Consider the following 57,671-nt stretch of genomic DNA (forward strand, 5'->3'; position numbering starts at 1 on the left):
TTGTAGGGCGGTAGCAGTTTTGCCAGTATTCCGGTTTTTCGTTCAGGGGAAACACGTTTCATTTGTCACTCCATGCCCTCAAATTGATTTTTCAGAGGGAGTGACAACTATGCTGACACTGAGGGTGGCCAGTGAGTTGATTAATCAGGAAGTGTTTAATTTTGTTACAGAATGATAAGGTTTTCGAACAATGGCTTGCTGTGGCGTGAATGTGGTTTGCAGTAGTTTTTATGATGGTCCAGGAGGGGCGCATCCGTGCGGCCGAGTTATCAGATGAGGTTATGTGGAGCTACTGCGTTTATTCGTTCGGCTCTAGAGCCCATTCCACTTTGCCTTTGCCGGTGTTTTTGGCTTGATAAAGAGCAACATCTACGCGTTTCATAAAGTGTTCTGTGGGCTCCTGAGGCTGTTTTTTACCTGCCCCAATACTGACAGAAAGATGATGCATATTCTTAATAATGATTTTGTTGGCGTTTTTTAATACTTCTTTTGCCAGCTTCTCTGCCCGAGCCTGTGTCCCAGCATACAAAATAATCGCGAATTCTTCGCCACCTATTCGGGTTGCGACCACCTCGCTGTTATCGAAACGGGAAAGGATATGGCCAAATTTACTTAATATTTCATCGCCTTTCGTATGTCCATATTTGTCATTGATGACTTTGAAATTATCGATGTCGATAATAAATAAGTAGGGCGTTTTCTCTTCAAGCTTTTTTAATTCGTTAATAAAAAACCGGCGATTAGGCAACTGCGTGAGTTCATCGCTAAATGACTGTATTCTGGCTTCGACATACTTATTGTTGATTTGCTGTATCAGGGTATAGACACCCAATCCGACGCCAAACATACCAATAATTCTCAGCATATCCTCAACATAATACCCTACCAGTTTGGGCTGATAGATAAACTCATCCATGAGATCAAATGTGGCTGAGCATATCCAGACATGTAGCCCGAGTCGAATGGATAAGGCTGAAGTATGGTTAAGTGAAATTCTACTGGTACACGACAAAATGAAAAAAAGAAAAACCAGCGCGATCGAATCGGTATAAGACCCAGGGTTATTGTGCAACTGCTCCTGAAAGTCGCGGTGCTTGAAGAACAGGAGATTAAATATAATGATTAGCACAGACAATAAAAGGGCCAGCCTTACTGACGAGGGAGCCTTCTTATTTTTATCGATAAAATCATGGTCATACTCTTTAAAAGGCATTCGTGGGTCTCCTCTTGTATCACCTTTCAATCCTATCATGAAACCTGTTGAATACATTCAGTAGCGTGGTGCTGAGCGGTGTAACCAAGAGAATGACGTTAATCTGACTCATATGCAAAAAGCAGACGCCCGATCGCTCAGGCGTCTTTGCCGATTAAAAATCAGCTTTCAGTACGACGCGATAACGGGCTTTGCCGTCACGCACGTGCTGGATGGCATCGTTGATTTTCGACATTGGGAACAGTTCTGTCTGTGGCTTCACGTTGGCACGGGCGGAGAGTTTCATCAGAGAACGCAGCTCATGCGGCGAGCCAGTAGAGGAGCCTGAAACACTGCGATCGCCCGCGATAAGCGTAAAGGCTGGAACGCTAAATGGCTTCATCACCGCGCCAACGGTATGGAATTTCCCGTTATAGGCGAGCGCGTTGAAGTAGGGTTGCCATTCCAGATCGACGCTCACGGTGTTGATGATGAGATCGAACTGGCCTGCCAGCGCGGTCAGCGCCTGCGGATCGCGGCTGTTGACGACCTTATCGGCACCCATCGCCAGCACTTCCTGCTCTTTGGACGGATTAGAGCTGAATGCTGTGACTTCACATCCCATCGCGTGCAGGAGCTTAATCGCGATATGTCCCAGACCGCCGATGCCGATCACACCGACGCGGCTGGTCGCAGTGACATGATGCATTAACAGCGGTTTGAAAACGGTGATGCCGCCGCACAGTAACGGACCCGCCGATTCGATATCAATGGAGTCAGGAAGCGGAATAGCCCACTGCCAGTTCGCTCGGATCTTATCGGCAAAACCGCCTTTATTCAGAATCGTTGGCACGCTGCCTTGCTGACAGTTGGTTTGGCTGCCGCTAATACAGGCATCGCAGTGCCCACAGCTACGTGCCGTCCAGCCAATGCCGACGCGCTGACCGATTTTTAATCCTTTGTTTTTCGCCGCGTCACCCAGTGCGTGCACACGACCAATCACTTCATGCCCGGCAACCAGCGGATAGCTCGACATTCCCCATTCGTTATCGATCATCGAAAGGTCTGAATGGCACACGCCGCAGTAATCAACCACGACTTCGACGTCTTCTGCCTGTAGTTCACCCGCATCAAACTCATACAACTCCAGCGCTGCGCCTGCTTCCGGTGCGGCATAACTCTTGATTATCGTCATCACAATCTCCTCAGTATGGGTTTGAATAACCAGTCTAAAGGGTTATGGCGTTTTTCTCTATGTCACAACGTGCCTGTAGTTTTTCATTTTGTGTCGAGTGGGGCTGTGGAGTGGCCAAGCGCTTGCTTTACGTTACTCACTTACTTATGCTGCGAAACCTAAGTACATGACTCGGGGTGCCCTTCTTTGTGAAGGCTGAGAAATACCCGTACCACCTGATCTGGATAATGCCAGCGTAGGGAAGTCACGGTATGCCCACCGGTTGCCGTCTTCTTCCTCGCCGGTTGGGAGACTTATGAACACGCGACCCGCCGACTTTTCTGCCGCTCAGGCAGCAACATCACTCACCCAATTTCGTTCTGTTTCACCGCTGGTGCACTGCCTGACCAACGACGTGGTGCAATTTTTTATCCCCAACTTCCTCGACCGACTCTATACCCTGCGTGCGGAGGATCTGGCATGAAACGTATCAATGCGTTGACGATTGCGGGTACCGATCCGAGTGGTGGCGCGGGTATTCAGGCAGATTTAAAAGCGTTTTCCGCATTAGGCGCTTACGGCACGTCGGTCATTACCGCGCTGGTGGCGCAAAATACGCGTGGTGTGCAGTCCGTCTACCGGATTGAACCGAATTTTGTTGCGGCACAGTTGGATTCTGTATTGAGCGATGTGCGTATCGATAGCGCCAAGATCGGGATGCTAGCCGAGACCGATATTGTCGAAGTTGTTGCAGAACGCCTGCGTCATTACACCGTGCCTTTTGTGGTGTTAGATACCGTGATGTTGGCGAAAAGTGGCGATCCGCTACTCGCACCCGAGGCGGTGGAGTCGATCCGTCGTGAGCTGCTGCCGCTGGTTTCTCTGATTACGCCCAACTTGCCGGAAGCCGCTGCGCTGCTGAATACGTCGCCTGCCGCTAACGAGCGGGAAATGCGTGAACAAGGGGAAGCGCTGCTGGCAATGGGCTGTCAGACGGTGTTGATGAAAGGCGGTCACCTCAGTGAGGCGGAAAGCCCGGACTGGTTGTTCAGTCGACAAGCTGAACCGCAGCGCTTTAGTTCTCCGCGCGTAAAGACGCGTCATACGCACGGCACCGGCTGTACGCTGTCTGCCGCGCTGGCGGCGCTGCGGCCGCGTCACGATAGCTGGGGAGAGACGGTTAAGGTGGCAAAGGCGTATTTACAGCAGGCGTTACAGCAGGCCGACACGCTGGAGGTCGGGCACGGAATCGGCCCCGTTCATCACTTCCATCACTGGTGGTAAATATGATACGCCTCAATTATTCGAGCTATCGCTTTCCTATTGCTTAGACATATGACGGGCATAAGTAAATCGACTTGTACTTTGCGCGACATATTTGTCAGTAATTTCAAACTAAATTAAGCGTATTTTGGCGTGACAGTGCGGGTGTGTCCGGTTACTTTGCTGTGAAATCTTGGTGTTAATGTGAAATAGGATGTGGAGATAACATATGGCAGGTTCTGCTCGCAGTGTAATGGCTGCCAAGGCGCTTCAGACGATACTCAATATCGGCCTGTTGGCGCTGGCGACCATTCTGGTGATTTTTTTAGTCAAGGAAACGTTTCATCTGGCGAAGGTACTGTTGATCTCCAACGAGAAAGATTCCTCCTATCAATTGATAGAAGGCATCGTGATCTATTTCCTTTATTTTGAGTTTATTGCGCTGATCGTGAAGTATTTCCAGTCCGGCTATCACTTCCCATTGCGCTATTTTATCTATATCGGCATTACGGCCATCATTCGCCTGATTATTGTCGATCACAAAAGCCCGTCGGATACGCTGGTGTATTCCTCGGCGATCCTGCTTCTGGTAGTGACGCTGTACCTGGCAAACAGTAATCGCCTGAAGCGAGAATAATTAACCGCTATTCCAGCAGCGAGCACTGGGGCGGTAACCGACAACGAATCGCTGCGGGAAGTACCTCAATGCGGAAGCGTTTGGCGGTGAGCGGTTCGCCGTCCAGATTAAATGTCATATCGTCCGGGGCGCTGATCTCCAGCCAGGGCAGGGTCGCGGAAATCATGTTCTGGTTTTCGCTGCCGGTAAACCAGGCTTGAAGCATATTGGGCAGCAGCTCCTTTGCTGATAGCACGCTCAGCTCCAGAAGCCCATCGTTGATCCGCGCTTCGGGGCAAAGCTCCTGTCCACCACCGGCCTGACAGCCATTCCCTACTGCGATAACCAGCGTATCACCCGACCAGTGAAAATCCGGCCCACGGATCTCACAGCGCTCGGCTTGCAGCATGTCCATACGAAAGAGCGCGTGTAACACGTAAGAGGCGCTCCCCAGCGCTGCCTTCATCCTGGCGGGAGTCTCCGTGGTAATACGGGTAGCAAATCCGCCCGTTGCCATATTGATGAAATAGTGTTTGTCGTTCACTTTAGCAATATCAATGGCAGCGGCGCGGCCTTTGATCGCCAACGCCAGCGCATTGCGCACCTCCATCGGGATCTGACAGCTGGTAGCAAAATCATTAGCCGTACCCAGTGGCACAATTCCCAGACACGGACGCACTGTTTGTGGCTGTACCGCTAATGCGGCGGCAACTTCATTAACCGTACCGTCGCCACCCGCGGCGATCACGCTATCGGCGTTGAGCTGGATGGCTTCTTCCACATAGCGTTTGGCATCGCCGTACTCCCAGGTGACGCGGACATGCAGCGTATAGCCGTCTTTGCGTAGCTCACCAATAGCCTCACGCAGCTCTTCATTACCCGCACTTTTTCCATTCAAAATCAGCAGTGTGATTGGATTTTTTTCCATGTTGTTTTTCTCTGGCTGCGATGTTGTTGATACCGAAACGTTGCAGTTAATCATAGTCATTAAATCGGGAGGTAGACATCAGAAGAATCGGTGAATATTTGCGGTGGGAAATACGTGATCGAGAGAAAAAGAAAAGCCAGCTCAAGGGAGATTGAGCTGGCCAAGGAGGTGGTTCCTAGTAGTATCACTACGCTTATTTTTCGTTCTATATTTTCTCAGCGACGCAATATTAACCACAACACCAGCGAATTGATGTGATCTGTTTCTAATATTCATTAAAAAACCCTGAGCTTTGTAACGATACCCTCTGGCTGTTAGCGCGCTCATTCGTGACAGGGAAAAGGCAATGGTGGGGGGGGACCGCAAGGTCGCGCTGTCTTGTGAGGGTAGCGCCGGATGGCTGTACATCCGGCGCTATGATGAGGTTATTCCGCGTTAGGGTTACGCGTAGTGGTGCCCGGCAGATTGCGCAGCAATAGCGCATAGTCCAGCGAGACATCATCTGGCACCGGCAGATAAACGATATGGCCGTTACCCGGCGCAACCTCGGTCGGCTGCCCTTTAACATTCTGCATTGATTCGATGGTGAATTGAATATTGCCGTTTGGCGTCATCATTTCCACGCTGTCACCGCAGGAAAACTTGTTCTTCACCTCGACTTCTGCCAGCCCGTCGCGACGAACGCCGGTGAATTCACCGACAAACTGCTGACGATCGGAAACGGAGTAGCCGTAGTCGTAGTTCTGGTAATCTTCATGCACGTGGCGACGCAGGAAGCCTTCGGTGTAGCCACGGTGTGCCAAACCTTCCAGCGTTTCCAGCAATGTCGGGTCGAACGGTTTACCCGCAACAGCATCGTCGATGGCGCGGCGGTACACCTGTGCGGTACGGGCGCAATAATAGAATGACTTGGTGCGGCCTTCGATTTTCAGCGAATGCACCTGCATTTGCGTCAGGCGCTCAACGTGTTGGATGGCACGTAGATCGCGGGAGTTCATGATGTAGGTGCCGTGCTCGTCTTCAAATGCGCTCATGTATTCGCCGGGGCGCATGCTTTCTTCCAGCATAAAGACTTTGTCGGTCGGTTCGCCGATGCCCAACGCAGGTTCAACATTTTTTACCGCGATAGGTTCGTGCTGATGGACGATATTCCCGACCTCATCCTCTTTACCTTCCTGAACCTTATATTCCCAGCGGCAGGCGTTGGTGCAGGTGCCCTGATTCGGATCGCGTTTATTGATGTAGCCGGACAGCAGGCAGCGGCCGGAGTAGGCCATGCACAGCGCACCGTGAACGAAGATCTCCAGTTCCATATCCGGGACGTTCTGGCGGATTTCTGCAATCTCTTCCAGCGACAGTTCGCGCGACAGAATCACACGCGTCAGCCCCATCTGCTGCCAGAATTTCACCGTCGCCCAGTTGACCGCATTGGCCTGAACGGAAAGGTGAATATCTATCTGTGGGAAGTTTTCGCGCACTAGCATGATCAAACCCGGATCGGACATGATCAGCGCATCCGGTCCCATTTCGATGACGGGTTGCAGGTCACGCAGGAAGGTTTTCAGCTTGGCATTGTGTGGCGCGATGTTAACGACCACGTAGAATTTCTTGCCTAGTTCATGCGCTTCGTTAATGGCTTGCGCCAGCGTCTGATGGTTGAATTCGTTATTGCGCACGCGCAGGCTGTAGCGAGGTTGACCGGCATAAATCGCATCCGCGCCATAGGCAAAGGCGTAGCGCATATTTTTCAGCGTACCGGCCGGAGAAAGCAGTTCCGGTTTAAACATGGTATCTCTCGATTCTGATCACAAGTCAGGCTGCTCCACGGTGGGAGCAGTAAAGGCGGAGAATTCTAGCGCTAATAGGGGGAAATTGCAGTAGACGACCCACAAAAAGTGGGCCTATTGTTTGACGTAAATCAATTTTTTTGACCTAAATAAAGAATGGCCTGCCACTAATGGATCAGGCCAGATTTCGCCGTATTAACGCGTGGTGATACGCGATGTACCGAGGGTTTCGCGGTTGTGCGGCTGGTATAAATCAACCTGTGGGCCAACCGGCACAATCTGTGTCGGGTTCAGCCACGCGATGCTGTAATAACCGGCTTTGATATGGTCGATATTGACCGTCTCGGCAATGCCCGGCCATTGATACAGTTCGCGCAGATAATTCGACAGATTGGGGTAATCGGCAATGCGCTTCAGGTTACATTTGAACGCGCCGTGGTAGGCCACGTCAAAACGTATCAGCGTGACAAATAAACGCCAGTCAGCTTCGGTCAGCGTGTCGCCCAGCATATAGCGATAACTGCCTAAATGATCGTCCAGCTCGTCCAGCGTAGTAAATAGCGTGGTGACCGCATCGTTATAGTGTTCCTGCGTTTTGGCGAACCCGGTCTTATATACGCCGTTATTGACGTTGTGATAGACGGTTTCGTTCCAGCGGTCGATCTCGCTGTGCAGTTCCGACGGGTAGAAATCGAGGTGGTTGCCGGTCAGGTCATTAAATTCGCTGTTCAGTATGCGGATGATATCCGCCGATTCGTTGTTCACGATACGGCCTTCCACCCGGTCCCACAGCACGGGCACGGACACCTTTCCGGTATAGTCGGGTACGCTGGCGGTGTACAACTGGTGCAGATAGTGAATCTCGCCTGCATGTTCACCGGCATCCTGCGGCGTTGCAAATTCCCAGCCGTTATCTGCGATACACGGGTTAGCAATCGAGAGCGAAATAATGTTCTCCAGCCCTTTCAGCTTGCGGAAAATCAGCGTGCGTGATGCCCACGGGCAGAGATAGGAAACAAAAAGCTGGTAACGACCGGCTTCTGGCACCAGCTCGGTTTGCCGAAATTTGGTTTCTTCGCGGTGGAACGCGCCGTTTTTGATCTCTTCCGCCGCGACATCGCCGTTAACCCATTTGCCATTCACTAAGCCTGACATATGCTTTTCCCTTACCTGTTTTGCAGGTGACCTATGTTCCGCATCGAGTGCGGATGGAAACCTGTCATTATTGTAGGTCTAAAAGGGTAACAGCCGTGGGAAAAGAGAAAATGACAAAATTTTCATTAAGTCGGACAGTATTTTTGACTGGCATGGGCAAGTAGCGGTTAACGCTCTGCCGCCAGCAGGCCGTAGAGAGCAGAGTCAGACACTTCGCCGTCTACGATCCAACGCTGCTTTAACAATCCTTCCTGCGTGAACCCCAGTCGTTCCAGCGATTTGGCTGAAGCCACATTACGCGGATCGATTTCGGCTTCTAACCGACTGAGACCTGCTGTTGCAAAGGCAAAATCCCGCAGGGCAGAAAGCGCCTCCGCCATATAGCCTTTTCCTTGCGCATTCGCCGCCAGACAGTAGCCGATCTCTGCACGTTTAGAGTCAATCTCAAGGTTGAATAGCACGCAGGTGCCGATCAGCTCGCCGCGCTCTTTGACTTCCAGACCCAGTTTCATGTATTGCCCGGCACACAGCGCGCTCCAGTATTCGTCAATCGCGTCATGCGCCTGTTCGATCTGTTGCCAGGGCGGATGATTCCAAAAACGCATGACGACCGGATCGGACATAAAGGCGAACAGCGCAGGGGCATCATCACGATAAAGCGGGCGCAGCAGCAGGCGAGGCGTCAGGATTGTGGTGGTTTCGGAAAATAGCGCAGTCATTATCGTGCAAGCCTCTTCTTCATTCTTGATAAAACACACTTGGAGGAAACCGGCCATGGGGTAGCGGTTGTCAGGATCGGGTCCGTTCAAAATGGGCTTCATAACATCATAAGTCGGTTGGATTTATACCTCATTACAGGGCGCGGCTTCCCAGCGATAGCCGATGCCGTACACCGTGCGGATAAATGAAGTTTCTTCATCTAGCTGTTCCAGCTTGCGGCGCAGGTTTTTGATGTGGCTGTCGATGGTGCGATCGGTCACGACGCGATAATCGTCGTAGAGCTTATCCAGCAGCGCCTCGCGTGAAAACACCTTGCCCGGTTCGGTGGAAAGCGTCTTGAGCAGACGAAACTCCGCTGGCGTCAGGTCGAGGTTCTGCCCCAGATAGCTGGCCTGAAAGCCACTTTTATCAATCAACAGCGCCGTCTCGCTTTTCTCTGCGGCTTTCACGCCGTCGTTCTGCCAACCGCAGCGGCGCAGTAGCGTTCTGACGCGCACGACGACTTCGCGCGGGCTGAAGGGTTTACAAATATAATCGTCAGCACCAATTTCCAGCCCCAGCAGGCGATCGATCTCTTCACTGCGGGCGGTGACCATGATAATCGGCACGTTGGAAAACTGGCGGATGGTGCGGCAGAGCGTCAGACCGTCGCAGCCCGGTAGCATCAAATCCAGCAAAATGAGTGAGGGGGAATGCTGCCGCACCCACTCGACGACATCGTTGCCGTTAGGCAGCCAGTGTGTGGCGTAGTCTGCGGCCTGAAGGTAATCCACCAGCAGTTGCCCCAATTTGGGCTCATCTTCGACGATCAGAATAGGTGGCGCCATAGCGAAATCGGGTACGGTTGTCATAGCTCTATTTATCTTTGGTTTTAGGAGTAGCTCTTAATCAGTTCCGTGCAAGGGAAGCTCGATGGTAATCATCACCCCCCCTAATGGCGAATGTTCAGCATACAGACGTCCGCTATGTGCCTCAACGATATTATTGCAGATAGACAGTCCCAGACCGGAGCCGCCGCTGGCGCGGTTGCGCGAGCTTTCCGCACGGTAAAAGCGCTCGAAAATCAGCGTAAGCTGCTCGTCGGTGACGCCGGGCGCACTGTCCTGCCAGATAATGGCCCAGTGCTTATGCTGTTGAACAACGGTAATGGCCATCTGACCCTGTTCATCGGTGTAACGCAGGCTATTTTCCAGCAAATTATTAAATAACTGACTTAGCCGATCCGGGTCACCAAAAACGCCAGCCTGAGCCGGTAAATCGGTGGTGAGCACAATCTGCTTTTTCTGGAAACGTTCATGAAACGCGGCGATAGCAATATGCAGAATTTGCACGACGTCCACAGACGTTTTGCGGTAGGCCAGCGCCCCGCGGTCGGACAGCGTGAGCTGATGGAGATCGTCCACCAGCTTGGTGAGCGTTGCGACCTCCGACTGAAGCGAATGCAGAGAATGCGCGTCGGGCTTGCGCACGCCGTCCTGTAAGGCTTCCAGCTCGCCGCGCAGCACCGCCAGTGGCGTACGCAATTCGTGGGAGACATCGGCCATAAACGCCCGGCGGGACTGTTCGTTTTTTTCCAGCGTCTTGGCAAGCTGGTTGAAATCCTGCGCCAGCCTGCCCAGTTCGTCGTGTGAGCTTGCCGTTACCCGCGTACTGAAATCCCCTGACGCCAGGCTGTGCATGCCGCTGACCAGCCGTTTGACGGGCGCGAGCAGGCCGCGTGCGGTCAGCCAGGTGGCGATAATGGCGAGCAGCGTTGAGAGGGCGACAATCAGCCAACTGGTACGCTGTTGCTGTTGATCGAAACTGATGTCGGCGTGGCGTGTCAGGCGCTCAACGGGCGAGGCGACAACCCAGCCGACCGTTTGATTCTGTACTCGAATGGGCTGAGAGGTACCTTCATTCGGGATCGGGGCCGGTGATCCGAACAATTTGCGTTTGCTTGCATCTAGCACCCAGATTCGTACCCGCCATCCTTGCATGCTGTTATCGGTATCGTTGTTCTGATCCATGGAGTGCAGCATTTTGAACACCAGACGCTCATTGTTACGCAGGAATGACCAATCTCCGTGTAGCTGATATTGCTCTGCCAGCGCATCGCGCAGTTGCGTAACCCGCTGTTCGTTGCCGCGCTTAATATAGTCGATAAAGCCGCGCTCGAAGCTGACGCGTACGCCCCAGTGCATGGTGACCAGCACCAACATACAGGTCGCGAAAATGGCGAGAAACAGCTTGGCGGTGATTCCGAATTTCATAACGACCTCACGATTTACGCGCTAGCGTTGACTGTTTTACGGTGTCCGGCGGAACACGATTAAAAATCAACGCTGGTAGGGCGATGATGGCGACCATACTGAGATAGGTGTAGAGAAATACCGTATGGGTTGCTCCACTTTCTGCCGCGATATGCGGTTGAGAGAATATGCCCAGCAGAATACCTGCGATGCTTACCCCCAGGCTGGTGGAGAGCTGCATGGTCATCGACAGCAGGCTATTGCCACCGCTGGCGAGGGAATCTGGCAGATCTTTCAGCGTCAGTGTGTTCATAGTGGAGAAGCGAATGGCGTTCACTGTACCGAGGAAGAACAGCACGATTGGGATCATCCAAATCCATTGCATAAGCGCGACCAGCGCAAACAGCGCGGTGACCAGTGCCAGCAATAACGTAGACGCAACCAGCACACTGCGGTAGCCGAACCGATTAACGATCTGTACCACAACGCGTTTTATTCCCATGCTGCCAAGCACCATTGGCACCATCATTAGCCCGGCATGAAACGGGGAAAACCCCATTCCTAACTGCAAGAACAGCGGTGTCATAAACGGCAACATACCGCTGCCGATACGCGCCAGAAGCCCACCTGTCAGGCCGATAGAAAAGGTATGGGTGTCGAACAGGCGTAGATTGAACAGCGCCCGTTCGTTACGACGCGCGTGCAGCCAGTAGCTCAATAGCGCGATGAGCCCGATGGCAATCAGCGCGAAAATGGCAATCGGCGGAATGCCAAGGCTACGATTACCGTCCAGCGCTAGCGTCAGCGTCGCCATACCGACAGCCAGCCAAACGAAACCGCTGATATCGAAGCGCTGAGTTTGCATGGTGTAGTTTGGCATCAGGAACCAGGTTGCCAGCGCGCCGATAATACCAACCGGTAGATTGATAAGGAAAATCCAGTGCCAACTGGCATATTCCACCAGAAAACCGCCGAGCGCTGGCCCCAGTAATGGGCCGATCTGGCCGGGCAGCGTCACGAACGTCATCGCCGCCATATACTGATCGCGTGGGACGATCTTCATCACCGTAAGTCGTCCTACCGGCACCATCATCGCGCCGCCGATACCCTGAATCACGCGTGAAATCAGCAACTCATCCAGCGTTTCCGAACGGGCGCACAGCAGCGACCCGAGCGTAAACAGCAGAATGGCGGCGAAAAAGATGTTCTTCACACCGATGCGATCGGCCAGCCAGCCGCTGGCGGGCAGCATTACCGCCACGGTCAACACATAGGAAACGATAACCGAATGCATATGCAGCGGGCTTTCATTCAGACTCGCGGCCATAGAAGGCAGCGCGGTATTCACGATGGTGGTATCCAGCGTCTGCATAAAAAAGCCAAAGGCAACAATCCAGAGCTGCCAGCGGACAGAGGCGGAATTCATTGTTGTTGCCCCTGGCGTAAAAAATTGTACTGAGGCGTAAGCTGGCTCACGGGTGAGTGGCATGGACGCCACGAAAGACAGTGCCGCGCCGGGAGCGCGTCACTGGCGGCCCGTAAAGAGACTGCTTTCGGCGAAGGCACCGCGTAGCGGTACAATTTAGCGCCACAAGCCAGGGTTCCAAGGGCGACGGCGATTGAGCCGCCCTTGGTCGGGCGCGTTCGGGGCGCTACTAGAAAAATGGTGAAGCTTGAGCGCACGAAACCTCTCATGAAATAACATATTGATTATTATCACGACAGTGACACATCCTTCTCCGGGGCTTTGCGCCGAATCGTCCTCAGCTTGTCGAAAAACAGATACACCACCGGGGTGGTATACAACGTGAGGATTTGGCTCATCAGTAACCCGCCAACAATCGTGATGCCTAGCGGTTGGCGCAGCTCGGCACCGTCTCCGCTGGTGAGTACCAGCGGCAAGGCGCCAAATAGCGCGGCTAAGGTGGTCATCATAATCGGGCGGAAACGTAGCAGGCAGGCCTGAAAAATAGCGTCCTGTGCGCTCAGTTCTCCGCTGCGTTGCGCCACCAGCGCGAAATCCACCATCATGATCGCGTTCTTCTTCACGATCCCAATCAACAACATAATGCCAATCAGCGCGACCAAACTAAAGGGTGCACCAAACCACTCCAGTGCCAGCAGTGCCCCCACGCCCGCCGAGGGTAGGGTGGATAGAATCGTCAACGGGTGTACATAGCTCTCATACAGCACGCCGAGCACGATATACACGGTGATGATCGCCGCCAGAATCAGTAACAGCTGGGAAGACTGCGATTGCTGGAACGCCTGTGCCGTGCCGGAGAACTGGCCGCGTACCGATGACGGCACGCCCAGCGACGTCATGGTTTTCTCTATAGCTGCCGTCGCGCTGGACAGATCGGTGCCTTCCGGCAGGTTAAAAGAGAGTGTCGAGGCGGCGGACAGCCCCTGATGGTTCACCGAGAGCGGTGCGTTAATCGGCTTCCAACTGGCGAAATAAGAAAGCGGGATAGGTTTGTTTTCACTATTTATTACGAACATCTTATCCAGCGAGCTGACATCCTGCGTATAAGCGTCATCGACCTCCATCACCACTTTGTATTGGTTTAACGGCTGGTAAATAGTCGAAATCTGACGTTGTCCGAAGGCGTTGTTAAGTAGCGCATTGGCGGCAGAGACGCTGATGCCGAGCTGCGCCATCGCATCACGATCGTAGGTTAGCGCCATTTCTGCGCCTTTATCCTGTTGATCGGAATTGACATCGGCCAGTTCAGGCAGTTTGCTGAAAGCCGCTCGGATCCTGGGTTCCCACGTGCGCAGCTCGCTCAGATCGTCAGAGAGCAGCGTGTACTGATAGCCTGCACTCGCTTCCCGTCCGCCAATGCGAATATCCTGAACTGGCATTAAAAACAGGTTCGCGCCGGGTTCTTTCGCCAGCTTGATGCGCAGGCGGCTGATCACCTGCTGGGCTGAAACATTGCGTTCGGAAAGGGGCTTAAGTGAGATAAACATCGAACCGCTGTTAGTGCGCGATCCGCCAGTGAAACCGTTAACGTTATCCACTGCCGGGTCACTGCTGACAATGGTCATGAAGTTCTGGAGTTTCAGCGTCATGGCCTGAAAAGAAATACTCTGATCGGCCTGAATGAAGCCCATCAGCCTGCCCGTATCCTGTTCCGGGAAGAAGGTCTTTGGAATGCTGATATACAGCCAGACGTTGAGTGCGATGGTTCCCAGCAGGAGTAGTAAAACCCAGCGCGCATGATTGAGCACCCACTTCAGCGAGCGTCCGTAACCTTGTTGCATGGCGAGCAATACGCGATTAAAACCCCGTGTGCGCGGCTGACTACGTTTGGGCACGGCACGCAGCAGTCGTGCACATAGCATTGGTGTCAGCGTCAGTGATATCAGCAGCGAAATCATGATCGCTACCGACAGCGTCACGGCGAATTCGCGGAATAGCCGCCCCGGCAAGCCGTCCATCAGCAGCAGCGGGATGAACACCGCTACCAGCGACAGACTCATGGATAAAACGGTGAACCCGACTTCTCGTACACCTTGCAGCGACGCCTGTAGCGGCTTCATTCCGGCTTCAATGTGGCGGGAAATATTCTCCAGCACCACGATAGCATCATCCACCACGAAACCGGTGGCAATGGTAAGCGCCATCAGTGACAGGTTGTTCAGGCTAAAGCCACACAGGTACATCGCAGCGAAAGTACCGATAAGCGATACGGGAACGGCCAGCGCCGGAATAGCCGTTGCTCGCCCGGAACGCAGGAACAGGAAGACGACCAGAATAACCAGTGCGACGGCAATAATCAGCGATTGCTCCACTTCCGCCAGCGAGGCGCGAATGGTGGGTGAACGATCCTGTGCGACATCCAACTGAATTTCGGCGGGCAGGCTGGCGCGCAGTTCCGGCATCGCGGCGCGGATATTGTCTACCGTGGTAATAATGTTGGCATCCGGTGCGCGACGAATCATCACCAGAATCGCGGGCTTCGAGTTTGCCATCCCGGCGTTGCGGGCATTTTGCACCGAATCTTCTACCGTCGCGACGTCGCTCAGGCGGACGGCGGCTCCGTTGTTGTAATGGATTATCAGCGGTGCGTAGGCATCGGCGGTTTTGAGCTCGTCGTTGGTTTGTATCTGCCAGCTTTTCTGACTATTTTCCACATTTCCCAGCGGCTGGCGCACGTTCGCCTGCGCGATGGCCTGGCGTACCTCATCAAGGGAAATGCCCTGATTAAAGAGCGCTACCGGATTCAGCGCGACGCGTACGGCGGGGAGCGAACTCCCGCCGATGGAGACATCGCCGACGCCTTCCATCTGAGAAATTTTCTGCGACAGTTGGGTCGAAGCAAAGTCGTACAATTGCCCCTGACTGTAGGTGTCCGAAGTTAGCGTCAGGATCATGACGGGTGCATCGGACGGATTGACTTTGCGATAGGTAGGGCGGCTCGCCATGCCGGATGGCAGCAGATTCTGCGCCGCGTTGATCGCCGCCTGTACATCGCGCGCTGCACCGTTGATATCTTTGTCGAGGTCAAACACCAGGATGACACGTGTGCTGCCGAGTGAGCTGGTGGACGTCATCTCGCTGACGCCTGCGATCCGGCCGAGTGCCCGTTCCAGCGGTGTCGCGACGGCTGAAGCCATGGTTTCCGGCGAGGCACCGGCCAGCGAGGCGCTGACCGAGATCACAGGGAAATCCACCTGCGGCAGCGGAGACACCGGCAGCAGGCGAAAACCCAATACTCCGCAGAGTGCGATAGCCAGCGTCAGCAGCAGCGTGGCGACGGGGCGGTGGATGAACAGGGCGAAAAACTTCACTCGGTTTCTTCCTCCTGACGCGCTAAACGGCGGAAGCGCGCCGCCAGGCGATCAAACAGCAGGTAAATCACCGGGGTGGTAAACAGCGTCAGAATCTGGCTCATGATCAGGCCACCGACCATACAAATACCCAGCGGCTGGCGCAGCTCTGCGCCGACGCCGGTACTCAGCATCAGCGGTAGCGCACTCAGCAATGCCGCCATGGTGGTCATCAAAATCGGTCGGAAACGCAGCAGGCAAGCCTGATAAATGGCGTCATACGGTTTCATGCCCTGTTCTCGCTCTGCCGCCAGTGCGAAGTCGATCATCATGATGGCGTTCTTCTTCACGATACCAATAAGCAAGATGATCCCGATAATGGCGATCACATCCAGCTCGTTCCCCGCCATCATCAGAGCCAGTAGCGCGCCGACCCCCGCTGTTGGCAGCGTAGACAAGATCGTGATCGGATGGATAAAACTTTCGTACAGCACGCCGAGCACGATGTACATCGCAACAATTGCTGCGACGATGAGCCACACGGTGCTGCTTAGCGCCGATTGGAATGCCAGCGTGCTGCCCTGAAAACGGGTGGTGATATCCGCAGGCAGATTCATCTGCTGTTCGGCCTGAGTGATGGCATCAACCGCTTCGCCCAGTGCATAGCCGCTCGTGACGTTGAAAGAGATCGTTGTCGACGGGAATTGGTCGATATGGTTGATCGCCAGGGGCCCCTGACGCTCTTCAATGGTGGCAATGCTGCTGAGCGGAATTGTGCCGCCGTCGCTGCTGATGAGGCGCACATCATTCAGCGCGTCCAGACCAGTGTTGTTGCTCGTATCGTGTTCCAGCACCACGCGGTACTGGCTCGCCTGTGTATAAATGGTGGAAACTAACCGCTGACCAAAGGCGTTGTACAGCGCGCTGTCAACCTGCGACATCGTAATGCCCAGACGGCTGGCGCTGTCGCGATTGACGTTGACATAGGCAACCGCCGCGCCGTCTTGCCAGTCGCTGCTGACATCCTCTAACTGCGGTAACTTTTTCAACTCAGTCATCAGCTTCGGCACCCAGACGCTGAGTTCGTCCAGCGACATTGCCTGCAACGTAAACTGGTATTGCGTGCGGCTAATCTGAGTGTCGATGGTGAGATCCTGCACGGGTTGCAGATACAGTTGGATGCCAGGAATCTGTGCCGTTTGCTGTTGCAAGCGACTGATGATCTCTGGAATACGTTCGCTACGTTCACTGAGCGGTTTCAGGTTGATTTGCAGTCGCCCACTGTTCAGCGCCGCGTTGGTGCCGTCAACGCCGATGAACGAGGACACGCTCTCCACCGTCGGATCCTTCATGATGATAGATGCAACGCGCTGCTGGCGGTCGGCCATATTGCTGAACGAGACCGTCTGCGGAGCCTGAACCGTGCCCTGAATGATGCTGTTATCCTGTATCGGGAAGAAGCCTTTCGGGATCCAGATATAGAGCAGGATGGTCAGCAGCAGCGTACCTAGCGCGACGCTGAGCGTCAGCCACGGATGGTTCAGTACTTTACGCAGCCACGTGCCGTAGGTATCAATCAGACGCGTGAAGAAACGCTCGCTGGCACGGGTAAAACGATTCTGTTTACGCAGCGACTGATGGCTCAGCATCCGGGCGCACATCATGGGGGTGAGCGTGAGCGAAACGACGGCGGAAATCAGGATAGATATCGCCAGCGTGACGGCAAACTCGCGGAACAGGCGTCCAACGATATCGCCCATAAACAGTAGTGGGATCAGCACAGCAATGAGGGAGAACGTCAGGGAAATAATGGTGAAGCCAATTTCTCCCGCGCCTTTCAGTGCCGCGTTAAGCGGTTTTTCCCCTTTTTCGATATAGCGGGTGATGTTTTCAATCACCACGATGGCATCATCCACCACGAAACCCGTGGCGATGGTGAGTGCCATCAGCGTCAGGTTATTGATGGAAAAACCGAGAAAATACATGGCGGCAAAGGTACCAACCAGCGATAGCGGTACGGCAATACTTGGGATCAGCGTGGCAACAGCGTTACGCAAGAACAGGTAAATCACCATCACGACCAGTGCGATCGCCAGCAGTAGCTCAAACTGGACGTCTTTCACCGAGGCGCGAATGCTGGTGGTGCGGTCGGTCAGCGTGGCGACCTCAACGGAGTTCGGCAGGCTGGCTTTTAACGCGGGCAGCATCTTGTTAATGCTGTCCGTGGTTGTAATGACGTTGGCACCCGGCTGGCGCTGAACGTTGATAATGATCGCCTGCTGCCGATTTGCCCAGGCACCGAGATGAATATTCTCGGCGGCCTGCTCAATCGTTGCGACATCCTGAAGCCGCACCGGTGCGCCATTTTTCCACGCAACAATCAGCTTGCGATAGTCATCAACGGACTTCATCTGATCGTTGGCGGAAAGCGTCACCGAGCGCGTTGGACCATCCAGACTACCCTTAGCGGAGTTCACGTTGGCAGCGGTAATCGCGGTGCGTATCGTTTCGCTGGTCAGGCCGTATGCGGCCAGCGCTGGCGCGTTCAGCCTTACCCGTACGGCCGGACGCTGGCCTCCGGCTAGCGACACTAGCCCGACACCCGCCACCTGCGAGATTTTCTGCGCGATGCGATTGTCCACCATGTCCTGCACCTGCGTCATCGACATGGCGCTGGAGGTGACGGCCAGCGTCATAATCGGCGGATCTGCCGGATTCACTTTGCTGTAGGTCGGTGGGTAGGGCAGGTCGTTTGGCAACAGGTTGCTTGCTGCGTTGATAGCGGCCTGCACATCCTGTTCGGCGATGTCTAGCGATAGCTCAAGCTGGAACTGAAGCGTGATGACGGATGCGCCACCAGCGCTCTGCGTCGACATCTGTTTTAGCCCGGACATCTGACCAAACTGCCGCTCCAGCGGCGCGGTAATCGCCGAGGTCACCACGTCGGGGCTGGCACCGGGATAGAGCGTAATAACCTGTATCGTCGGGTAATCGACTTCAGGCAGGGCGGAAACTGGCAGCGCCCGATAGCCGATAATACCAGCCAGCAGAATGGCGATCATCAGCAGCGTGGTCGCGACCGGTCGCAGAATAAACAGGCGCGATGGTCCGCCGCCGCTGGCTGGAACGTTGTCCTGCATCAGGATTTCTCCCCAGCGATGGCGGGCGTTTTCTCCGTCAATGCTGAGGGCACGACTTCCACTTTTGTACCTTCGGTCAGGCGGTCGATGCCGTCAGTCACGACCTGAACATCGGCGTCCAGCCCGGCGGTAACGACAACCAACTGACCGTACTGGATGCTGGTAGTCACCTGACGCTTACTGACTTCATTTTTATCATTGAGAATCCAGACGAAGCGACCTTCATTGCCCATTTGTACCGCTGCGGACGGCGCGACGACGGCATTTTTCAGTGTATCGACCTTCATGCGGATATTCACAAACTGGTTCGGGAACAGGGCATCGTCGAGATTGTCAAAACGCGCCTTGAGCTTGATCGTGCCCGTGGTGGTGTCGATCTGGTTATCCATGCTCAGCAGCATGCCCTGCGAGAGTTTCTTTTGATTGGCGCGGTCCCAGGCTTCCACCACCGGTGGTTGACCTGATTTTTGCGCACTTAGAATCGTGGAGATTTCCGCTTCCGGCAGGGTAAATACAACATCAATAGGGTACGTCTGCGTAAGCACGACAATCCCATTGGTGTCACCGCTGGTGATGTAATTCCCGATGTCGACCTGTTTTAAGCCGATCCGGCCGCTGATAGGGGCGGTGATCTTACTGTAATCCAACTGGAGCTGTGCGCTGGCGACGGCACCTTCATCGGCTTTTAACGTGCCTTCCGCCTGACGAACGGCGGCGGTCTGCGAATCCAACTCCTGACGGGAGATCAGATTGGTTTTCACCAGTTGTTGATAGCGTGCTAAATCCTGTCGGGCGTTAGCCAGTGCAGCCTGATCTTTTGCCAACTGCCCCTGTGCCTGTGTTAACTCAACCTGAAAAGGACGCGGGTCGATTTCCGCCAGCAGGTCGCCAGCCTTAACCTGTTGCCCTTCCTGAAAGTGTAGCGCCATCAGTTGCCCGTTCACCCGGCTGCGTAGCGTCACGGTATTGGCCGCCGTCACGGTGCCTAAACCGGAGAGGTAATAAGGTACGGAGGCGGATTGCGTCAGTGCGGCCTGCACTGGAGCCAGCGTGCGCATGGCAGCACGGCGTCCGCCGCCACTGCCACTGTTTCCCGAATGTGACGTACGGGCAGCGTGCTGTTCACTCGTGCCAGGGGTGACAGGCGTCATCTGGGTGAAATGTCGCCAGATCAGCACCGCAATGGCGATAACGGTGGCAAGTATCAGCAGGCCTCGGATACGTTTGGCATTCATAGTGATGGATTACTCTCTCCAGATTGCGTGTGAAGTACTCTCTACCCGTCATTCTTCACGCTGCATGTGCGTGGGTTGTCACTTCCGTACGTGATTGAACCAATGACCTTATGTTAGTAGTTTAAACAGTCGATACCGGACAAAAATGAAGGAAATGTGGAAGATATGTCAGGGTTTGTAGGGAAAAAAAATCCGGCAGCGCAAGGCTACCGGACTGAGATCGAAATTTTATGACGTAACGATATATTACAGCACCAGACCGGCAATAGACGCGGAAAGAATACTCACCAGCGTGGAGCCGTACACCAGCTTCAGGCCAAAACGGGAAACCACGTTACCCTGCTGCTCGTTCAGGCCTTTAATCGCGCCCGCAATAATACCGATGGACGAGAAGTTGGCGAAGGACACCAGGAACACAGACAGAATGCCCACGCTGCGCGGGGACAGTTCGCCTGCCACTTTTTGCAGTTCCAGCATCGCGACAAATTCGTTAGAAACCAGTTTGGTCGCCATGATGCTACCAACCTGAAGCGCTTCATGAGATGGGATACCCATGATCCAGGCGAACGGGTAGAACGCGTAGCCGAGGACTTCCTGGAAGCTGATGCCAAAAATGGCGCTGAAAATCGCGTTGACCGCGGCAATCAGTGCAATAAAACCGATCAGCATGGCAGCGACGATAACGGCCACTTTAAAGCCCGCGAGAATGTATTCGCCCAGCATTTCAAAGAAGCTCTGGTTTTCATGCAGAGTACCCAACTGCAATTCCGGCTCTTCACCGACTTTGTAGGGGTTAATCAGCGACAGCACGATGAAGGTACTGAACATGTTCAGAATCAGCGCGGCAACAACGAATTTGGCATCCAACATGGACATATACGCACCGACGATGGACATCGAAACGGTCGACATGGCGGTAGCGGCCATGGTGTACATGCGTTTTTCGGACATTTTGCCCAGAATATCTTTATAGGCAATGAAATTTTCGGACTGACCAAGAATCAATGAACTGACCGCGTTAAATGATTCCAGTTTGCCCATGCCGTTCACTTTGGACAAGACGGTACCAATTGCGCGGATGATGATCGGCAACACTTTGATGTGTTGCAGAATACCGATTAGCGCGGAAATGAAGACGATAGGGCAGAGCACTTTGAAGAAGAAGGAAATCAGGTTCTTCTCACTATTCACCATGTCACCGAATACGAAGTCTGTCCCTTGGCCTGCAAATCCGAGTAATTTGTCGAAGACTGCTGCGAACCCTTTGACGACACCTAACCCGACGTTGGAGTACAGGAAGAAGTAAGCGAGCAGAATTTCGATGACGAGTAGCTGAATAATGAAACGAATACGAATGCTTTTACGATCGCGGCAGACAAGCAGTGCCAGCGCCGTAACAACAACCAGCGCCAGAATAAATTGCGCAATATGGGACAAGGACATGTGTGCTCCAAATATGAGGCAGGCCAAATTTTCCACGTCATTTTATGTAACGTATGCTCTAAAAATGAGAGGAAGGACGCAAAAAAACAATTATACCTTGGGATTTTATCTAAACTAAATGCTACGTCTCGTTATTTGCGCCTTTCTGTTCATTCATTATTCTTATTCCAGACAGAAAGTTGCTCCGCCACACTTTGGATTGCGGGTAGGCGGGGGTTTTATGATGTTTCTGCATGATTCAAAAGGAGAGTGATTATGTCAGTATCAAATACCACACGCGAGCTTGGACGTTCAGGAATCGTGGTTCCGCCATTTTCTTTTGGCGGTAATGTCTTTGGCTGGACTGTTGATGCATCGACGTCGTTCAGCCTGCTGGATGCACTGGTGGCGCATCGACTGAACTTCATTGATACCGCTGATGTTTATTCGCGCTGGGCACCCGGCAATCAGGGCGGTGAATCTGAAACCATCATCGGCAACTGGCTGAAAAAAAGCGGACAGCGCGACAAGGTCATTCTTGCCACCAAAGTCGGCATGGATTTGGGCGAGGGCAAGAAAGGGCTTTCTCCTTGCTATATTCGACAGGCGGTCGAGGCTTCATTGCAACGCTTGCAAACGGACTATATCGATCTCTATCAGGCACATACTGACGACAAAGATACGCCGCTGGAAGAAACGCTGGCCACGTTTGATGCGTTGATTAAAGAGGGCAAGGTTCGTGCGATTGGGGCGTCCAACTACAGTGCGGCGCGTCTGGCGGAAGCGCTGAAGGTCAGTAAAACCAATCATCTGGCGCGGTATGAAACGCTGCAACCGGAATACAATTTGTACGATCGTCAGGGGTATGAAGCCGCGTTAGAGCCGCTGGTGCGTGAGCAAGGGATCGGGGTCATTAGCTATTATTCGCTGGCTAGCGGATTTCTGTCAGGAAAGTATCGCCAGCCAAAGGATGCATCGAAAAGTGCCCGCGGGCAGGGCGTCGTGGAAAAATACCTGAACGAGCGTGGTCGCACTATTTTGGAAGCGCTGGATAGCGTGGCGAATGCGCATCAGACGACGCCATCGCAGGTCGCGCTGGCATGGTTGATTGCACGTCCAGGCATTACGGCCCCGATCGCCAGTGCGACGTCGCTGGAGCAGGTCGCTGAGCTGGCAAGCGCAACGCGGCTGATGTTGCCAGTAGAAGATATTGAGCTACTGAACCGCGCAAGTCGTTACTAATAAATAGAAATTTTTGGATACGAGTCTTTTTATCGTACTTGTTAAATTAATTAACCGGACAGACAGCTATGAAGGATGATGTAACCTCAGAAAGTCGCATTTCCATTGATTCTCACGATCTTATCAGAACGCTAACCCGCATTGTCGGTAAGCCCCACATCTTAACCGATAAAAATAAAACAGAGCGTTATCGCAAAGGCTTTCGTTCGGGTAGCGGGGAGGCACTGGCGGTGGTTTTTCCCGCTTCGCTACTTGAGCAGTGGCAGGTATTTAAAGCCAGTATTGAAGCGGGTTGTATCGTGCTGATGCAGGCCGCTAATACGGGTTTAACTGAGGGCTCCACCCCGAGTGGTAATGACTACGATCGGGAAATCGTGATCATCAATACCCTGCGTTTGGATAGCGTTCAACTGCTGGATGAAGGACGACAGGTTGTGGCGCTGCCGGGAAGTACTCTGTGGCATCTTGAGCGCGTATTGAAACCGCTGGGGCGTGAACCGCATTCTGTGATCGGTTCTTCGTGTATTGGCGCATCGGTGATTGGGGGAATTTGTAATAACTCCGGCGGTTCTTTGGTTCATCGTGGCCCGGCGTATACCGAAATGGCACTTTACGGTCGGGTTAACGAGCAAGGTCAGGTGGAGCTGATCAACCATCTGGGGATCAATTTGGGAGATACGCCGGAAGCGATCCTGACCCGTCTGGAATCGCAACAATATGATGTGAAAGATGTGGTTTATGACGAGCGTCAGGCATCTGACCACGACTATATTGAACGTGTGCGGGATGTGGATGCAGACACGCCGTCGCGCTTTAACGCCGATGAACGCCGGTTATTTGAGGCCGCTGGCTGCGCAGGAAAACTGTCGGTTTTTGCTGTGCGTCTGGATACGTTTCCGGCGGAAAAATCCCAACAGGTTTTTTATATTGGGACTAATCAGCCGCAGGTATTGACGGAATTACGCCGTCATATGCTCGCCCATTTTAAAAATCTGCCGGTGGCGGGTGAATATATGCACCGCGATATATTCGATATCGCCGAAATATACGGCAAAGATACGTTTATGATGATCGATAAACTGGGTACGGATAAATTGCCCCTGTTTTTCAATCTGAAAGGGCGGATGGACGCGATCTTTAGCAAAGTGCCTTTCCTACAATCGCATCTTGTTGATCGTACCATGCAGTTTCTCAGCCGCCTGCTGCCTTCTCATCTACCGGCGCGGATGAAAACGTATCGTGACCGTTTTGAACATCATTTGATGGTGAAAATGTCGGGCGACGGCATTGATGAAGCACATCGTTGGTTAGAGCAGTATTTTCATGATGCCGACGGCGAGTTTTTTGTCTGTACGCCGGAAGAAGGCGCGAAAGCCTTTTTGCATCGCTTCGCAGCAGCGGGAGCCGCGATCCGCTATCATGCGGTACACAGCAATGACGTGGAAAATATCCTGGCTCTGGACATCGCTCTGCGACGTAACGACCGTGAATGGTTCGAGCATTTACCGGCGGATATTAGCGATATGCTGGTACATCGGTTGTATTACGGCCACTTCATGTGCCATGTCTTCCATCAGGATTATATTGTGAAGAAAGGCGTGGATGTTCATGAACTGAAAGAGAGAATGCTGGCCTTACTCGATCAGCGTGGGGCGGAATATCCAGCAGAACACAATGTTGGTCATCTCTATCAGGCTAAACCACAGCTGAAAGCGTTCTATCAGAACAGCGATCCTACCAATAGCCTGAACCCAGGAATAGGCAAAACCACCAAACTGAAAAACTGGGGCTGTACCGGCTGTGAAGAGCACCACACCAACCATTAAATAGCTGATGCCGCTAACGGGCGTGTTGTGTCCGTTAGCGGGATGGCTTAATGCGTTTCACCGATCGAGATGAAAACGTGTCGTTAGTGTGCCTCTGCACCATCGTCTTCAAACCAGGCAGCCAGTTCGCGCCGCAGGTTATCTGACTGGGTGCCGAAAATAGCCTGCACCTGATGACCGACAATAATCACGCCGATAGCGCCCAGCTTTTGCAGACTGTCGCTGTTGACCAGACGCAGGCTGTGAACCTCGACCCGTAGTCGGGTAATGCAGGCATCCAGACTGACGATATTTTCTTTGCCGCCAAAGGCATTCACCAACTGCTGCAAATTCTCTTTGTCTAGCGGTGAAGCGATTTCAATCTCGGTAATTTGCTTACCCAACATTGACGCGAACAATTTCCGAAAATTGTGAATCTTGCCCATCGTAGTCACCTCTTCGTTTGTTTATCAGCGTGCGTATGATAATGCTGCTCACCTAACATTACTGTAATGCGCGGCGGAGAATCCGACAGCCGTAGCCTGACAGATCGAGCGCCCCTGAAAGCGTGCTGCCTGTTGTCATTTCCTCGTAGGCGGCAGGCAGCGTAATGTGCTGCGGCGTTGCCGTGTAATTCTGTACGAAGATAAATTCGCTTTCCCCATCATCGCGACGATGAGCAACAATGCCGTAAGGCAGAACGGTCGGCAGCGCACGCGGTAGATCCAGCGTTTGTATCAGCGTGGTGAAGAAATCACGCTGGAAGGCGAGATCGTTGCGCGACGCGATGTAATAGGCCTGACCCTTGCCATAATCATTGACCGTAACGGCCGGACGTCCGGCATAGAAATCGCTGTCATAGGTCGCCAGCGCCCGCGCGCCTTCCAGATGAATCAGCTCGCACAGATGGGTGACCTGATACGGGCCAACCAGACGTTGCTCATTATCATCCAGACCGCTGATGCTGTTGCTTTCATGATCGTACAGCCCATCGATTTCTTCCGCCCAGATCCCCATGATAGGACGAAGTGGACCAGGGAAACCGTTTTGGTAGCACAGATCGGTTTCGTTAACGACACCAGACCAGTAGGTAGTGACGAAGCGGCCACCTTGTTTGACGAAAGCATCGACGCGTTCGGCAAAGCCATCGCGCACCATGTAGAGCATCGGTGCAATCACGACCTGATAACCGCTGAGGTCGACATCGGCGTTAATGATGTCCACCGCCACGCCTTGTTCCCAAAACGTCCGATAGTGATCGGTGACGGTTTTTTCATAGAACAGCCCTGCATTGCGCGGCCCTTGAGCATTATCCATCGCCCAGCGGCTTTCCCAGTCGAAAATGATGGCGACTTTCGCGTCGACCCGGCTGCCTGCAACAGGGGCGAGTTTATTGAGTATGTCACCCAACTCCTGTACTTCGCGCCCGACACGTGTGTCGATATGCCCGACATGATCGACGACGGCGCCGTGGAATTTCTCGACGGAACCGCGGCTCTTACGCCACTGGAAATACTGCACGGAATCGGAACCGTGTGCGACCGCCTGAAGTGAAGACAGGATATGCATGCCCGGTTTCTTCAGCTTACTGATCGGCTGCCAGTTGGTCATGCTCGGCGTTGATTCCATCAGGTAGAACGGCTTTCCACCTTTCAGCGAGCGCATCAGATCGTGATACATCGCGGTATAGGCACCCAGCGTGCAGTCATCTTCCGCGTTATGCCACAGCGGGTAGCTGTCCCAGGAGATAAAGTCGATCACCTTCGCCAACTGCCAGTAGTCGTAATCATAGAAATATTCCATGAAGTTCGTCGTGGTTGGCAGCGACGGGTTTTCGGCTTTTAGTGGCGCAATTTCTGCCGCACAGAAATCACTAACCTGTGAGGTGTTAAAGCGTTTCCAGTCCAGATTCAGGCCGTGAATAGAGACTTCACCAATCGGTGACGGCGGCTCCAACTGCGACCAGTCGGTGTAGGTGTGGCTCCAGAAGGTGCTCCACCACGCTTTATTCAACGCGTCTATCGTGCCGTAGCGTGCTTTCAGCCAGCTCTGGAAAGTGCTGCGGCAGGTATCACAGTGGCACTCGCCGCTGTATTCGTTGGAAATATGCCAGCCGATCACCGCAGGATGGTGCGAGTAGCGTTTTGCCAACTGGGTATTCATTTGTTTTACTTTTTCGCGATAATTCGGCGAGCTCAGGCAGTGGTTGTGGCGACCGCCGTGCAGCGCCTGTACACGGTTGCTACCCACGCGCAGTACGTCAGGGTATTTCTGCGATAGCCAGGCTGGGCGAGCACCGCTTGGCGTTGCCAGAAAAACGAATATCCCATTGGCATACAGCGTGTTGAGGATGCCGTCCAGCCAGCCAAATTCATAGCGACCTTCTTCCGGTTCAATCCCGGACCAGCTGAAAATGCCCACGGACATGACGTTGCACTGGGTCTGCTTCATCATCTTAATGTCTTTTTCCAGTACCTCTGGGTTGTCTAGCCATTGGTCAGGATTATAGTCAGCACCGTGCAGCAGAACGGGCACCTTGCTGCTTAGTGGGGGGAATTTGAACATCGTTCTCTCCTAAACGGGTTGTCAACGTGTTGAATTCGGTTTGCGTATTCGAGATAGCGACAATGTGCTTTACACGGCGATGATGGGTAGATCGTAAAGACGCTGTGAATACATCCCTGTACGCTCGAGTTGCGCCATCCCTGGCGCAAACGCTTTACTCTTCTATCCCATTATCGCCGCTCTTGTTCAGTTAAACGGGTTGTCGACGTGTTGAATACGGTTTGCGGCTTACTTAAACACTTTGATGGAAGGCAGGACGTTGCCTTTGCAGTCGAACAGCGCCTGATTTTCCCGCGCGTTGCCTTCCTTCCATTCATCATTGTTGTATTTCATGCCCGCTTTCGTCGCCCAGGTTGCGCCGGGGGTAGGTAGCCAGATTGGCTCCCAATAGAAGATGCCTTTGCCGCGCTGATTGGGCACGTTGATGACGCTTTGCATCAGATCGTGTAGGTAATTGGCCTGCCCCTGTATGGAAGCTGGATAGCCGCCTGCATCCAGCTCTTTTTGCTGGAAGCTGTTTTCGGCGTTATCGCAGTTTTCCAGCGTATAAGCATAGGCGGCTTCAACCACGATGATGTCTTTATTGTAGCGCTTGGTGACGTCGTTCATGTTGTACTGCAACGCGCTGATAGGGCCATTCCAGTAGGTGTAAAACGAGGCTCCGATCACATCGAATGGGACATTGCGTTTGACGATTTCATCAAACCACCAGATGAAAGTGTCATTTTTGGTGCCTTCTGCCAGATGCAGCATGATTTTGACGTTATTCGCGCCTTGTACGTCCTTCACGCCCTGAATTCCGGCTTTCAGTAACGCAGCAAGGCGATCGAACTCACCGCCACCCTGACCCCAGCTTTTTCCTTCCGGCCATAGCATTCCGCCGTTCAGTTCGTTACCAATCTGTACCATATCCGGCATGACGCCTGCTTTCTGGAATTCGCTAATAGTGGCTTTGGTGTAATCATGTACGGCAGTGGTGAGCTGTGCCACATTTAGGCCAGACCACGCTTTGGGTTTGTTTTGGTGCGCTGGATCGGTCCAGAAATCGCTGTAGTGGAAATCCAGCAGCACTTTCATTCCGTTGGCTTTGGCACGTTTAGCCAGCGCCAGTGTGGTGGCTAAATCGTTATTACCGCCGCCATAGCCGTTGCCCGCGGCATCTTTCGGATCGTTCCAGATGCGCAGACGGATGTAGTTAATCCCATTCTCTTTTAGAATCAGCATGGCGTCTTTCTGTTTGCCATGCTCGTCATAAAATTTTCCACCGTGCTTTTCTACTTCATTCAGCATGGAGATATCCGCGCCTTTAATGAAGTCGGCAGGGACGTTCGTCAACGTGTTGATCGTCACATTCTCTGCGGCATACAGGGTTTGCGGCAGGGAGACGGTCAACAGGCCAGTTGCCAACATGGCGGCCATCAGTACGCGTTTTTTCATTTTCATTTTACGTTCCTGGAATAGGTACAGATGTTGAGTCATTATCCTTTGGTTCCGCCTGACGTCAGGCCGGAGACAAAGTACTTTTGCAGTGAAAGATAAAGAATGGCGACCGGCACCGCGATCAGCACGGCTCCGGCGGCGTAGGTGGTGTAGCTAGCGCCCATTTTCTGTGCGACCAGGTTGTAAAGCCCGATAGGTAGCGTGTACTGATCTGGCGTACGCAGGATGGTGCTGGAGAGAATGAAATCACCCAGCGGGCCGGTAAACGAGAACAGGGCGATCACCGCGATGATCGGCTTGGACAGCGGCATAATGATCTCGATAAAGATGCGGAAGTTGCCCGCCCCGTCCATACGTGCAGACTCATCCAGATCTTTCGGAATAGCGTCCAGGTAGCCTTTCATTAGATAGGTGTTCATCGGGATCATGCCACCGACGTAAACCAGCACCAGCGCGATATGGCTGTTCACCAGTCCCAGCATTTGCGCCAGTACGAAAATGGCGATTAGCGCGGAGAACTGCGGGATCATCTGCAACAGCAGAAACAGCATCAGCCCGTTCTGGCGACCACGAAAGCGGAAGCGAGAGAATGAATATGCGGTGAAACTGACGCTGACTAGCGTCAAAATCATGGTCAGGAAGCTGATTTTCATCGAATTCCAGTACCAGGCCGCATAGTCAATCTGGCCGTTGAACAGCTCCTCATAGTGAATGAAGGAGAAGTTATCCGGGATGATCGAGGTGTTGAGCAGGCTGTTGCCGGGGTTCAGCGACGCGCCTACCGTCCAGATCAGCGGATAAATAATGATGACCGCCACGATCGTCAGCAGCAGGTAGGTCAGGCCGAGTTTGATAAAATTCTGGCGTTTTACGCTGTGTTTTTTCATCTGCGCGCTTTCCTATGCCATGTTGTCTTGTTTGAAGGAATTGGTGGCGCGGAACTGCCACAGCGCGATTCCCACGACAAAGATCGACAGCAGAATCGTGATGCTGGCTGCGATCGCATATTGGGATGAAGACATCGTCAGCTTATAAATCCAGGACACCAGAATATCCGTACCACCCGCGTTGGAGCCGATCACCGCCGGGCCACCGTTGTTGAATAGATAAATGATGTTGAAATTATTAAAGTTGAACGTGTACTGCGTGATGATGATGGGGGCAATGGAATAGAGCACCAGCGGCAGTGTGATAGTCGTCAGCTTGTACCAACTGCTGGCACCGTCAATGGTCGCCGCTTCGTACAAATCATCAGGAATAGCCTGCAATACGCCGGTAGTCATGGCAAACACGAACGGGAAGCCTAACCAGGTTTGCATTAGGATCAGTGCGGTTTTGGTCCAGAATGGATCGGTCATCCACGCCTTTGGCTCAATCCCCAACGCGGCCAGAATGCCGTTATTAATCACGCCAAACGTTTCGTTAAACATCCCTGCGAAAACCAGAATAGTGACGAAACCCGGCACCGCCCACGGCAGAATCAGGATGGTGCGGATTAGTGGCTTAAAGCGCAGGCCTTTCTGGTTTACCAAAATCGCCAGCAGAATACCTACGGCGCACTGAAGTGTGGTCGCAATCAGCGTCCAAATCACTGTCCATTGCAGCACGTCAAAAAACGTGGAGCGCCAGAGATCGAGTCGGAAGATGTTGATGAAATTCGTCATCCCCACCCAGTCGACCAGCTTGGCTGGCGGTGTGTGGTAGAGATTGTAATTGGTAAAAGCAATGGAAAAGCCGAAAATAATCGGAAAAACCACGACAAACACCAGCAGGATAAAACCCGGTGTGATCATCAGATAAGGGAAGCCTTCGCTCAACAGCATCTGATATTGCTTCTTCACGCTGTTCAATGGCAGGCCTTTATCACGTCTGGTGCCGCAGACGTAGGCATCGCGCAGGCTGTAATAGTAGACGCCGACACCAAAGGCGGCGACGATCACACTGATAATGCCTTTTGCCAGCAGAAAAATAGAGTGATCGCGCGGCAGTTCGGTGCCTAGCGTGATAAGCCCCCAGGCGCCGTTCCGCAGGAAATCATGGAATATGCCGATGAAGCAGATCATGACGATAAAGAAAAGCGCACCTTTGACGAACTGGCGATTATAAATCTGTCCGAGTCCGGGGACGAGCGCCAGCAATACAGCCGTTCTGGCGTGGCGATGTCCTCTTTCTTGTGGCTCAAGGCCGCTGGCGTTGACGGTCACATCTACCTCCATTTTCTTAAAAACATGGTATCCCCCACATCCCGAAACCGAGTGGGGATAAACAGGGGGAACCCATGTTGACCCACGGTGGTGCAGTGGTTTACTGGTTACTGTGGTTAGCGTCGATCTGCATTTTTATTACCTTCACGGCGGATTCCAGCGCCGCTTTAGTGTCCTGCTTGCCCGTCACGCTCAGTTGCAGCGCGCTGTTGGCTGGCGTCCAGACTTCCTGCATTTCCGGTACGCTCGGCATCGGGACGGCATAACCAGACTGGATCGCGACAGCACGGGATTTTTCGTCATCCTTAATTAGTGGATCGTCAACCAGTGCGGCAATCGGCGGGATTTCACCGGTCAACTGGAAGCGAACTTTGGCGTATTCCGGCTGATTGATGAACTCAATGAATTTCTGTGCCAGCTCTTTGTTTTTGGAGTAGGTGGAGATGCTGTAGCCTTTCACGCCCAGCAGTGAACGCGGGTGTTCGCCGTTTGGCAGCAGCGGCAGGGGAGCCACGCCATAGTTTACGCCTGCGTTTTTGTACGGTTGGAATGCCCACGGGCCGGTAATCATGGCAGCGGCTTTTTTCTCGGTAAACAGGGAGTCGATGGCGTTAGCGCCGGTTTCGCCGACGATGCCGGGCGGGAATAGGCCATCTGCGTAGAATTTCTTGATGTAGTTGACGGCGTCGATGGTGGCTTGTTTATCCAGACCGATGTCTTTTACATTCGGTGAGCCGTTGCTGTTCTGGCCGAAAATGTAGCCGCCCATCCCGGCGATGACGCCATAGGCGTAATAAATTTCGTCAAATTTCGCCAGCAGGCCATAGCGACCTTCGGCACGTTGCTGTTTGGAAAAGGCGAACAGGTCGTCGAATTTTTCCGGCGGCTGTGGCATCAGATCTTTGTTGTACACCAGTACGGTGGTTTCAACCGCTTTCGGTACGCCGTACAGCTTACCGTTATAGGTTTGTGCTTCCAGTGCGGGTTTAGTGAAACTCGACAGGAAAGTCTGATCCAGCTTCAGTTCGCTAATCAACCCCTGAACTACGGCGGTGCCAACCTGATCGTGTGGCATCACTATTACGTCCGGGCCGATACCGGCTGGGCCATCCAGACGGAGTTTCTCAATCTGCTGAGCGTAAGGCGTTTCCTGCACTTTGATTTTGACATTATTCTGTTTTTCAAAGGCTTTGATCGCATCGGCAATGCCATCGGATTTCTTGATATCTTCCCATACCAGAAGTTCTTTGTCGGCTGCCAGCGCTGATTTGCTGAGCACGCCGGTAATACCCAGTGAAATCATAATGACGGTGGCCAGTGTTTTCATTTTCATCATTAGTCCTCAAAGCCCTGGTGGGCCAATCATGGTAGGAAATCGTTGCGCACTTTCCTTTCTCGCCGTTTTTGCTGTCTCTGTGCGATGTTGGTGTAACGTTACATCGTACGGCAGTACACCGCAGGAAATGAGACATCTAACAGTACGCATTGTGTGGTGATCGTCGCGGTATGGCGCGTGATGCTTTATTGCGCATTTCCTACAAACTAGGATAACGGTTACACCAATGGCGATTACATTAAGCAGAGTGCGTCACGTCTGCCAGTGAAACATGTAAAGGCTGTGATCTTATGCACAAAAGTAACCCCCTGTTTGTGCAAACGGTTACACCCTGCTGTTATATTGCGATTATGACCAGCGTGCAGGTAAGCCTGGCCGGATGCTGATACGTCTGGAAGGGCTGCCGAGCCATTTTGAGTAGACGACCACTGGGCCGTTGTGACTCAGCGCTTATATCCTGAAAAGCAAAATTATCAAGAGGTTACCGTTATGGCGTCGATCCAGTTGGATAAGGTTAGTAAGCATTTTGGCAAAACGATTACGCTTCACGATGTGAATCTGACGATTGCAGATGGAGAGTTCGCCGTTTTTGTTGGGCCGTCTGGCTGCGGTAAGTCGACGTTATTGAGAATGATTGCCGGACTGGAAGATGTCACGGGCGGTGAAATCATGATTGATGATGCAGTAGTGAATGATGTCGCCCCTGCACATCGTGGCGTTGCCATGGTGTTCCAATCCTATGCGCTATACCCACACATGACTGTCGCCGAGAATATGGGCTACGGCCTACGCGTTAATGGCGTCCCGAAAGATCAAATTAAGCATCAGATCGAAATGGTGGCGAAGACGCTACAACTGTCTCATTTGCTGGAGCGTAAACCGAAAGAGCTGTCCGGCGGCCAGCGCCAGCGCGTGGCGATAGGGCGCGCGATTGTCCGCAACCCAAAAGTATTCCTGTTTGATGAACCGCTGTCGAATCTTGATGCGGAGCTGCGTGTGGATATGCGGTTGCATATCGCCAAGCTGCATCAGGAATTGAAAACGACGATGATCTATGTAACGCACGATCAGGTCGAGGCCATGACGCTGGCCGACAAAATCGTGGTAATGAATTACGGTAAAGTCGAGCAGGTTGGATCGCCAATGGAGCTTTACTATCATCCGGTTAACCAGTTTGTCGCGGGGTTCATCGGCTCGCCAAAAATGAACTTCCTGCCTGCGCAGGTTATCGACTGGACGCCGGATAGCCTGACGGTTAATGTCGCCGAACAGCTACAGCTTGAGTTGCCGGTTCGTACCAGTGAGTTGAGCGTTGGCAGTACGATAACGCTGGGGCTGCGGCCGGAACACGTTTCACCTGAAGGTGAGGGGATTCGCCTGTCATTCGGCTGTGAAGTCGTCGAGCGTTTAGGCAACAGCACCTATCTGTTCGGCCAATGCTGTGGCATTGATAACTTCAAACTTCTGCTGGCAGGCGACAGCGCCTTCAAGCCCTATGAACACATTGAGGTTTTCTTCTCCCCCACTAACTGTCTGGTGTTCAACGCCGATGGCTTGAGAATTAGTGCGTAATTAGGCGACTGAATCGCTGAATCTCAATAGCCCAAATACCTTCTAAACATAACCAGCGCCCTTAGCGGGCGCTGGCTTTGCTGCCGCTTTCTACGGCCTATTGTAGAAACTGTTTTCCTTTATGCTGGTGTGGTGTAAGCGTTTCGTGCGTGTTAGGCATCTTATTTCTCTGTAACATCGTTACACGCCCGACAAGGCGCGCTCAATCGCCGCTGCGCCTTGACCACTGGCTTTTCTGCGTGAATCTTGCCGCTGCGCGGTTCCTTCGGTATTCATGCCCGCTGATCGGACCGCCTGCGACGCGTTCCAGACGCGGCGCAGGCTTTCGCGGCGTCCATGCCGCTCATCCGGCAGTCATGCACACCTCAGCGCGATTTTTTACGCCGATGTAATACAAATATTGAGTGGCTTGGATGATGCAGATGTTAGCTATAACGGAAAAAGGCCTTCGGTAGAAGGCCTTTTGGGAAATACCCGACGGGAATGATGAGCCCGCCGAGCTGAGGGTTAGAGCGGTATTACCACCAGGCTTCCGCTTGAATACCGAAGTTCACCGCGTTGCTGCGATCGTCGTTGAAGCGGTTTTTATTTTCATTGCCACCGTCGAGGTAAGAAACGAAGAAGCGCAGTTCTGGACGTGTCAGCATAGGAATATCGGCACTGAAGGCGTGTGCCAGCGTGTATTTCTGACCGCTGTATTTGGTTTCTGTTCCGGCTTTCCAGCTGTCTTTTTTCTGGTATGCGCCCGCTTCCAAATAGGTTTTCTGGTTCTTGGTCCAGGCATATTGACCGCGGCCTACCGCAGACAATAATTCGGTGCTGTTGCGCCAGCGGCTGATTTCATCCGCTTTACCGTAGGTCAGAACATGGCTAAGAGAGATATTATCGGTGATCGGCAGGTCACCGGCCTGAATGACGCGATAGCCTTTGGCGCTGTCGTTGATGCTCCAGACGTCATACCAGCCGCCGCCCTGATCGACCATGTTGTGCGCCAGCCCTTTGTCGGCGTATTGCAGCACCAATTTTTGGTTGGATTTGAGGCCAGAGAAGTAGTGGCTGAGTTCGCCGGTGATCATCATCGAGTTTTTAGGATCGAATTTTTGCCCTTCCGCGAGGAAGATATTCTTCTGCGTATCTGCTTCATTTGGCATCGCGTAGGAGATTCCGAACTCCGTCCATGCGCCGTCCCACGGCTTCCAGCCCGCATAGCGTGCGTCCAGATAGTTAATGTTTAGATCGTTGTAGGTATCTTCTCTGGAAGAACACTCCTGACTGTTCAGGCTGTTGCCACAGTCGATGTTCATGTTTTCGGCATCGGCACGGATCCAGGCAAAAGAGAACGCGCCTTCGCCCGCTTTGATGTTTTCGATCCCGGCACCCGCACCGGAGATATTCCAGTATTTGGTATCGATAATGTGCAAGTCATGACGCTGATAATAGCGTTTCCCTGCCCAGACGGTGGCATCCGGTAGGCCAGGTACAAAGCCTTTCGCCTGAAGATTTAACTGGCGTAGACCAAACTCGGCATCGTCATCTTTTGTGGTTTCATTATCGTTCGAGCTGTTAGAGAACAGGGAAATCATGCTGTCGAAGTAAAACGTTTTCCCATTTTCGTTATACAACTGCTGCCCTAACTGGATTTCGCCGTAGGTGTCATCTTCATTACCTAATCTTCCTACATATTCTTTATCGGCTGACTGTTGTTTTCCGTGGTTTGAAACACCCACGCCAGAACGGAAGTATCCTGAAAAATCGACAGAATAAGAAGGGGTTGCCAGCATTGCCAAACTTAGGGCAATGGATGTCGTCAGCAGTTTTCTTTTCATAATATACCTTTCGCTTATTCGGGTAAGAATGTGGATGTTCCAAATAACATGACGTGAACGGAGGTAAAACGTTTCCACTCATGGTGAGGGATTATGGGGGAATAAAATGCGGCGTGACATGATTGTTCTCACAAAATACAAAAGAGTTACACCAAAATTTACACTGAATTAACGGTCTTACAGACTGTGTTTGGGTTATTTATTAACTTTAACCTGATGTTATTCGCTATGTAATGATGTGTAACTGGTTACACGTTTTGCTTGCGCACCTCAAATGCAGCATAAAATTTTTTTATACCATAATCGGAAACGTTACATAAAAGGTGTAATGCGATGTTGAGTTGGAAACATTTCAGGAATAGAGGGAAGGGGCTTGCTTGCTGAAGGAAGATAAAAACAAGATATGTGAGTTCAGGTACGCAAAGGCCTCGCTGCCTGTTCTGACGCGGAATATCGCATCAGGGCAAGCAGCATTGATGAAAGACCGTTATTTCTTGCGGGTAGGAGGGCTTACTGAATGGCGGCGTACCAGCGTTGGGCTAAACATATTCGTGGTTTCGTTGAGCTGTTTACCGTGGGATAACGCGATAGCTAATTCTGCGGCCTGAATTGCCATGGCGGAAACCGGGTAGTGCACGGTGGTCAGGCGAGGGCGGAGGTAGCGAGCGATCAATACGTCATCAAACCCTATCACCGACATATCCTGCGGAACGTTGATGCTGTTATCACTCAGAACGGAAAGCGCACCCGCCGCCATAGAATCGTTGTAGCACACCACTGCCGTCATATTGCCGCCCCGACTCAGTAACTCCATCATGGCGGCTTCGCCGCCTAGTTCATCTGGTGATGCACGTGCAATGAGGCGTTCATCTCGTGTGATGCCGTGCTCTTGCAGTGCATCCATATAGCCTTGCAGACGGTCGACGGAGTCAGAAATTTGGTGATTAGAACAGAGAAAACCGATCTTCTGATGGCCTTCCTGAATTAAATGACGCGTTGCCAGCCAGGAACCATAGCGGTCATCAAGCGCAACGCAGCGGTTTTCATAACCGGGTAACGTGCGGTTGATGAGCACCATATCCGGAATGTGGCTCATCAGCGCCGCCAATTCCTCATCGGAAATCATTTTGGCGTGCACGATCAGCCCCGCGCAGCGGTGGCGAATCAGCTGCTCAATGGCTTTCTTTTCCTGTTCGGCATTGTGGTAGCCGTTACCAATCAGCAGGAAGTTGCCGGTTGCCTGTGCTATTTGTTCGACAGATTTGACCATCGTCCCGAAAAAGGGATCGGATACATCCGCAACGACTAACCCCATTGTCTCAGCACTTTGGTGTGCGAGCGCTCTGGCATTGGCGTTCGGATGATACTGTAGCTCCGCCATGGCCTTGTTTACGGCTTCTCTTGAGGCGGTGCTGGCTTTGGGCGAGTTATTGATTACGCGCGAAACCGTAGCGACTGATACACCTGATAGACGAGCAACATCCTTTATTGTGGCCATGGGCATTCCTGAACGGTCAAATGCGTGATGAGGCGAACCGCAGCCTAACGCGCAAGTTAAAAGAAAAAATCGATTACTTATATTTATAAATGTACAGGTTTTTTGCGGATGTTACCTATCGACCTCCTTTCCTTTTCGATCCAGACCGTACTTATGTGATCGCTATCAACAATCATCGGCTACTTCTCTCTTCCAAAATACCATCCTGAGGTTTAAATTGAGGGTAACCGATTACACTTGCTTGGTGGCTAAACGATAGCGGTCTATCTGTATTCAGCATTATTACAGCTATTTTATCCATGACATAGAGTGAAACTGATTACATTAATGGGTTTTTCTGGCTAATTTTACAGGTGTGCCCAACGTTTCCTCCATCCCGCCAGTGGATTGTTAGCGCCCCACAATTGGCTGCGGATGGCTACCTCCGCTGTACCGAATTCGTGTTTTGTATTGAGGAATAGCATATGCAGTTTGAGCCAACTGAACATCCGCATCGCCGTTTTAACCCGCTGAAAGGCGAGTGGATTCTGGTTTCTCCGCATCGGGCCAAGCGCCCTTGGCAAGGCCAGCAGGATGAACCCGATCGCGCCACGCCACCGTCTCACGATCCAACCTGTTATCTATGCGCAGGTAATAAACGTATTACTGGCGATATCAACCCGAACTATCAGGGTACTTTTGTTTTTACCAATGATTTTTCGGCACTGATGGAAGACACGCCGGATGCACCGTCAGGTGACGACGAACTGTTCCGTGTACAGCAAGCCCGCGGTGTCAGTCGTGTGATCTGTTTTTCTCCCGATCACAGTAAAAGCCTGCCACAACTTTCCCTGCCAGCGCTGAAAGCGGTGATCGATACGTGGCGCGATCAAACCGAGGAACTGGGTAAGCGCTATCCGTGGGTACAGGTTTTTGAGAATAAAGGAACGATGATGGGGTGTTCTAATCCCCATCCACATGGGCAAGTTTGGGCTAATGATTTTCTGCCAAACGAGGTACAGCGTGAGGATGAACAACAGCGAAACTATTTTGCCCGCCATGGTTCACCGTTACTGTTTGACTATGTGCAGCGGGAGCGGGCTGACGGTTCGCGCATTGTCGTGCAAACCGAGCACTGGTTAGCCGTTGTTCCTTACTGGGCCTCGTGGCCGTTTGAAACGCTGGTACTGCCCAAATTCGCGGTGCAGCGATTACCACAGCTAAATGATGTTCAGCGTGACGATCTGGCTTTGATTCTGAAAAAACTGACCAGCCGTTACGACAACCTCTTCCAGTGTTCATTCCCTTATTCGATGGGGTGGCATGGTGCGCCGTTTAAGGACGGGGACATCACGCACTGGCAACTGCATGCCCATTTTTATCCCCCGTTATTACGTTCCGCCAGCGTGCGCAAATTTATGGTCGGCTATGAAATGCTAGCCGAAGCACAGCGCGATCTGACGGCTGAGCAGGCTGCTGAACGCTTACGCAGCGTGAGTGATATCCATTTCCGTGAGCAAATTTGAGGTCATTTTATGAGCCGTATTGATTCTCTACGCCAGTTAACCGAGTCTGTTTTTGTCCGATTATTTGGCTATACGCCGCACGCCGCGATTCAGGCACCCGGCCGGGTCAACCTGATTGGTGAGCACACTGATTATAACGATGGTTTTGTCTTGCCGTGTGCTATCGATTACCAGACAGTCGTCAGTGCGGCGGTACGTCAGGATGGTATCGTGCGGGTGGTCGCGGTGGACTATGACAACCAGCAGGATGCGTTTGATCTTGCCAAAGAGATCGTGCCTCATTCGGAGTACGTCTGGGCGAACTATATCCGGGGAACCGTGAAGTTTTTGCTGGCGCGCGGCTTGCCGCTTAGCGGCATGGATATGGTTGTCTCCGGCAACGTGCCTTCCGGCGCCGGGCTGAGTTCATCGGCTTCGCTGGAAGTGGCGATCGGGCAGACGTTCAAAGAATTGAATAACTTGGACATTAGTCAGTTGGATGTGGCGTTAAACGGCCAACAGGCAGAAAACCATTTTGTCGGCTGTAGCTGCGGCATTATGGATCAGTTCATTTCCGCTCAGGGGCGCGCGGGTCAGGCGATGTTGATCGACTGTCGCTCTCTGGAAGGGCGCTCTGTGCGTATGCTTGACGGTGTCGACGTCCTCATCGTGAATTCCAATGTGCGCCGCGGGCTGGTGGATAGTGAATACAACACACGCCGCCAGCAGTGTGAAGCGGCGGCGCGTCATTTTAACGTCAAGGCGCTGCGTGATGTATCACTATCGCAGTTTGAGGCGGGAATCGAGGGGCTGGATGCGGTAGCCGTTCGTCGTGCGCGACATGTTATTACTGAGAATCGTCGCACGCTAGAAGCGGCCGATGCATTGGCATGTCAGGATGCTCACCGTTTGTTTACATTGATGGCGGAATCGCATGTTTCCATGCGTGATGATTTTGAAATTACCGTGCCGCCGATCGATACGTTGGTCACTCTGATTCAGGATTATGTCGGAGAGCGGGGCGGCGTGCGCATGACCGGCGGTGGTTTCGGTGGCTGTATTGTTGCTCTTATTCCTTCGGCGCTGACCGACGAAGTCAAGCTGGTGATTGAACGTGAATATCCAGCGCGCACCGGGCTTCAGCCGTCGATTTATCTGTGTCAGGCATCCGACGGTGCCGGTCGTTTGAATTAAGTATTTATACGGCCTTCGAGCAAGAGCCCCATATGAGGCTCTTGCCGTGATTATTCTATTTTTCTTCTGACATTTTAAATATATCAATGCATTAGTGAATGATACTTTCCATTACTTTAATGAATAATGGTCTTACATCATCGTCTTTTTCATGATGCTTATCAGTGATGACCCAACGCCCTCCGACCATCACATCTTTTATTGGATTTGTTGAGCAAGCGAAAATCCAGCGGTTTAGGCGTTCCCGATCGTTGGCCGTGGCCAGGAAAGGATCGCGGCTGTCCAGCACGAGCATATCGGCGCGTTCGCCTACAGCGAGTTGTCCCACAGGTTGACCCAGTGCCATACGACCACCTCGCAATGCACCAGAGTAAAGTACATTGCCAATGTAAGGTTCATCTGGCTGGTGAAGTAAGTTACGCCGCCTTTTATTCAGGCGTTGTCCATACTCAAACCAACGCAAATCTTCACTGACGCTCACGCTGATATGGCTATCGGAGCCAATCCCCCAGTTTCCCTGTTGTGAGACATATTCCTGCCCTGGAAAAATCCCGTCGCCAAGGTTCGCTTCGGTCGTCAGGCACAGACCTGCGACTGCACCTGAAGCCGCGATCAGTCGAGTCTCTTCTGCGGTGATATGCGTCGCGTGGATCAGGCACCAGTGCTCATCCACTGGCATATGGTGGTATAACCACTCTACGGGGCGCAGACCAGACCAGGCAATGCAGTCGTTCACCTCTTTTTGTTGCTCGGCGATGTGAATATGTATGGGTTGCTTTTGGGGGTGACAGTCAAGCACGGTTCGCATTTGATCCGGCGTAACCGCGCGAAGAGAATGAAAGCAAAGTCCAGTGCGCTGCATGGGGTTATTGGCAAGTTGTGAGGAGATTCTGTCGTAGAGCCCTAAATAACGGTCAGTATCGTTAATGAACCGATGCTGCTTCGAGGAGGCCGGTTGTCCGCCAAAGCTGGAATAGGAATAGAGCACCGGTAGAAGCGTCAGGCCAATACCCGCGGTGTTCGCCGCCTGCGAGATACGTAGCGCCAGTTCAGCCGATTGCGCGTAGGGCTGCCCATTCTTGTCGTGGTGTAGGTAATGAAACTCGGCAACAGAGGTGTAGCCGGCTTTCAGCATTTCGATATACAGGTAGCTGGCGATAACTTCTAACTGCTCGGGGGTAATTTTCCCCACCAGCCGATACATCAAATCTCGCCATGTCCAGAAGCTGTCGGCCGGATTGCCCATGACTTCGCTCAGACCTGCCATCGCGCGCTGAAAAGCATGGGAATGGAGGTTTGGCATACCGGGGACTAAAAAGCCGTCAAGTTGGATGCTGCTTTCATCCCGAATGCTATCACTTTCCAGCGATGTGATTGTGCCTTCTGCTGAGAGAGTTATTTTGACATTATTCGCCCACCCCTGTGGTAACAGGGCTTTTTCTGCAAAATATATGACCATGGCTCCGCTCCGATTTTTATTCTTCACTTGTATATACATGGGTGTATATATACATCTAATTAAGCGTAGAGTAAACTTTGACGGTCATCAGGATGAGGAAACAGTAATGGCACAAAGTGACGTTTTTAAAACACCAGGTGAGGATCATCTGGATCAGCCCGCCCCCTTCTATGAAAGGGTGAAGTGTATGATCAAGACCAACATTCATAGTGGGGTTTGGCCAGTTAATTATCGTGTGCCTTCCGAAAGTGAACTGGTGAATCAGTTTGGCTACAGCCGGATGACCATTAATCGTGCTTTGCGGGAACTGACTGCTGAAGGATTACTGGTACGTATGCAAGGTGTCGGTACCTTTGTCTCAGAAATTCGTGGGCAATCCGCGCTTCTGGAAATCAATAACATCGCCGATGAGATAGCCAGCCGTGGGCATCGCCATCATGCACGGGTGCTTGAACTCACCCAAGTGTATGCGGATGCCCAGCAGGCATCGGCGTTTAATTTGTCGAAAGGAAGCCGTTTGTTCCATTCACTGATTTGTCATTATGAAAATGGTGTACCGGTGATGCTAGAAGATCGGTTGGTGAATACGCTGGTTGTGCCCGACTATTTGCAGCAGGATTTTACCCGTATCACGCCAAATGCCTACCTCTGCTCCATCGCGCCTATCGTGGAAGGAGAGCATATTATTGAGGCGGTGAATATCGCTAGAGCAGAGTGTGCGTATCTGGAAATTGATGAGAATACGCCTTGCTTACAGGTGAATCGTCGCACTTGGACAGGTCGGCAGGAGAAAAAAATTGTTACTAGCGTGCGTTTGGTCTACCCCGGATCGCGCTATCGACTGGAAGGTATTATGCGTAAATGACTACGCTGTTACCTTACACCAACTACCTGGAAATGCGCTGGAAGAATGGGCTGGGGGTGACACAAGAAGTGTGCCGTTATCCCGCCACGGAACAGTATGACTGGCGTGTGTCGCTTGCTACGATTCGTGATGCTGGACCTTTTTCTCGTTTCACCGGATACCAGCGAAATATCAGCGTACTGGAAGGGGGAGGAATGTTCCTGACCGTTGATGGTGAGCGCAGCGTATTGATCCCCGCATTTCGGCCCACCGATTTTAACGGTGATAGCGACGTTTTCTGCGATGTTGTCGGCGGCCCGCTTCTGGATTTCAATGTTATCTACGATGCTAAAACTACACAGGCCTCGGTGCATTGGGTGAACAGCGGAGAATGGAGACTTAGACAAAGCTCGCTGCTCCTGTTCAATGCGGGTCATGCGCTTGAAGTGAAGGTCGATGGCGAGCGCCACTTCCTGCACCATTATGACAGTCTATTGATCGACACCCCTGCGACGGTGATGGTTAGTGCTCAACCGACCCAGATCTTCGCCTGCGTAATGATTGAGCCCGTCACCTCCGGCAGTTAGCCTCCCGGTTATCTCTCTGTCGCCTGGTCACATTGCCTATATCAGTGATGTATCTTCAGGATGCTATTTAGTGGTTGAATGGCATCCATGACTTGTTTTCTCCGCGATAAGTGAACAGAGCTGTTTGGTCAATTCTCCGTGAGAAATCAGATCCCTGATCGCGTGCATATCTGGATACAGCGCGGTGTCGGTTTCGCGAAACGTCACATGTTGGCGAATTAACGACAGCGTCATTTCCGTTCCCACCGATGCCCGTAGCGGCCGGTGAAACTCAATCGCTTGGCTGGCGCAAAGCAATTCGATTGCCACGATATCGACGGCATTTTCCACGGCCTTTATGGCCTTACGCGCCGATGACACGCCCATGCTGATATGGTCTTCCTGACCAGCGCAGGTGGATACGGTATGCACGCTGGCGGGTGCCGCCAGACTGCGATTATCCCCTGCTAGTGCGGCAGCAACATATGGAGGGATCATCATCCCAGAGTTTGCCCCGTTCTTTCCCATCAGAAAGGCGGGCAGTCCGCTGAGATGTGCATTGGTGATGCGGTCTGAACGCGCTTGTGAGGCAGTGCTGATTTGAGCTATTGCTATGGCCAGCGCGTCGATAGCCAGCGCGAGTGGAGCACCGTGCCCGTTGCCGCCAGGTAAAATAACGAGTTCCCCTTCTTCGATTAAAAACACTGGGTTATCGGTGACGGAATTCAACTCGGTAGTCACGATATGGTGGCAATGCCGCAGTTGGTCGCGTGCTGCCCCGTGGATCTGGGGGATACACCGTAAGCTGAGCGCATCCTGTACTCGATGGTCACGGTAACGTTCAAGAATGTCACTATCACTGAGCAAGTGGCGCAAAATACGCGCCGTTTCCTGCTGTCCATCATGGGGACGAAGTGCATGCAGTCGTGCATCATAACCGCGAGTATTGCCTTTCAGCGCTTCCAAACACATGCCACCTGCCATATCTGCCACAGGTAATAGCTGTTTGAAACCTTGCACTGCCAGACAGGCCAGTGCAGTGATTTCATAGGTTCCGCTAATCAGCGCATGGCCTTCACGCGGCCCTGGAATTCGCGGTGCAATACCCGCCTTTTCCAGTGCCTCGGTGGAGGGTAATCGCTGCCCTTGATACCAACATTGCCCTTCGCCAAACAGAGATAACCCTATGTGCGCGGTGGCAATCAGGTAGCCTACGGAACCACCGGCGGGAGACCAGGGCGTTACCTGATTGTTCAGCATCTGGCCTATCCGCTGCGCAAGTTCCGCGTTAACGCCGCTGTATCCCTGCAAGAGGGATTTCAGCATCACGGCCATCATCGCCCTGACTTCCCGTACCGATAAATCTGGCCCCATCCCGCAAGCATGACTACGCAACATATTCAATTGCACGTCGGCGATTTGGTTAGCTGACAAATGTTCGGTCACCAGATCGCCTACGCCTGTCGTTAAGCCGTAGATGACTTTTCCCTCGGAAATGGCGTTGTGGATATAACGGCTGACGTTATCCATGTGCGCCAGCGCCTCGGGATCAAGCTGTACCCGTGAGCCATCAGCAATGCGCACCAACTCTTCGATCGTGGTTTCGGCTCTGCCTAACGTGACCACATCATGATTCTGCATGGGGAAATGGGTATCTATCGTCATTTCGGAACGGTTCCTTACTTGCTAAGCCCTTGTTTAACGAGCCATTGATGAGCGACATCATCAATACTGACGAATTCAGCGAGTTGCTCGTTCATAGCAATCAAATCTTCTGTGGTTAACTGGGCAGAAATTTTGTTCAGCGTGCTTTCTATGGTCGGGGTCAGTGTGCTACTGGCAACGATAGGCACGATATTCTGCGCGGCAAACAGGTGTTTGGGGTCGCCCAGGACCACGAGGTGATCTTTTTTGATTTCAGGGGTCGTGGAGGTGAGATCAGCGACCTGAATTTGGTTATTTTTCAAGGCGGTAAGCGTCAGCGGACCCGCGACATCAAGGACTTTGAAGCTTTTGAATTGCAGGCCATAAACGTCACGCAGACCAGAAACGCCTTCGTGACGGGTTTTCCACTCAGCTGGGCCGCCAAGCACCAGTTCACCGGCGATGGGTTTAAGATCGTCAATCGTTTTCAGGTTGTATTTGTCAGCGGTCTTTTTTGTCACTGCCAATATATCGCTGTTTTGCGCTGCGGCGGGCGTGAGCATTTTCACTTTTTCCGGCAGCTTTTTCTCCAATTCTCGTATGACATCTTCCGAGCTGTGTGCCTGATTTTTTCCGTCTAAATAGCTCAGCAATGCGCCACTGTATTCTGGGATCACATTAATCGATCCGTCTAACAGTGCGGGAATATAGACTTCACGACTACCGATGTTGAGCTTTTTTTCCACTGGAATATTTTGTGCTTCCAGTGCGCCAGCGTAAATAGTTGCCAGTAGCTGGTTTTCTGGAAAATCCGCCGATCCAATAATCACCTTCTGGTTGGCGTCAGCAGCCCAAACAGAAGAAGCGAAAGACAGAATGGTGGCGCTGAACAACGTGAAATAGCGTTTTTTAATATTCATCTTGTTACCTTCTGTAATAAGGACTAAACGTCATTGATTTTTAGTTCGCCGGGAAATCCCCGGAGAGACTACGAATCTCTCTGAAAGAGAGAAAAATATGTCGATGATCAGGGCCAGCAGAGCAACAAGCACCGCTCCGATCGTCATTTGCGCGAAATCATTTGCTGCCCGCCCGTCAATAATCAGGCGGCCCAATCCTCCGAGAGAAACGTAGGCTGCAATGGTTGCTGTAGAAACGATCTGTAAGGCGGCGCTGCGGATACCTGAAATAATCAGAGGTACCGCACAGGGTAATTCCACCTGAATGAGTAACTGAAGTGGCGTTAGCCCCATTCCTCTTGCGGCATCACGGACGCTGGGATCGACGGAACGAATACCGGTGTGTATCCCGAGCACGATCGGAGGCAGTGCCAGCAGCACCAGCACGATGATGCAGGGCAGGATGAAGGCCATATCTGATTCGAAATACCCCGCGAGCAGGATCACCAGCAAAATAATCAAGCCAAACGAGGGAAGTGACCGCAGGGCGTTTGTGGTGCCGATAAGTAGGGACTCTCCCTTGCCGGTGTGACCGGTATAGCAGCCAATCGGGAAGGCAATGATGATGGCAGTAACCAGTGCCGCAGCGCTGTAACCCACATGCTGTAGCAGGAGGTATGCAATGCCTTCATCGCCGTACCAGTGGCTGAGATCAAAAAACCATTCAGACATTGATTATCCCCTTTTCGGCTGCCAGCGACTCAATGCGCGGGTCATGATTACCACCAGCGAGTCCAGCGCAAAGGCGAGTGCGATACAGAGCACGATCCCTGCGATGATCGGCGTGAGAAACTGCAACTGAAACCCCTGAGTAAATAATGCGCCTAGCTGTGGTACGCCTATCAGCGCTGCGACGGAAACAATGCTGACGTTGGAGACGACCGCAACACGCAACCCAGAACCGATAACTGGTACAGCAAGAGGAAGTTCGATTTGGAGAAACTGCTGCATAGGTTTGTAGCCCAGCGCAAAAGCAGATTGTCGAGTCTCTGTAGAGATCGAATCCAGCCCGTCACACACGGTTCTGACCAGCAAAGCAAAGCTGTAAATGGTTAGCGCCACGACCACATTTATTGGATCGAGAATGCGCGTATTTAATAGTGGCGGTAACAGCACAAATAGCGCCAGCGACGGAACGGTATACAGCAGGCCGAAGAGATTGAGAATGATGCTCTTTGCTTTGGGCATATTGTATATCGCCCAGCCAACGGGAATCGCGAGCAGTAGGCCAATCACAATCGGTGTAACGGACAAATAACAGTGCCACAACAATAGATTAAGGATCTTATCGCTCTGCGCCCACAGCCAGTCAAATCTCATATCGCCTCCTGCGCCATTGACTTACAGGCATCCAGCACACTATCGAGCGTCATTATGCCCATTGGTATGTGTTGTGCGTCGATAACAACGGCTCGATGACAGGGAGAACTCAGTGCGGAGTCCAGTAGTTGACGTAGTGTTCCGTTTTGTGGGTAAAACGTCGCCGCGAGGTTGATATTGTCTGGGGCTATGACATCAATGTGCTGTTGAGTGTCGAACCAACCATAAGCCTTACCTTGCTGCGTCACTAGCAGCCAGCGTTGCGTGGCAATACGCCGCGCTTGCGCCATTGATGAGCCCATTTCGATGGTCGGTTCGAACTGGAGGGCGGCAAGCGATCCAGAGGTGTGAAAACTCAGCTTGCGATAGCCGCGGTCACGACCAATAAAATCGGCGACGAATGCATTGTGCGGCGCATTCAGTAATGTCCCTGGTGCTGCCTGCTGGACTAACTTGCCTCCCGGTTTCAGAACGGCGACCAAATCGCCCAATTTCATTGCTTCGTCGATATCATGAGTGACCATAATGATGGTCTTGCTCACCTCTTTTTGAATACGGAGGAACTCTTCCTGAAGTTGTTCTCGTACTACGGGGTCAACCGCGCTAAAGGGTTCATCCATCAGCATAAATTCAGGGTCAGCGGCGAGAGCTCTTGCCACTCCGACGCGCTGCTGCTGTCCACCAGAGAGTTGCCATGGATATCTTTTGGCAAGCTGTGGGGCGAGCCCTACCACTTCCAGAAGTTCCGCAGCCCGGTTTCTGGCTTTACTCTTTGCAGCACCATTAAGAATGGCGGTCGTGGCGATGTTATCGATGATGTTTTTATGCGGGAATAACCCTGCGTTCTGGATAACGTAGCCAATGCGTCTACGCAGTTGTACGACATCCATTTGTTTGGTCGATTCACCATTGAGCAGGATCGTGCCAGACGACGGTTCAACCAGTCGGTTGATCATTCGTAGTGATGTTGTTTTTCCGCATCCAGACGGCCCCACTAATACGGTAATTTTTCCGCTTGGCGCGGACAAATTCAAACCATCCACCACTACCGAGCCATCGTCATAATGTTTGGTCACGTTATTGAAAGTAATCATCGCTATGCCCTATGGTCATTTTTCTGCTTTACCGATGAAACGGTCGTTATAAAAACGATAGCTATAAACATGTCATACATATCCTTGTATGTACAACTAGCAAATCATATGCCATAACGCAATTTAAAATAGATGGTAAAAAATAAAGTAAATTAAAACATATAATTAGTTTATTTATTAAGTATGTATCATGAAATGTTTGTATGACTACTCCAGGATGATCGATGTATTGTCACGGTTTTAGTTGAGCAAACTCTAGCCTTTTTGCACTAAAATGGTTCGTTTTGACATTTTTTTGCACTTATTTTGGGCGTGATATCAGGTGGTGGTAGATTTTTATTTCATTTTACTCGTGTTTTTTATTTTTAATTTTTTGTTTTATAAGGATAAATCGATAAATAGAACAATGTGGCATTATATGTGCTTATCATGTATATACAATTGTGATGAAAGATAACATCGCATGCTATCAGTGGGTCCATCCACAGCTACCAAAGAAAGAAGGTAAACCGCATGAGTAGTGAATTTTCCCGTTATCGTGATGTTGAAATCCGAGCTCCACGCGGCACAACACTGAATGCCAAAAGTTGGCTTACCGAAGCACCGCTGCGCATGTTGATGAATAATCTCGATCCTGACGTCGCAGAAAACCCAAAAGAGTTGGTGGTATATGGGGGAATAGGGCGAGCAGCGAGAAATTGGGAATGTTTCGATAAAATGGTCGAGGCGTTGAAGCAACTCAACGACGATGAAACGCTGTTAGTGCAGTCAGGAAAACCAGTAGGCGTATTTAAAACGCATACGAATGCGCCCAGAGTGTTGATCGCTAACTCCAATTTAGTACCCCATTGGGCGAACTGGGAACACTTTAACGAATTGGACGCCAAAGGGTTGGCGATGTACGGGCAAATGACGGCGGGATCTTGGATTTATATCGGCAGTCAGGGCATTGTACAGGGAACCTATGAAACCTTCGTGGAAGCGGGACGCCAGCACTATAACGGTACGCTGAAGGGGCGATGGGTGCTAACTGCTGGTCTTGGTGGAATGGGGGGGGCACAGCCATTGGCGGCTACGATGGCGGGTGCTTGTTCCCTGAATATTGAGTGTCAGCAATCGCGTATCGATTTTCGTCTGCGTACCGGATACGTGGACGAGCAAGCGCAGGATCTGGATGACGCACTGGATCGCATCCAGCGGCATACGCGTGCAGGGAAAGCTGTCTCGATTGCGTTGCACGGCAATGCAGCAGAAATTTTACCTGAACTGGTTAAACGCGGTGTTCGGCCAGATATTGTGACCGATCAAACCAGCGCCCACGACCCGTTGAATGGCTATCTTCCCATCGGTTGGGATTGGGGAACGTACCGTGAGCGTGCTCTGATCGAACCTGCTACGGTGATACAGGCGGCAAAAACTTCAATGGCCGAACACGTTAAAGCCATGCTTGCTTTCCAACAGCAGGATATCCCCACCTTCGATTACGGTAATAATATCCGCCAGATGGCGAAAGAGATGGGTGTCAGTAACGCTTTCGATTTCCCTGGTTTTGTCCCTGCCTATATTCGTCCTTTATTTTGTCGTGGTATCGGCCCGTTCCGTTGGGCTGCACTCTCCGGCGATCCGCAAGATATCTATCGCACTGATGAAAAAGTGAAAGCGCTAATCCCTGACGACCTTCATCTGCACCACTGGTTAGATATGGCGAAGGAACGCATCAGTTTTCAGGGTTTACCTGCGCGCATCTGCTGGGTTGGCTTGGGGCAGCGCGCTCGCTTGGGGCTGGCATTTAATGAAATGGTAAGACGTGGCGAAGTCTCCGCACCGATTGTTATTGGCCGCGACCATCTTGATTCCGGCTCTGTCGCTAGCCCTAATCGGGAAACCGAAGCGATGAAAGATGGTTCTGATGCGGTTTCTGACTGGCCGTTGCTGAATGCATTACTCAATACGGCAAGCGGTGCAACCTGGGTTTCTCTGCATCACGGTGGCGGTGTTGGGATGGGATTTTCACAACATTCCGGCATGGTTGTCGTGTGTGATGGCAGCGATGAGGCCGCAGAGCGCATTGCACGGGTATTGAACAACGATCCGGCGACGGGCGTGATGCGTCATGCCGATGCGGGTTATGAGATTGCTATCGACTGCGCGAAAGAGCATGGCTTGAATCTACCGATGCTTACGAAATAAGCCTGGCAGGGTGCGACCACCTTCGCACCGTATCTTCACCGAGAGAGTGCGTATGCGTACCTTATGGCAGCATTGCCAGATTGCTACTATGGCGGATGGCAAATACAACCTGATTAACGATGCGGCATTAATCACCGATGGGCCTACGTTGCTCTGGGTCGGGGAGGCGGCAAAACAGCCCGATATTGCTATTGATCAAGTGTGGGATTTACAGGGCCGTCTGGTAACACCGGGTCTGATTGATTGCCACACGCATAGCGTGTTTGGCGGCGATCGCAGCCAGGAATTTGAAATGCGGCTCAATGGTGCGACCTACGCCGATATCGCTGCGGCAGGAGGGGGCATTATCAGCACGGTCAATGCCACCCGTGAAGCCAATGACCAGCAATTACTGGACAGCGCCCGACAGCGTATTGATGCGCTACGCAAAGATGGCGTCACAACCCTTGAGATTAAGTCAGGCTACGGCCTCAGCTTTGCCGATGAGCGTAAAATACTGCGTGTGATCCGCCAATTGAGCCATGCCATGCCGCTGACTATTTATAGCACCTGCCTGGCCGCCCATGCGCTACCGGTGGAGTATCAAGGCCGTGCCGATGCCTATATCGATGAGATTTGTGAACGTTGGCTCCCCCAATGGCATGCAGAGGGATTGATGGATGCGGTGGATGCATTTTGTGAGCATCTGGCGTTTTCTGTCGCGCAGGTGGAGCGTGTTTTTCTTACTGCGCAGCAGCTTGGACTCCCGGTAAAACTGCATGCAGAACAGCTTTCGCTGCTGCATGGTGCAGGGCTGGCAGCCCGATATAACGCGCTTTCTGCCGATCATCTGGAATATCTCTGCGAAAGCGATATTGCGCTGATGGCACAGCACGGTACGACCGCCGTGCTGCTGCCGGGAGCGTTTTACTTTTTACATGAAAGCAAACGGCCTCCGGTGGAATTGCTGCGCCAGTATCAAGTGCCGATGGCAATTTCCAGCGATCTCAATCCTGGCACGTCGCCGGTTTTATCCTTGCGCCTGATGATGAATATGGCTTGCACGCTATTTGGGCTTACCCCAGAAGAGGCGCTGGCCGGGGTGACATATCATGCTGCTCAGGCGTTGGGGGTAAACGATCAATGTGGTTCATTGCAAGCAGGGAAAGAGGCAAATTTTGTCGTGTGGCAGGTGAATCATCCGGCAGAGTTGTGCTACTGGTTAGGCGGTTCGCTATCCAAGCAGGTTATTTATCAAGGTCAAGAGGTCTGGCATGACTAACGGATTCGAATTACATCAAGGCAGCTTACCGCTGCTAATCAGTATGCCGCATCCCGGCACGTTTTTGACGCCGGAAATCGCCAACAGTTTGACGGCGCGCGCGAAACAGCTTGAGGATACTGACTGGCATATTCCGGCACTATATCAACCGGTTGTTGAGATGGGCGCGAGCGTACTTTGTGCAAATTATTCCCGCTACGTGGTGGATTTAAATCGCTCTGCGGATGACAAGCCTTTGTACAGTACGGCTACCACCGGCCTATTTCCTGGCATTTTTTTTGATGGTGAACCGCTTTTTGAGGCGGGGAAAGCGCCGAATGAGGAGATGAAGGCGGATATTTTACAACATCTGTGGCAGCCTTATCATCAGGCGCTGGCACAAGAACTCGCGCGATTACGCGAAATCTTTGGTTATGCACTGTTGTGGGATGCGCATTCGATAAAATCACTGGTGCCCCGATTATTCGATGGACGCCTGCCAGATCTTAATTTTGGCACAGCTGACGGCGCAAGCTGTGCGCCAGCACTAAGTGCAGCGCTCCTGGCAAGCAGCGAAAAATTCCCACAATACACGAGGGTGTTAAATGGGCGCTTTAAAGGGGGCTATATCACCCGCCATTACGGCAATCCGCAACGGGATGTCCACGCGGTTCAACTTGAAATTTCCCAATGCAACTATATGAATGAACATGACTTTACCTACTCAACGGAAAAAAGTGCAGATTTACAAAAGTGCCTTATTGCGCTGATCAATACCCTGCTTCAGTGGGGAAAGCAGCATTATGGTAAGGCCGCGCAGTCGTAATACTGATATATCAGCGCCTTGATAACGTAGCTCTCGCGTTATTAAGGCAATAGGAACACCGTTGCCAGCCCAAGGAAGATAAAGAAGCCACCGGTATCGGTGATTGCTGTAATCATCACGCTCGAACCGATGGCTGGGTCGCGACCGAGTTTCATCATGATCAGCGGAATGGAGACTCCCATCAGCGCCGCGAGCAGTAAATTCAGTAGAATAGCCAGCATCATCACGCCACCCATAGCGGGGTTGCCATAGAGCAGGAAGGTGACCACGCCCATAATCGTGCCCCATATCACCCCGTTTACTAGCGCAACGCCTAATTCTTTGAGTAGCAGATACGATTTTTTACCGTGCTCAAGTTGATGCAGTGCCAGTGCGCGTACAATCATCGTGATTGTTTGGTTGCCGGTATTCCCACCGATGCCAGCGACAATCGGCATGAGCGTCGCCAGTGCGACCAAATGGGATAGCGTATGCTCAAACAGGCCGATAACCCGCGAGGCAATGAGCGCGGTACAAAGATTGACGGCCAGCCATGCCCAGCGATTGCGGAATGATTTATACACGGGCGCGTAGACATCTTCAGAAGGGGTTAACCCCCCGGAGCGCCGTAGATTACTGTCGCTTTCCCGATTGACTACGTCGACGATATCTTCAATCGTCAGACGCCCCATGAGTTTCCCTTTGCTGTCCACTACGGCGCTGGAGATTAAGTTGTAACGTTCAAAAGCCCCTGCGGCCTCTTCGACTTTATCCTCAGGCTGGAATCTCAGTGGTTGAGCGTCCATAACATCAGTCACTAAAGCATGAGGCGAGTGGAGCAGGATACTGGCCAGCGACAGCTCACCGATCAGCGTGTTTTTGCGATCGGTCACGAACAGTTTGTCCGTGGATTCGGGGATGGTTTTGCGGTAGCGCAGATAGCGCTGTATTGTCGCCAGAGTGACGTCGGCACGCACGGTGATGAGTTTGAAATCCATCATATGGCCGAGGCAATCTTCGTCATAATTGATGGCAGCACGTAGCTGCGCACGTTGCTTTGGCTCAAGTGAGGTCAGTATACGACCGAGCAGATGGCGAGGGACGAGGCGAGAAAGCTGAGCCTGTTCATCCACATCCAGTACCCGAACCGCCCTGAGAATCTCTTTATCCTGCATATCACCGATCAGATCGTCGGAAATGCTGTCGGAGGCCTCAATTAACACACGACCACGTTTCGCTATGGGAATCAGTCGCCAGAGCGCCAGGCGTTCATCCTGCGGTAAAGATTCCAGCAAATCGGCAAGGTCAGCGGCATGTAGCCCGATGATAAGCTGGCTGATTTCTGCGGTTTGGTCGAGCAAGATGCTTTTGTCACGCAGCCCGATTTTGTTGCTTAATACCACTTTGTCGCTTAACGCCGCGTCGTCGCGTTCTGTTGTATGCGGTTGCCGGTTGATAATGTCTTCAACCAGCTCTTTGTTTTCCAACAGCAGAAGGGAGATATGGCGTCGGAGGTCGGTAAGTTTTTTTACACTCGACATAACGTTTTTGTGCTCGATCTGTTTTTTATCCGTGTTTGATTAAACGTAGCGCAAAATCAGTAGATTAAGAATAGGATTACCGGCGAATTGCAGTCTAAAAAAAGTATCGATGTCGGTCTTGCATGTTTTCATGGCGGTTTTTATCTAACGAGAAATCAAGTCGCTTGCTATTTAATTGCTGGCGATATAGAGTCAGTCTCAGAAACGTAACAGGTACCCATGGCAGAGATGATGAACGACAACACTTACAAATTGGATGGACAGCTGTGCTTCGCACTATACTCAGCCAATCTGGCAATGAATAAGCTGTATCGTCGTTTGCTGTCTGAGTTGAATCTGACTTATCCCCAATATCTGGTGATGCTGATACTGTGGGAGCGTGATGGGTTGACGGTATCTGAGTTGGGCGAGCGACTGTATCTGGATTCCGCCACGCTAACCCCTTTGCTCAAGCGGTTACAAAGCGCAGGGTTAGTGGTGCGGAACCGGGGAACCGAAGATGAGCGTCAGGTGCTGATCGGGTTAACCGAAGCAGGTCGGGCACTTCAGCAACAGGCGCGAGCGATTCCTGAAAGCGTGTTTTGTGCGACGGAATGTCATCTTGAGCAGTTGCAGACGATCAAAAAAGATTTAGAGACGCTGCGTAAGAGCCTGATCGAGCATCTTTGATGATTTTGAGCGGTTGCCTTGTGCACCGGGAAATCTGTTAGATAGCCGCTTACTTTTAAGCAATTTATTTTTAACTAATTAAGTGGTGTGCGATTTAATTTTTCGCTATGTAAGTAAGGCCTAAGTAGTATCGCTATTCCCTTAGGACATTTCCTAACAATCTGGAGTCACATTATGTCTATTGAAAAAGTATTATACGTTGCTCATGCCCAAGTTACCGGTGGTCGTGATGGTCGTGCGGTGTCTTCTGATAAAGCGGTTGATGTTAAATTGACGACCCCACGTGAATTGGGCGGCGCAGGTGGTGAGGGAACTAACCCAGAACAGCTGTTCGCCGCGGGCTATTCCGCCTGTTTCCTCGGTGCGATGAAGTTTGTCGGTGCACGTGAGAAAATCGCCGTACCTGCTGATACAACGGTAAACGGTAGTGTAGGCATCGGTGCCATCCCAACAGGATTTGGTATTGAAGTCGAATTGAAAATTTCCCTGCCAGGTATAGATCGCGCAGTGGCTGAAGATCTGGTGCAGAAAGCCCATATCGTTTGCCCCTATTCGAATGCAACGCGTGGCAATATCGATGTGACCCTGACTATCGTCTAAGTCCAGCTTGAAGTAAGCGTATTAACGATCGATAAAACGGTGGCTGCGAAGATTCGCACTGCCGTTTTTTTATTTCTACAGCATATCCTGAATGAGCAATCGCTACAGGCGCGAATAACGGGCATGGGAATGCGAAGGTGGCAAACCAGATGAGGAAAAACACATATTAGGAGAGGACGGGTTAAGCGCTACTCTTTCTGTTTGATGAGTACGGCGGTAGGAAGCAGTAATTGTTCAGCACGCTGCTGCTGTTTGTCTTGATGATGACCAAACGCGGTAATGGTGGAGTAAGCAAAGCGTCCTAAAAGAATGATGAAGCTGATGAGCAAAACGGCACGAGCGATTCGAGAGCTACTTCGTCGCGGGCGTATCGATAATCGTCGTTTGTGGGTAAGCGTGGACATTACCAGTTAATCCTCTGTGAAAGCGAACATTCGCTGTTGTTTATTTAGGCACAAGCCGTAGACGAGGTCAATCAGCCTACGTGAAAAAGATGATGACCGACCCGGTTTTCGCACGTTCGGCGCAAGGAAAGGCGAGTCAGGAGCAAGTGTTAAGAGCGGGGAGCACAAGGGGACAGGGTGGCGACAAAAAACCCGCTCAAAAACAAATAAGCGGGTTGTGTGATCCAAGGGGATTACGCCGTGGTATTGACGTTACGCCCAATCGCCGGATTTGCTGGCAGAGGGGGTAAGGCCTGCAAAATACCTAAAGCAACAGCCTCTTGGCTATCGAGCGCTTTTTTCATCACAAGCGTGCTGGCCTCACTGCTGGTACGCATGTTGCTGAGGTCGGTCGCGAGTGATGCAATCTGTGATACATCCATTTTACTCTCCTTAATTCTGAGTTGGATTGATATCCGGTATATACCCGTCATACTTCAAGTTGCATGTGCGTTGGCCGCGCTACTCAGCACACTTACGTGTGCCTCGCCCCGTAGGGGCCGCTGCAAGCAGCGTTCAAACCTGCCTCCGGCAGATTTGTCACTCACCCGAATCACTTACTTGTGTAAGCTCATCGGGATTAAATGAGAGACATCCTGTCTCTCACCGAAGGCCAGCCGCTGGCTGGTCAAATTCGTTCCCGACAAATTTGTCCTTCTCTTGCCGCCTGCCTGCAACTCGAATTATTTAGGGTATGGAAAGGAAGCGCACCTTTCCATCGAGGTTGCACGATGGTTGGCAAAAATTCTCGCCAGCCATCGTTTTGGTATCGGCCCCATCCCTGTAAACTTTACGCGAACCAAGCCTAACGGACTAGCGCGGTTGCTTGATTTTGCGTCATTGCACCGCCCGGAATTTGTTTTAATTACCACGTAACACATTAAATAATCAGGATTTTTCTTCTTTAATCACCAACTTCCAGCCGGTGATGTCTTGCCAGTATTCCTGTTCCCGTTCCAAATCCAGCTGTACCAGCGTGTTGTTGGTAAAGAAGTCGTATGGGAAGGTTAGCGTCCAATAATTGTCATCGGTATGCAGCTGCAACGATTCTGGCGTTGTCGTGGCCTGACGCTGATTGTTCAACAGCGTGGCAAGGCGCAAGAGTTGTATCATGGGCAAATATTGTTTCTTTTTGAACAGGTTTAGCCGTGGCAACTCTTCCAGTTTGATCGCTTTACGGTGCAATCGCACGATCATTGACAGCACAAGCTGCTGTTCCTGATTGAAACCGGGCAGGTTAGTATTTTGCAGAATATAGGCAGAATGGCGATGCATACCGCTATGATTAATGCCCAATCCTACCTCATGCAGCATGGAAGCCCAGTTTAAGATGGCCTCAAGCTGTGGATGTACCAGACTGGGATTTTGTGTGGCCCATTGCGCATAAAGTTGTTGTGTGGTTTCTCGTACGCGTCGCGCTTGCTCACGGTCGATATTGTAATGGGTCGCCAGGCTCTGCGCGGTACGGATACGAATATCCTGATGGCGGAAACGACCTTCCATTTCGTACAGCACGCCTTCACGCAGCGCGCCATCGGACAGACGTAGCTCTTTGATCGCCAGCGCATCGAAAATACCACACAGAATCGCCAGACCGGGCACCAGCACCGACTGACGATCTTCGGACAGCCCCGGCAGACAGAGCGACTTGAAGTGCTTAAACTGTAAGACCTGTGTGCGTAGCATTTCCAGACGATCGGGGGTAATCAGGCCGTCTTTCTCTCCCATCTCCACCAGAATTTCATGCGTGGCTTTGATCGTTCCCGATGCACCGAGAGCAAATTTCCAACCATAGATGCGGTATTGCCAGGACAGCGTCTCCAGCTTTTGTGCCGCGGCCAGTCGGGCGCGCTTGAAGTTGGTTTCGCTAATTTCACCATTAGGGAAAAACTGCTGTGCGAAGCTGACGCATCCCATACGACGACTTTCAACCAGCATCGGCTCGAAATCTTCACCGATAACCAGCTCCGTGGAACCTCCGCCAATATCGATGACCAGCTTGCGACCTTTCTCCGGTTGTGTATGCTCCACCCCCATAAAAATCAGACGGGCTTCTTCATGGCCGGAAATGATCTCTATTGGATAGGGAATGATATCCACCGCGCGACGCAAAAATTCCTGCGCGTTGGCTGCCTGACGCAGCGCATGCGTTCCGACGATAGAGACGTTCATTGCCGGGAAGCCTTGCAGACGTTCAGCAAACAACGCCAGGCAGCTCAGGCCGCGTTGAATGGCCTCTTCGCTGAGCATGTTTTTGTTATCCAGTCCGTCGGCCAGATGTACCCGCTGTTTTAACCGCCCCAACACTTGAAGTGCACCGTTTACCACGCGTGCGATCACCATGTGAAAACTATTGGAGCCCAGGTCGATAGCCGCGAATTCTTGCGGTTTCATCTCGATTTCTTCATTGTTCGTTAACGGCATTATTCAGGCTTATCTCCAGGTTGCTCCAACGCCTTGATGTAGTCGTAAATGGCATTTTGCGCGCGTAC

General features: G+C 52.1%; 46 protein-coding genes, 1 pseudogene and 1 riboswitch (1 of these 48 running past the window's edge). Of the genes and pseudogenes, 15 read left to right on the forward strand and 32 right to left on the reverse strand.

All coding sequences use genetic code 11. The features are described from left to right. Positions 1-298: 298 nt before the first annotated feature. A complete protein-coding gene (locus KP22_RS16685) occupies positions 299-1,213 on the reverse strand; it encodes a GGDEF domain-containing protein (RefSeq protein ID WP_039306229.1) in 915 nt (304 codons plus the stop codon). Between the two features lie 154 nt (positions 1,214-1,367). Beyond that, complete coding sequence (gene ahr, locus KP22_RS16690; protein ID WP_011094719.1) at positions 1,368-2,387, reverse strand: NADPH-dependent aldehyde reductase Ahr; 1,020 nt, start codon at positions 2,385-2,387, stop codon at positions 1,368-1,370. A gap of 162 nt (positions 2,388-2,549) precedes the next feature. Beyond that, positions 2,550-2,646, forward strand: a riboswitch (TPP riboswitch). Between the two features lie 36 nt (positions 2,647-2,682). Here ahr and KP22_RS22470 point away from each other — a divergent pair. From KP22_RS22470 to psiE, 3 genes and pseudogenes are all read left to right on the forward strand, one after another. Further along, positions 2,683-2,811 (forward strand): annotated as a pseudogene (locus KP22_RS22470) (hydroxyethylthiazole kinase); the annotation flags it as partial. Positions 2,812-2,846: 35 nt separating this feature from the next. Continuing rightward, positions 2,847-3,650, forward strand: coding sequence for a bifunctional hydroxymethylpyrimidine kinase/phosphomethylpyrimidine kinase (gene thiD / locus KP22_RS16695; RefSeq protein WP_039306232.1), 804 nt, complete (start codon positions 2,847-2,849; stop codon positions 3,648-3,650). Positions 3,651-3,858: 208 nt separating this feature from the next. Further along, on the forward strand, positions 3,859-4,266 hold the full coding sequence (psiE, locus tag KP22_RS16700) for a phosphate-starvation-inducible protein PsiE (protein ID WP_039306235.1): 408 nt from the start codon (positions 3,859-3,861) through the stop codon (positions 4,264-4,266). Between the two features lie 7 nt (positions 4,267-4,273). Here the strand turns inward: psiE and yegS are convergent, their stop codons facing one another. From yegS to KP22_RS16755, 11 genes are all read right to left on the reverse strand, one after another. Next, positions 4,274-5,173 (reverse strand): lipid kinase YegS, encoded by a 900-nt coding sequence (gene yegS / locus KP22_RS16705; protein ID WP_039306239.1) that lies wholly within the window; start codon positions 5,171-5,173, stop codon positions 4,274-4,276. Between the two features lie 425 nt (positions 5,174-5,598). After that, complete coding sequence (gene trhP, locus KP22_RS16710; protein ID WP_039306242.1) at positions 5,599-6,960, reverse strand: prephenate-dependent tRNA uridine(34) hydroxylase TrhP; 1,362 nt, start codon at positions 6,958-6,960, stop codon at positions 5,599-5,601. A gap of 195 nt (positions 6,961-7,155) precedes the next feature. Next, positions 7,156-8,115 carry a glutathione S-transferase family protein gene (locus KP22_RS16715; RefSeq protein ID WP_039306245.1) on the reverse strand — a complete coding sequence of 320 codons (960 nt, stop codon included), beginning with the start codon at positions 8,113-8,115 and terminating at the stop codon, positions 7,156-7,158. 167 nt (positions 8,116-8,282) lie between these two features. Then, the gene (locus KP22_RS16720; RefSeq protein ID WP_039306431.1) at positions 8,283-8,834 is read right to left on the reverse strand and encodes a GNAT family N-acetyltransferase; all 552 of its coding nucleotides are present in this window, start codon (positions 8,832-8,834) and stop codon (positions 8,283-8,285) included. 123 nt (positions 8,835-8,957) lie between these two features. Then, the gene (gene baeR / locus KP22_RS16725) at positions 8,958-9,686 is read right to left on the reverse strand and encodes an envelope stress response regulator BaeR (RefSeq protein ID WP_039306248.1); all 729 of its coding nucleotides are present in this window, start codon (positions 9,684-9,686) and stop codon (positions 8,958-8,960) included. Positions 9,687-9,719: 33 nt separating this feature from the next. Then, positions 9,720-11,087: an envelope stress sensor histidine kinase BaeS gene (baeS, locus tag KP22_RS16730; RefSeq protein WP_039306251.1), complete on the reverse strand. Its 1,368-nt coding sequence runs from the start codon at positions 11,085-11,087 to the stop codon at positions 9,720-9,722. A gap of 7 nt (positions 11,088-11,094) precedes the next feature. After that, on the reverse strand, positions 11,095-12,492 hold the full coding sequence (gene mdtD / locus KP22_RS16735) for an MFS transporter (RefSeq protein ID WP_039306254.1): 1,398 nt from the start codon (positions 12,490-12,492) through the stop codon (positions 11,095-11,097). Between the two features lie 290 nt (positions 12,493-12,782). Then, positions 12,783-15,863 (reverse strand): multidrug efflux RND transporter permease subunit MdtC, encoded by a 3,081-nt coding sequence (gene mdtC / locus KP22_RS16740; RefSeq protein WP_039306256.1) that lies wholly within the window; start codon positions 15,861-15,863, stop codon positions 12,783-12,785. Beyond that, the gene (locus KP22_RS16745; RefSeq protein WP_039306258.1) at positions 15,860-18,982 is read right to left on the reverse strand and encodes an MdtB/MuxB family multidrug efflux RND transporter permease subunit; all 3,123 of its coding nucleotides are present in this window, start codon (positions 18,980-18,982) and stop codon (positions 15,860-15,862) included. The genes mdtC and KP22_RS16745 overlap by 4 nt, the downstream gene beginning before the upstream one ends. Next, entirely contained in the window at positions 18,982-20,217 is a 1,236-nt protein-coding gene (locus KP22_RS16750; RefSeq protein ID WP_039306260.1) for an MdtA/MuxA family multidrug efflux RND transporter periplasmic adaptor subunit, read from the reverse strand. Before KP22_RS16750 ends, KP22_RS16745 begins: the two co-directional genes overlap by 1 nt. A gap of 246 nt (positions 20,218-20,463) precedes the next feature. Further along, a complete protein-coding gene (locus tag KP22_RS16755) occupies positions 20,464-21,654 on the reverse strand; it encodes a NupC/NupG family nucleoside CNT transporter (RefSeq protein WP_156103755.1) in 1,191 nt (396 codons plus the stop codon). A gap of 261 nt (positions 21,655-21,915) precedes the next feature. Here KP22_RS16755 and KP22_RS16760 point away from each other — a divergent pair, with 261 nt between their 5' ends. Further along, on the forward strand, positions 21,916-22,881 hold the full coding sequence (locus tag KP22_RS16760) for an aldo/keto reductase (protein WP_039325299.1): 966 nt from the start codon (positions 21,916-21,918) through the stop codon (positions 22,879-22,881). Between the two features lie 68 nt (positions 22,882-22,949). Then, positions 22,950-24,707 (forward strand): D-lactate dehydrogenase, encoded by a 1,758-nt coding sequence (dld, locus tag KP22_RS16765; RefSeq protein ID WP_039325301.1) that lies wholly within the window; start codon positions 22,950-22,952, stop codon positions 24,705-24,707. Between the two features lie 83 nt (positions 24,708-24,790). On the opposite strand, the gene KP22_RS16770 is transcribed toward dld, so the two are convergent. The 6 genes from KP22_RS16770 to KP22_RS16795 all read right to left on the reverse strand — a co-directional run bounded on the left by KP22_RS16770 (position 24,791) and on the right by KP22_RS16795 (position 32,228). After that, positions 24,791-25,132, reverse strand: a complete 342-nt coding sequence (locus KP22_RS16770) for a PTS sugar transporter subunit IIB (protein ID WP_011094702.1) — start codon at positions 25,130-25,132, stop codon at positions 24,791-24,793. Positions 25,133-25,190: 58 nt separating this feature from the next. Then, entirely contained in the window at positions 25,191-27,251 is a 2,061-nt protein-coding gene (locus tag KP22_RS16775) for a beta-galactosidase (protein ID WP_039325303.1), read from the reverse strand. Positions 27,252-27,479: 228 nt separating this feature from the next. Further along, the gene (locus KP22_RS16780; protein WP_039325306.1) at positions 27,480-28,694 is read right to left on the reverse strand and encodes a glycoside hydrolase family 53 protein; all 1,215 of its coding nucleotides are present in this window, start codon (positions 28,692-28,694) and stop codon (positions 27,480-27,482) included. Between the two features lie 35 nt (positions 28,695-28,729). Beyond that, positions 28,730-29,578 (reverse strand): sugar ABC transporter permease, encoded by an 849-nt coding sequence (locus tag KP22_RS16785; protein WP_039306276.1) that lies wholly within the window; start codon positions 29,576-29,578, stop codon positions 28,730-28,732. Positions 29,579-29,590: 12 nt separating this feature from the next. Then, on the reverse strand, positions 29,591-30,907 hold the full coding sequence (locus tag KP22_RS16790) for a carbohydrate ABC transporter permease (RefSeq protein ID WP_052012553.1): 1,317 nt from the start codon (positions 30,905-30,907) through the stop codon (positions 29,591-29,593). Between the two features lie 88 nt (positions 30,908-30,995). Continuing rightward, complete coding sequence (locus KP22_RS16795; protein ID WP_039325308.1) at positions 30,996-32,228, reverse strand: extracellular solute-binding protein; 1,233 nt, start codon at positions 32,226-32,228, stop codon at positions 30,996-30,998. A 492-nt stretch (positions 32,229-32,720) separates the two neighbouring features. Between KP22_RS16795 and KP22_RS16800 the strand changes: the two genes are divergently transcribed. After that, on the forward strand, positions 32,721-33,803 hold the full coding sequence (locus tag KP22_RS16800; RefSeq protein WP_039325311.1) for an ABC transporter ATP-binding protein: 1,083 nt from the start codon (positions 32,721-32,723) through the stop codon (positions 33,801-33,803). A gap of 518 nt (positions 33,804-34,321) precedes the next feature. Here KP22_RS16800 and KP22_RS16805 read toward each other — a convergent pair. Both KP22_RS16805 and galR read right to left on the reverse strand, forming a co-directional pair. Further along, entirely contained in the window at positions 34,322-35,629 is a 1,308-nt protein-coding gene (locus KP22_RS16805) for a maltoporin (RefSeq protein WP_039306288.1), read from the reverse strand. A 487-nt stretch (positions 35,630-36,116) separates the two neighbouring features. Beyond that, on the reverse strand, positions 36,117-37,127 hold the full coding sequence (gene galR, locus KP22_RS16810; protein WP_039306291.1) for an HTH-type transcriptional regulator GalR: 1,011 nt from the start codon (positions 37,125-37,127) through the stop codon (positions 36,117-36,119). A 464-nt stretch (positions 37,128-37,591) separates the two neighbouring features. Here galR and galT point away from each other — a divergent pair, with 464 nt between their 5' ends. Further along, positions 37,592-38,632: a galactose-1-phosphate uridylyltransferase gene (galT, locus tag KP22_RS16815; RefSeq protein WP_039306294.1), complete on the forward strand. Its 1,041-nt coding sequence runs from the start codon at positions 37,592-37,594 to the stop codon at positions 38,630-38,632. 9 nt (positions 38,633-38,641) lie between these two features. Further along, positions 38,642-39,805, forward strand: coding sequence for a galactokinase (galK, locus tag KP22_RS16820; RefSeq protein WP_039325313.1), 1,164 nt, complete (start codon positions 38,642-38,644; stop codon positions 39,803-39,805). Between the two features lie 91 nt (positions 39,806-39,896). On the opposite strand, the gene KP22_RS16825 is transcribed toward galK, so the two are convergent. Next, the gene (locus KP22_RS16825; protein WP_039325315.1) at positions 39,897-41,264 is read right to left on the reverse strand and encodes a formimidoylglutamate deiminase; all 1,368 of its coding nucleotides are present in this window, start codon (positions 41,262-41,264) and stop codon (positions 39,897-39,899) included. Positions 41,265-41,370: 106 nt separating this feature from the next. Here KP22_RS16825 and hutC point away from each other — a divergent pair, with 106 nt between their 5' ends. Then, a complete protein-coding gene (gene hutC, locus KP22_RS16830; RefSeq protein ID WP_039306300.1) occupies positions 41,371-42,129 on the forward strand; it encodes a histidine utilization transcriptional repressor HutC in 759 nt (252 codons plus the stop codon). Next, positions 42,126-42,695, forward strand: a complete 570-nt coding sequence (locus KP22_RS16835; RefSeq protein ID WP_039325317.1) for a HutD/Ves family protein — start codon at positions 42,126-42,128, stop codon at positions 42,693-42,695. The genes hutC and KP22_RS16835 overlap by 4 nt, the downstream gene beginning before the upstream one ends. Positions 42,696-42,758: 63 nt before the next feature. On the opposite strand, the gene KP22_RS16840 is transcribed toward KP22_RS16835, so the two are convergent. Genes KP22_RS16840 through KP22_RS16860 form a run of 5 tightly spaced genes read right to left on the reverse strand, consistent with a single transcriptional unit; the run spans position 42,759 to position 47,691 of the window. After that, positions 42,759-44,315: an HAL/PAL/TAL family ammonia-lyase gene (locus KP22_RS16840; RefSeq protein ID WP_039325319.1), complete on the reverse strand. Its 1,557-nt coding sequence runs from the start codon at positions 44,313-44,315 to the stop codon at positions 42,759-42,761. A 38-nt stretch (positions 44,316-44,353) separates the two neighbouring features. Further along, positions 44,354-45,238 carry an ABC transporter substrate-binding protein gene (locus KP22_RS16845; RefSeq protein WP_039325321.1) on the reverse strand — a complete coding sequence of 295 codons (885 nt, stop codon included), beginning with the start codon at positions 45,236-45,238 and terminating at the stop codon, positions 44,354-44,356. A gap of 30 nt (positions 45,239-45,268) precedes the next feature. After that, complete coding sequence (locus KP22_RS16850; RefSeq protein ID WP_039325323.1) at positions 45,269-45,949, reverse strand: ABC transporter permease; 681 nt, start codon at positions 45,947-45,949, stop codon at positions 45,269-45,271. Between the two features lie 3 nt (positions 45,950-45,952). After that, complete coding sequence (locus tag KP22_RS16855) at positions 45,953-46,597, reverse strand: ABC transporter permease (protein WP_039306315.1); 645 nt, start codon at positions 46,595-46,597, stop codon at positions 45,953-45,955. Beyond that, positions 46,594-47,691: an ABC transporter ATP-binding protein gene (locus KP22_RS16860; RefSeq protein ID WP_039306318.1), complete on the reverse strand. Its 1,098-nt coding sequence runs from the start codon at positions 47,689-47,691 to the stop codon at positions 46,594-46,596. Before KP22_RS16860 ends, KP22_RS16855 begins: the two co-directional genes overlap by 4 nt. A gap of 513 nt (positions 47,692-48,204) precedes the next feature. Between KP22_RS16860 and hutU the strand changes: the two genes are divergently transcribed. From hutU to hutG, 3 genes are read left to right on the forward strand one after another with little or no spacing between them, the layout of a single operon-like run. Then, positions 48,205-49,881, forward strand: a complete 1,677-nt coding sequence (hutU, locus tag KP22_RS16865; protein WP_039306321.1) for a urocanate hydratase — start codon at positions 48,205-48,207, stop codon at positions 49,879-49,881. 52 nt (positions 49,882-49,933) lie between these two features. Next, positions 49,934-51,142, forward strand: a complete 1,209-nt coding sequence (gene hutI / locus KP22_RS16870; protein ID WP_039306325.1) for an imidazolonepropionase — start codon at positions 49,934-49,936, stop codon at positions 51,140-51,142. Further along, entirely contained in the window at positions 51,135-51,947 is an 813-nt protein-coding gene (hutG, locus tag KP22_RS16875; protein ID WP_039306327.1) for an N-formylglutamate deformylase, read from the forward strand. The genes hutI and hutG overlap by 8 nt, the downstream gene beginning before the upstream one ends. A gap of 41 nt (positions 51,948-51,988) precedes the next feature. Here the strand turns inward: hutG and mgtE are convergent, their stop codons facing one another. Continuing rightward, entirely contained in the window at positions 51,989-53,467 is a 1,479-nt protein-coding gene (mgtE, locus tag KP22_RS16880; protein WP_039306330.1) for a magnesium transporter, read from the reverse strand. 219 nt (positions 53,468-53,686) lie between these two features. Between mgtE and KP22_RS16885 the strand changes: the two genes are divergently transcribed. Continuing rightward, positions 53,687-54,136 (forward strand): MarR family winged helix-turn-helix transcriptional regulator, encoded by a 450-nt coding sequence (locus tag KP22_RS16885; RefSeq protein ID WP_039325325.1) that lies wholly within the window; start codon positions 53,687-53,689, stop codon positions 54,134-54,136. A gap of 174 nt (positions 54,137-54,310) precedes the next feature. After that, entirely contained in the window at positions 54,311-54,736 is a 426-nt protein-coding gene (locus tag KP22_RS16890; protein WP_039325327.1) for an organic hydroperoxide resistance protein, read from the forward strand. A gap of 188 nt (positions 54,737-54,924) precedes the next feature. On the opposite strand, the gene KP22_RS16895 is transcribed toward KP22_RS16890, so the two are convergent. The 4 genes from KP22_RS16895 to ppk1 all read right to left on the reverse strand — a co-directional run. Beyond that, positions 54,925-55,140 (reverse strand): YfgG family protein, encoded by a 216-nt coding sequence (locus tag KP22_RS16895; RefSeq protein ID WP_039306339.1) that lies wholly within the window; start codon positions 55,138-55,140, stop codon positions 54,925-54,927. A gap of 233 nt (positions 55,141-55,373) precedes the next feature. Continuing rightward, positions 55,374-55,562, reverse strand: coding sequence for a YjfB family protein (locus KP22_RS16900; protein WP_039306342.1), 189 nt, complete (start codon positions 55,560-55,562; stop codon positions 55,374-55,376). Between the two features lie 505 nt (positions 55,563-56,067). Then, positions 56,068-57,603 (reverse strand): exopolyphosphatase, encoded by a 1,536-nt coding sequence (gene ppx / locus KP22_RS16905; RefSeq protein WP_039325329.1) that lies wholly within the window; start codon positions 57,601-57,603, stop codon positions 56,068-56,070. Further along, positions 57,603-57,671 carry the 3' portion of a polyphosphate kinase 1 gene (gene ppk1 / locus KP22_RS16910; RefSeq protein ID WP_039325331.1) on the reverse strand. Its footprint extends 2,004 nt past the window's final position, so 69 of the gene's 2,073 nt are visible here — the last part of the coding sequence; the start codon falls outside the window, past its right edge — the gene reads right to left on this strand; the stop codon is at positions 57,603-57,605. Before ppk1 ends, ppx begins: the two co-directional genes overlap by 1 nt.

The organism is Pectobacterium betavasculorum (assembly GCF_000749845.1).
Lineage (GTDB): Bacteria > Pseudomonadota > Gammaproteobacteria > Enterobacterales > Enterobacteriaceae > Pectobacterium > Pectobacterium betavasculorum.

What these genes read in the sequence shown, in the direction of transcription:
- KP22_RS16685 (WP_039306229.1), bottom strand. Translation starts at nt 1,213, where the DNA reads ATGCCTTTTAAAGAGTATGACCATGATTTTATCGATAAAAATAAGAAG.
- ahr (WP_011094719.1), bottom strand. Translation starts at nt 2,387, where the DNA reads ATGACGATAATCAAGAGTTATGCCGCACCGGAAGCAGGCGCAGCGCTG.
- thiD (WP_039306232.1), top strand. Translation starts at nt 2,847, where the DNA reads ATGAAACGTATCAATGCGTTGACGATTGCGGGTACCGATCCGAGTGGT.
- psiE (WP_039306235.1), top strand. Translation starts at nt 3,859, where the DNA reads ATGGCAGGTTCTGCTCGCAGTGTAATGGCTGCCAAGGCGCTTCAGACG.
- yegS (WP_039306239.1), bottom strand. Translation starts at nt 5,173, where the DNA reads ATGGAAAAAAATCCAATCACACTGCTGATTTTGAATGGAAAAAGTGCG.
- trhP (WP_039306242.1), bottom strand. Translation starts at nt 6,960, where the DNA reads ATGTTTAAACCGGAACTGCTTTCTCCGGCCGGTACGCTGAAAAATATG.
- KP22_RS16715 (WP_039306245.1), bottom strand. Translation starts at nt 8,115, where the DNA reads ATGTCAGGCTTAGTGAATGGCAAATGGGTTAACGGCGATGTCGCGGCG.
- KP22_RS16720 (WP_039306431.1), bottom strand. Translation starts at nt 8,834, where the DNA reads ATGACTGCGCTATTTTCCGAAACCACCACAATCCTGACGCCTCGCCTG.
- baeR (WP_039306248.1), bottom strand. Translation starts at nt 9,686, where the DNA reads ATGACAACCGTACCCGATTTCGCTATGGCGCCACCTATTCTGATCGTC.
- baeS (WP_039306251.1), bottom strand. Translation starts at nt 11,087, where the DNA reads ATGAAATTCGGAATCACCGCCAAGCTGTTTCTCGCCATTTTCGCGACC.
- mdtD (WP_039306254.1), bottom strand. Translation starts at nt 12,492, where the DNA reads ATGAATTCCGCCTCTGTCCGCTGGCAGCTCTGGATTGTTGCCTTTGGC.
- KP22_RS16745 (WP_039306258.1), bottom strand. Translation starts at nt 18,982, where the DNA reads ATGCAGGACAACGTTCCAGCCAGCGGCGGCGGACCATCGCGCCTGTTT.
- KP22_RS16750 (WP_039306260.1), bottom strand. Translation starts at nt 20,217, where the DNA reads ATGAATGCCAAACGTATCCGAGGCCTGCTGATACTTGCCACCGTTATC.
- KP22_RS16760 (WP_039325299.1), top strand. Translation starts at nt 21,916, where the DNA reads ATGTCAGTATCAAATACCACACGCGAGCTTGGACGTTCAGGAATCGTG.
- dld (WP_039325301.1), top strand. Translation starts at nt 22,950, where the DNA reads ATGAAGGATGATGTAACCTCAGAAAGTCGCATTTCCATTGATTCTCAC.
- KP22_RS16770 (WP_011094702.1), bottom strand. Translation starts at nt 25,132, where the DNA reads ATGGGCAAGATTCACAATTTTCGGAAATTGTTCGCGTCAATGTTGGGT.
- KP22_RS16775 (WP_039325303.1), bottom strand. Translation starts at nt 27,251, where the DNA reads ATGTTCAAATTCCCCCCACTAAGCAGCAAGGTGCCCGTTCTGCTGCAC.
- KP22_RS16780 (WP_039325306.1), bottom strand. Translation starts at nt 28,694, where the DNA reads ATGAAAATGAAAAAACGCGTACTGATGGCCGCCATGTTGGCAACTGGC.
- KP22_RS16785 (WP_039306276.1), bottom strand. Translation starts at nt 29,578, where the DNA reads ATGAAAAAACACAGCGTAAAACGCCAGAATTTTATCAAACTCGGCCTG.
- KP22_RS16790 (WP_052012553.1), bottom strand. Translation starts at nt 30,907, where the DNA reads ATGGAGGTAGATGTGACCGTCAACGCCAGCGGCCTTGAGCCACAAGAA.
- KP22_RS16795 (WP_039325308.1), bottom strand. Translation starts at nt 32,228, where the DNA reads ATGAAAATGAAAACACTGGCCACCGTCATTATGATTTCACTGGGTATT.
- KP22_RS16800 (WP_039325311.1), top strand. Translation starts at nt 32,721, where the DNA reads ATGGCGTCGATCCAGTTGGATAAGGTTAGTAAGCATTTTGGCAAAACG.
- KP22_RS16805 (WP_039306288.1), bottom strand. Translation starts at nt 35,629, where the DNA reads ATGAAAAGAAAACTGCTGACGACATCCATTGCCCTAAGTTTGGCAATG.
- galR (WP_039306291.1), bottom strand. Translation starts at nt 37,127, where the DNA reads ATGGCCACAATAAAGGATGTTGCTCGTCTATCAGGTGTATCAGTCGCT.
- galT (WP_039306294.1), top strand. Translation starts at nt 37,592, where the DNA reads ATGCAGTTTGAGCCAACTGAACATCCGCATCGCCGTTTTAACCCGCTG.
- galK (WP_039325313.1), top strand. Translation starts at nt 38,642, where the DNA reads ATGAGCCGTATTGATTCTCTACGCCAGTTAACCGAGTCTGTTTTTGTC.
- KP22_RS16825 (WP_039325315.1), bottom strand. Translation starts at nt 41,264, where the DNA reads ATGGTCATATATTTTGCAGAAAAAGCCCTGTTACCACAGGGGTGGGCG.
- hutC (WP_039306300.1), top strand. Translation starts at nt 41,371, where the DNA reads ATGGCACAAAGTGACGTTTTTAAAACACCAGGTGAGGATCATCTGGAT.
- KP22_RS16835 (WP_039325317.1), top strand. Translation starts at nt 42,126, where the DNA reads ATGACTACGCTGTTACCTTACACCAACTACCTGGAAATGCGCTGGAAG.
- KP22_RS16840 (WP_039325319.1), bottom strand. Translation starts at nt 44,315, where the DNA reads ATGCAGAATCATGATGTGGTCACGTTAGGCAGAGCCGAAACCACGATC.
- KP22_RS16845 (WP_039325321.1), bottom strand. Translation starts at nt 45,238, where the DNA reads ATGAATATTAAAAAACGCTATTTCACGTTGTTCAGCGCCACCATTCTG.
- KP22_RS16850 (WP_039325323.1), bottom strand. Translation starts at nt 45,949, where the DNA reads ATGTCTGAATGGTTTTTTGATCTCAGCCACTGGTACGGCGATGAAGGC.
- KP22_RS16855 (WP_039306315.1), bottom strand. Translation starts at nt 46,597, where the DNA reads ATGAGATTTGACTGGCTGTGGGCGCAGAGCGATAAGATCCTTAATCTA.
- KP22_RS16860 (WP_039306318.1), bottom strand. Translation starts at nt 47,691, where the DNA reads ATGATTACTTTCAATAACGTGACCAAACATTATGACGATGGCTCGGTA.
- hutU (WP_039306321.1), top strand. Translation starts at nt 48,205, where the DNA reads ATGAGTAGTGAATTTTCCCGTTATCGTGATGTTGAAATCCGAGCTCCA.
- hutI (WP_039306325.1), top strand. Translation starts at nt 49,934, where the DNA reads ATGCGTACCTTATGGCAGCATTGCCAGATTGCTACTATGGCGGATGGC.
- hutG (WP_039306327.1), top strand. Translation starts at nt 51,135, where the DNA reads ATGACTAACGGATTCGAATTACATCAAGGCAGCTTACCGCTGCTAATC.
- mgtE (WP_039306330.1), bottom strand. Translation starts at nt 53,467, where the DNA reads ATGTCGAGTGTAAAAAAACTTACCGACCTCCGACGCCATATCTCCCTT.
- KP22_RS16885 (WP_039325325.1), top strand. Translation starts at nt 53,687, where the DNA reads ATGGCAGAGATGATGAACGACAACACTTACAAATTGGATGGACAGCTG.
- KP22_RS16890 (WP_039325327.1), top strand. Translation starts at nt 54,311, where the DNA reads ATGTCTATTGAAAAAGTATTATACGTTGCTCATGCCCAAGTTACCGGT.
- KP22_RS16895 (WP_039306339.1), bottom strand. Translation starts at nt 55,140, where the DNA reads ATGTCCACGCTTACCCACAAACGACGATTATCGATACGCCCGCGACGA.
- KP22_RS16900 (WP_039306342.1), bottom strand. Translation starts at nt 55,562, where the DNA reads ATGGATGTATCACAGATTGCATCACTCGCGACCGACCTCAGCAACATG.
- ppx (WP_039325329.1), bottom strand. Translation starts at nt 57,603, where the DNA reads ATGCCGTTAACGAACAATGAAGAAATCGAGATGAAACCGCAAGAATTC.